The organism is Allorhizocola rhizosphaerae (assembly GCF_003426775.1).
Taxonomy (GTDB): domain Bacteria; phylum Actinomycetota; class Actinomycetes; order Mycobacteriales; family Micromonosporaceae; genus Allorhizocola; species Allorhizocola rhizosphaerae.
Window position 1 is genome coordinate 1 of the sequence record NZ_QJUG01000010.1, and the last position, 57,671, is coordinate 57,671.

At 65.8% G+C, this 57,671-nt stretch carries 38 protein-coding genes and 1 pseudogene (1 of these 39 running past the window's edge); 21 read left to right on the forward strand and 18 right to left on the reverse strand.

The window, feature by feature from the left end:
* Positions 1–236 precede the first annotated feature (236 nt).
* The 3 genes from DM816_RS03335 to DM816_RS03345 form a co-directional block, all read right to left on the reverse strand.
* Complete coding sequence (locus DM816_RS03335; RefSeq protein ID WP_117208562.1) at positions 237–941, reverse strand: hypothetical protein; 705 nt, start codon at positions 939–941, stop codon at positions 237–239.
* Complete coding sequence (locus tag DM816_RS03340; protein ID WP_162907054.1) at positions 928–6,831, reverse strand: CHAT domain-containing protein; 5,904 nt, start codon at positions 6,829–6,831, stop codon at positions 928–930. Before DM816_RS03340 ends, DM816_RS03335 begins: the two co-directional genes overlap by 14 nt.
* A gap of 452 nt (positions 6,832–7,283) precedes the next feature.
* Complete coding sequence (locus DM816_RS03345; RefSeq protein WP_162907055.1) at positions 7,284–8,633, reverse strand: tetratricopeptide repeat protein; 1,350 nt, start codon at positions 8,631–8,633, stop codon at positions 7,284–7,286.
* Between the two features lie 1,155 nt (positions 8,634–9,788).
* Here DM816_RS03345 and DM816_RS42115 point away from each other — a divergent pair.
* Entirely contained in the window at positions 9,789–10,577 is a 789-nt protein-coding gene (locus DM816_RS42115) for a hypothetical protein (protein WP_162907056.1), read from the forward strand.
* Positions 10,578–10,802: 225 nt separating this feature from the next.
* Here DM816_RS42115 and DM816_RS03355 read toward each other — a convergent pair whose 3' ends face one another.
* Positions 10,803–12,194 carry a wax ester/triacylglycerol synthase domain-containing protein gene (locus tag DM816_RS03355; RefSeq protein WP_117208566.1) on the reverse strand — a complete coding sequence of 464 codons (1,392 nt, stop codon included), beginning with the start codon at positions 12,192–12,194 and terminating at the stop codon, positions 10,803–10,805.
* Between the two features lie 767 nt (positions 12,195–12,961).
* Between DM816_RS03355 and DM816_RS03360 the strand changes: the two genes are divergently transcribed.
* The 8 genes from DM816_RS03360 (at position 12,962) to DM816_RS03400 (ending at position 23,541) form a co-directional block, all read left to right on the forward strand.
* On the forward strand, positions 12,962–14,737 hold the full coding sequence (locus DM816_RS03360; RefSeq protein WP_117208567.1) for a 1-deoxy-D-xylulose-5-phosphate synthase: 1,776 nt from the start codon (positions 12,962–12,964) through the stop codon (positions 14,735–14,737).
* Entirely contained in the window at positions 14,734–15,897 is a 1,164-nt protein-coding gene (ispG, locus tag DM816_RS03365; RefSeq protein ID WP_117208568.1) for a flavodoxin-dependent (E)-4-hydroxy-3-methylbut-2-enyl-diphosphate synthase, read from the forward strand. The genes DM816_RS03360 and ispG overlap by 4 nt, the downstream gene beginning before the upstream one ends.
* Positions 15,898–16,235: 338 nt before the next feature.
* Complete coding sequence (locus DM816_RS03370; protein ID WP_425455210.1) at positions 16,236–17,309, forward strand: polyprenyl synthetase family protein; 1,074 nt, start codon at positions 16,236–16,238, stop codon at positions 17,307–17,309.
* A gap of 563 nt (positions 17,310–17,872) precedes the next feature.
* Complete coding sequence (locus DM816_RS03380) at positions 17,873–19,654, forward strand: hypothetical protein (RefSeq protein ID WP_211588529.1); 1,782 nt, start codon at positions 17,873–17,875, stop codon at positions 19,652–19,654.
* A 173-nt stretch (positions 19,655–19,827) separates the two neighbouring features.
* Positions 19,828–20,754, forward strand: coding sequence for an alpha/beta hydrolase fold domain-containing protein (locus DM816_RS03385; protein ID WP_162907057.1), 927 nt, complete (start codon positions 19,828–19,830; stop codon positions 20,752–20,754).
* A gap of 355 nt (positions 20,755–21,109) precedes the next feature.
* Complete coding sequence (locus DM816_RS03390; RefSeq protein WP_117208571.1) at positions 21,110–22,624, forward strand: ABC1 kinase family protein; 1,515 nt, start codon at positions 21,110–21,112, stop codon at positions 22,622–22,624.
* Positions 22,625–22,769: 145 nt separating this feature from the next.
* Positions 22,770–23,150 carry a hypothetical protein gene (locus DM816_RS03395; protein WP_162907058.1) on the forward strand — a complete coding sequence of 127 codons (381 nt, stop codon included), beginning with the start codon at positions 22,770–22,772 and terminating at the stop codon, positions 23,148–23,150.
* 13 nt (positions 23,151–23,163) lie between these two features.
* The gene (locus tag DM816_RS03400) at positions 23,164–23,541 is read left to right on the forward strand and encodes a hypothetical protein (RefSeq protein ID WP_117208573.1); all 378 of its coding nucleotides are present in this window, start codon (positions 23,164–23,166) and stop codon (positions 23,539–23,541) included.
* 228 nt (positions 23,542–23,769) lie between these two features.
* Here the strand turns inward: DM816_RS03400 and DM816_RS03405 are convergent.
* From DM816_RS03405 to DM816_RS03435, 6 genes and pseudogenes are all read right to left on the reverse strand, one after another.
* Positions 23,770–23,982 (reverse strand): annotated as a pseudogene (locus DM816_RS03405) (AAC(3) family N-acetyltransferase); the annotation flags it as partial.
* Between the two features lie 29 nt (positions 23,983–24,011).
* Positions 24,012–24,452 carry a DoxX family protein gene (locus tag DM816_RS03410; protein WP_162907059.1) on the reverse strand — a complete coding sequence of 147 codons (441 nt, stop codon included), beginning with the start codon at positions 24,450–24,452 and terminating at the stop codon, positions 24,012–24,014.
* Between the two features lie 51 nt (positions 24,453–24,503).
* Positions 24,504–24,707 (reverse strand): hypothetical protein, encoded by a 204-nt coding sequence (locus tag DM816_RS03415; RefSeq protein ID WP_117208575.1) that lies wholly within the window; start codon positions 24,705–24,707, stop codon positions 24,504–24,506.
* Positions 24,708–24,981: 274 nt separating this feature from the next.
* On the reverse strand, positions 24,982–26,358 hold the full coding sequence (locus DM816_RS03420) for a family 43 glycosylhydrolase (RefSeq protein ID WP_162907060.1): 1,377 nt from the start codon (positions 26,356–26,358) through the stop codon (positions 24,982–24,984).
* A gap of 332 nt (positions 26,359–26,690) precedes the next feature.
* Positions 26,691–28,706 (reverse strand): glycosyl hydrolase 53 family protein, encoded by a 2,016-nt coding sequence (locus tag DM816_RS03425; RefSeq protein WP_117208577.1) that lies wholly within the window; start codon positions 28,704–28,706, stop codon positions 26,691–26,693.
* 551 nt (positions 28,707–29,257) lie between these two features.
* Entirely contained in the window at positions 29,258–32,227 is a 2,970-nt protein-coding gene (locus tag DM816_RS03435; protein WP_117208578.1) for an ATP-binding protein, read from the reverse strand.
* Between the two features lie 89 nt (positions 32,228–32,316).
* Between DM816_RS03435 and DM816_RS03440 the strand changes: the two genes are divergently transcribed.
* Positions 32,317–34,167 (forward strand): serine hydrolase, encoded by a 1,851-nt coding sequence (locus DM816_RS03440; protein WP_117208579.1) that lies wholly within the window; start codon positions 32,317–32,319, stop codon positions 34,165–34,167.
* A gap of 296 nt (positions 34,168–34,463) precedes the next feature.
* On the opposite strand, the gene DM816_RS03445 is transcribed toward DM816_RS03440, so the two are convergent.
* The 4 genes from DM816_RS03445 to DM816_RS03460 all read right to left on the reverse strand — a co-directional run bounded on the left by DM816_RS03445 (position 34,464) and on the right by DM816_RS03460 (position 38,104).
* Positions 34,464–35,270, reverse strand: a complete 807-nt coding sequence (locus DM816_RS03445; RefSeq protein WP_246001487.1) for a DUF1206 domain-containing protein — start codon at positions 35,268–35,270, stop codon at positions 34,464–34,466.
* Between the two features lie 90 nt (positions 35,271–35,360).
* Complete coding sequence (locus tag DM816_RS03450) at positions 35,361–37,076, reverse strand: CocE/NonD family hydrolase (protein WP_211588530.1); 1,716 nt, start codon at positions 37,074–37,076, stop codon at positions 35,361–35,363.
* A 160-nt stretch (positions 37,077–37,236) separates the two neighbouring features.
* Positions 37,237–37,365, reverse strand: coding sequence for a hypothetical protein (locus DM816_RS45120; protein ID WP_281274286.1), 129 nt, complete (start codon positions 37,363–37,365; stop codon positions 37,237–37,239).
* 61 nt (positions 37,366–37,426) lie between these two features.
* Positions 37,427–38,104: a hypothetical protein gene (locus tag DM816_RS03460; protein ID WP_117208582.1), complete on the reverse strand. Its 678-nt coding sequence runs from the start codon at positions 38,102–38,104 to the stop codon at positions 37,427–37,429.
* A gap of 962 nt (positions 38,105–39,066) precedes the next feature.
* Between DM816_RS03460 and DM816_RS03465 the strand changes: the two genes are divergently transcribed.
* On the forward strand, positions 39,067–39,651 hold the full coding sequence (locus DM816_RS03465) for an RICIN domain-containing protein (protein ID WP_162907061.1): 585 nt from the start codon (positions 39,067–39,069) through the stop codon (positions 39,649–39,651).
* 123 nt (positions 39,652–39,774) lie between these two features.
* Here DM816_RS03465 and DM816_RS03470 read toward each other — a convergent pair whose 3' ends face one another.
* Positions 39,775–40,398 (reverse strand): TetR/AcrR family transcriptional regulator, encoded by a 624-nt coding sequence (locus DM816_RS03470; protein ID WP_117208584.1) that lies wholly within the window; start codon positions 40,396–40,398, stop codon positions 39,775–39,777.
* 75 nt (positions 40,399–40,473) lie between these two features.
* Between DM816_RS03470 and DM816_RS03475 the strand changes: the two genes are divergently transcribed.
* A complete protein-coding gene (locus DM816_RS03475) occupies positions 40,474–41,745 on the forward strand; it encodes an erythromycin esterase family protein (RefSeq protein ID WP_117208585.1) in 1,272 nt (423 codons plus the stop codon).
* Positions 41,746–42,241: 496 nt separating this feature from the next.
* Here the strand turns inward: DM816_RS03475 and DM816_RS42120 are convergent, their stop codons facing one another.
* On the reverse strand, positions 42,242–42,712 hold the full coding sequence (locus DM816_RS42120) for a hypothetical protein (protein ID WP_162907062.1): 471 nt from the start codon (positions 42,710–42,712) through the stop codon (positions 42,242–42,244).
* A 393-nt stretch (positions 42,713–43,105) separates the two neighbouring features.
* Here DM816_RS42120 and DM816_RS45615 point away from each other — a divergent pair, with 393 nt between their 5' ends.
* The 9 genes from DM816_RS45615 (at position 43,106) to DM816_RS03515 (ending at position 55,203) form a co-directional block, all read left to right on the forward strand.
* On the forward strand, positions 43,106–43,411 hold the full coding sequence (locus DM816_RS45615) for a toll/interleukin-1 receptor domain-containing protein (RefSeq protein WP_425455213.1): 306 nt from the start codon (positions 43,106–43,108) through the stop codon (positions 43,409–43,411).
* Between the two features lie 138 nt (positions 43,412–43,549).
* A complete protein-coding gene (locus DM816_RS45620) occupies positions 43,550–43,714 on the forward strand; it encodes an ATP-binding cassette domain-containing protein (RefSeq protein ID WP_425455211.1) in 165 nt (54 codons plus the stop codon).
* Positions 43,715–43,738: 24 nt separating this feature from the next.
* Entirely contained in the window at positions 43,739–44,011 is a 273-nt protein-coding gene (locus tag DM816_RS45625; protein ID WP_425455212.1) for a hypothetical protein, read from the forward strand.
* Between the two features lie 174 nt (positions 44,012–44,185).
* On the forward strand, positions 44,186–48,316 hold the full coding sequence (locus DM816_RS03490; RefSeq protein ID WP_117208587.1) for a DUF8189 domain-containing protein: 4,131 nt from the start codon (positions 44,186–44,188) through the stop codon (positions 48,314–48,316).
* Complete coding sequence (locus DM816_RS03495) at positions 48,316–51,759, forward strand: hypothetical protein (protein WP_117208588.1); 3,444 nt, start codon at positions 48,316–48,318, stop codon at positions 51,757–51,759. The genes DM816_RS03490 and DM816_RS03495 overlap by 1 nt, the downstream gene beginning before the upstream one ends.
* 11 nt (positions 51,760–51,770) lie before the next feature.
* Positions 51,771–52,772 (forward strand): chymotrypsin family serine protease, encoded by a 1,002-nt coding sequence (locus DM816_RS03500; protein ID WP_117208589.1) that lies wholly within the window; start codon positions 51,771–51,773, stop codon positions 52,770–52,772.
* Between the two features lie 24 nt (positions 52,773–52,796).
* The gene (locus DM816_RS03505) at positions 52,797–53,642 is read left to right on the forward strand and encodes a hypothetical protein (protein ID WP_117208590.1); all 846 of its coding nucleotides are present in this window, start codon (positions 52,797–52,799) and stop codon (positions 53,640–53,642) included.
* 414 nt (positions 53,643–54,056) lie between these two features.
* Positions 54,057–54,674, forward strand: coding sequence for a hypothetical protein (locus tag DM816_RS42125; RefSeq protein ID WP_162907063.1), 618 nt, complete (start codon positions 54,057–54,059; stop codon positions 54,672–54,674).
* Positions 54,675–54,846: 172 nt separating this feature from the next.
* A complete protein-coding gene (locus tag DM816_RS03515; RefSeq protein ID WP_117208592.1) occupies positions 54,847–55,203 on the forward strand; it encodes a hypothetical protein in 357 nt (118 codons plus the stop codon).
* Positions 55,204–55,218: 15 nt separating this feature from the next.
* Here DM816_RS03515 and DM816_RS03520 read toward each other — a convergent pair whose 3' ends face one another.
* Positions 55,219–57,513, reverse strand: coding sequence for a WD40/YVTN/BNR-like repeat-containing protein (locus tag DM816_RS03520; protein WP_117208593.1), 2,295 nt, complete (start codon positions 57,511–57,513; stop codon positions 55,219–55,221).
* A gap of 139 nt (positions 57,514–57,652) precedes the next feature.
* On the reverse strand, positions 57,653–57,671 hold the end of the coding sequence (locus DM816_RS03525) for a transposase (protein ID WP_281274287.1). Its footprint extends 425 nt past the window's final position; the window shows 19 of its 444 coding nt (coding positions 426–444); its start codon lies beyond the right edge, outside the window; the stop codon is at positions 57,653–57,655.

Sequence of the window (57,671 nt, forward strand, 5' to 3'; positions counted from 1 at the left end):
GCTGGACACAGGTCGCTTCTTCGATGCCACAACATCCAGTGTGGCTTCACGCAGCGTCGTGGTGGTGGTCATCACGGCACCTTTCCCGCCGAGTCCTCACTCAGCGTGTCGGTGCCGGAAACACCGTTCGTTACACAGTCTCGCCGTCGCCGAGGCATACCGACGCGGGATCCTCCGATAGCCCGTGGCCGATGGTTAGCCGGTGACCGATGGTTAGCCGAGGCCTGTGCGTGGCGCTAGACCCCCTGGCGCCGCAGGACGATGGTCAGGGCGTCCGGCAACTGCTTGGGCGGAGCGAAGTAGGAGAAGGCGTTCATGTTGAGGCGGCGGTGGCGGATGGTGGCGCCGGCGTCGATTCTCGCCTCGGCCGTGCCGGACGAGGGCATCCGGATGACCGCACGAAGCCGTTGCACACCATGCGGAGGCCGACCCGGGATCTCCCTGAACTCCCACGCGAACGACGATTGGCCTTCGCCAAGGGCGGTGACCGCAGCCTGGTGTGTGCGCCGTTCGCCCTGTATGGCGAACTCGGGTGTGATGACGCAGGGCACAGTCAGCTTGACCGAGTAGGACAGGGTCCGGATCTCGTCGAGCAGCAGCGGGTCCAGCGAGTGCGCGACGGGCTCGTCATCACCGGTGCCGGTGGAGATGAGGTTGACCCTTAGCCACGCCAGAGCCAGGCTCTCCTGCTCGTCGGAGATCAGCGTGCACGACAGCCCGAGCAGGTAGTAGTCGCAACGGGATGCCTCCGACGCGATGAAGCCGGACAGTTCGCGGTCGTCGGGGAAGCTGTCGGCCGTGAGGTGGCGGATTTGGGGTTTGCCGATCAGGATGCGGCCGTCGGCCCGTAGCTCGGCCGGCGGCGTGGGTCGGCCGCGTTCGGTGCGCAGGTGCAGCGGGACCGCGATGGGTGCGCCGTCGGATAGCTCAATCGAGGCCATTGTCTGGTACTCCTATCAGGATGAACGCGCCCCAGTCGCGGTATTGCGGATACCAGCGCCGGGTGTCTGTCTGCGCGGCGCGAAACGCCGCCCAGGTGTCGTTTCGGCGGGCGAGGTAATGGTAGAGCGTGGGAAAGAAGTGTGCGGCGACCTCGTCCGCGACGGGCCACATCGTGGCCACGATGGTCCTGACGCCCGCGAGCAACAATGCGGTGGGGATGCCGATGACGTTGCCGGCGCGGTCGACCCGGCCCAGCGCGGTCTGGCAGGCGCTGAGTGTGACCAGCTCGACATTGCTGAAGGTCTCGGTGAGCAGCTCGTGCATGAACAGCCGGCCATCGTCGTGATGGGACGGTGCCAGGTGCAGGGTCTGAAATGCCGGCGCGTCGGGGTTGTGCGTGCCGTGGGCGGCTATGTGGACGTATCGGCTGGTGCGCAACGCCTGCAGCACGGAGCTCTTGGTGGCTTCGGCGTCGATGAGAGCCGTGGCGCCAAACGCTGCGGCGCATTGCTGTGCTTCGGCGACCGCCTGACCGAGGCCGGGAAGCCATGCGTGCGCCGGCGCGGTGTAGCTGAGCCCGATGCTCGACATCGCGGTGTGCGGTCGCTGCTCGCCAGGCGCGCGAATGAGAAGGTCCGCGTGGGGCAGATAGGCCATGTCCCAGTCGTGGAACACCGGCCGGCCGGCGGGACCGATCAGGTGCATCGGGTAGTAGTGGAACGGGCCGTAGGGTACGACCAGCAATCGGTCTTTACCGGCCTGGCGCAGGGCGTCGAAGGTTGTCACGCCTTCCGAGCCCACCAGCAGTCGCACGATGCCGTCGGCCAGGTTGTCTTCGGCGTCTTCGTTGACGACCGCGGCACCCGGGTCGGACCGCAGCGCCCGGCGCACGTCGGCGACGGGTATCCCCAATTCCGGCATGGTGTAGCTGAGGTCGCCGACCATGCGGATGTCTCCGGTGGCGATCGGATGCCACCCATACATCACGGTGATGCCGTCGGCGGTGATGATGAGGTGGGCCAGACCGGGCTTATGTTCACCGGTGAGCATGTGGGTTTGGATGAGCAGGACCGTGCGCTCGTCCAGGGCACGTTGGTAAAGCTGGAACTTCAGCATCGTGAACGGCAGCGGAAGCCGGTCGGCGAAGGTTTGGGCGAACAGCTGCCGGTCGAAGCGCCGCTGCATGTTCAACAGCCGCCCCGTCGCGGAGTCGCCCGGGCGGCGCTGCACCTCGTCCGCCCAGGCCACCGTGATCCACTCGGCGGTGTCGTCGTCGGTGACCGTCTCGGCCGGATCTGGCACGTGTGCTTCGGCACGGTGGATGTCGGCGAGCATGTCATGGCCGCTGTGGTCCAGATGCGGCAATGCCGGAGGCCCGGCAAGCAGCAGCTCGCCCAGCCGCGCCCCGTTGGCCTGGCCGACGAGCAGATCGAGATCCACCGAGTTGATGCCGGTGGTGAGCCCGGCGCCTAGGATGCGGGCGTACACGGTTTGGAAAACCCTTTGGTCGACACCGGCCGGAACGAACCTGGCGATGGTCCCCAGGTGGACGAGCACCATGGGGACGTCCTCGCTGTCGATGTGCGAGGCGATGGCACTCAGATACCCGACCGTGTCCAATGCCTGCCCGCGCGCGCCGAGGTCCCAGAAGTGTTGTGCTATCTCGGCGATGATAGGCACCTGTGCGGCGGGGTCGAGCTCGGCGGCCAGTCGCATCCGCAGATGCGTCCGCAGGTACAGCTTCATCGTGGGCAGCTCGGCCGACAGCGACCCTTCGGCGTCTTCCGCAGCGGAGAGCCGGCCGATCTCCTCCAGCCCGTCGATGGCCAGCCGGCTCAACGAGACATCGGCGTCCGCGCCGACCACGGCGGCCCATGTGGCGAACGCCAGGAGATGACCGAGCCGAGCCGGGGCCGACCCGACGGTCAGATCGTGGACGAGCTGCCACTGTTGAGCGGCTGTCTCCGCGGTGACCACGGCATCATCGGGTGGCTGCCAGTCCGGGGCGAGCAGGCGAGAAGCCAAGGCGCACTGGAGTCTGAGCAGCGGCATGACACCGGCGCGCACGTCCTGCTGGATACGCCGGCGCATGGTCGTGACCAACTGCCACCCGGCTCGCGGATCCGGGTCGAGGAGCGCCTGCGCGGTATAGAACGCCGTGTACGCCAGCGCGTCCTTGAAATCCTGGTCGAACACCTCCGCCTGCGGCCGCATCAGCTTGTCGGCGATGGCCTGGGCGGCGGTGGCCCGCTCCGCTGCGGGCAGGCCTCGGATCAATTCCGCTTGGTACAGCAGGTGTTGGTCGCCGACGTGGCTCAGGGCGACCCGGGTGGCATGATGCAGCTCCGATTCCTCGATCCGATCGCCCACATCGCGTAGCTGAATGAGGATGAGTGCCAGGCGGCGATGGGCCTGAACCCGCTCCCACCCGGCACACAACGCTGTGGCCTGCCGGGCATGGTGGAGGGCGGCACGCAGCGCCTCGGTGGCCGTGCGATAGGGGATGGGCTCGTTGATCGTGGGAGCGGCACCGTCGCCGGTGAGCACCGCCCATTGCTGAAATCGCCGCAGATCGATCGCCAGTGCGGCACTGCGGCGTAGCCATTGATGATCCCCGGCGAGCATGGCGAATTGGCAGAACATCGATGCCGTCCGCAGATGGGCGACGCCGGCCGAGGCGTGGTCGCCGCGGCCGTCGGCGTAGGCGATGGCCCACAGACCGGCCTGATAGCCAAGCTCGAACAGTTCCGGGTCGGGCACGTCCGCCTGTTGCAGGCCTTCGAGAAGCGCGACGTGAACGCGCGCCTTGCCGGCGGCGTTGGCCGATTCCAGGCCGAACTCGCGGACGGCGGCATGCAGAAGCACCCGGCGTATCAACGACTCGTCCGCCCCTATCAGATCGGCATTGTCCAGCTGCGCCAACGCCGCGGACAGGAAGCCCTCGCCGGCCGCGTCATCGGGAAGCGGCGGCATCTGCGCCCTGGCCTGCTCGACATCCAGGCCGCCTCGGCGCAGCTGGGCCACCAGCGACTCGTAGGCGCCAAACAATGATGCCTGTGCCTGGTCCCTGCCGGCCATGGCAGGCGGCGCCAACGTCAACGGCCGTTGCAGCTCGTGGGCCGCTACCTGGTAGGCCCGCAAGGCCTGCAGGTCTGGATCGGCCTGGTCACCGTGATCGGCCCATGCGGTGGCGGCGGCGTCCAGCTCAGCCAGATCGTCGGCCGAGCCGCTGATCCGATAACGCATCAGCAGCACCTCCGCCAGGCGACGCGCGGCCGCGACCGACTCGAGCCCTTGCGCGCTGACGCGCAGCAGCGGCACGGCGTCGTCGAGGTCACCGCGGTGATGGTCGCGGTGAAAGCGATCGACCAGCGCCAAGGCCAACTGCTCGGCCGCAAGCGGGTGGAGTCCCTCTTCCCGCGCCAGATCGCAGGCGTGCCGCAGGAAGGAGACGGCGGCGTCGAGCAACGCGGCCGTGTCGGAACGCTTGCGCAGCAACATCCCGAGACGGGTCAACGCCACGGCCTGGGCCTCAGGGAGCTGGCAACCGGTCGCCACCTCCGCATACGCCACGATCGCCCGGTGTGCATCGGCGGGCCGGCGGGCGCGGTCGAACCGGTTGGCCAACAGGCTGGCGAGCTGGAAGGGGAAGGTGTAAGCGGCGTCGAGGTGACGCTCGGGGATGCCGTCGGCGGCCAAGGCAAGCAGCCCAATGGCCTCGTCCGGATCCACCTCGGCGCCTTCGATGCTCAGCGTGGCCATCGCGGAGCCCACCATGCCGCACAGCGAAAGGTGTTGCGCACTGCTCGACGGCACCTGCCTGAGCCGTTGAGAGCCGAACTCGACCACCTGAGCCAATCCTTCTGGCGTGTCGGCGTGGAACCCGACCGTGGTGTGTGCCTCCACGAGTAGCCGCATGCCGGCGTCCCGATCGCTGTCATCGTCGGCGATGTCCACGCTGTGCTGCACGACGTCGAACGCCTGGGCCGCGAAGGCCAGGTCGTCCGTGGCCAGATAGCGCTGCAACAGCAGCCGTCCCAGCGCGTGCCAGCGCGGCGGGAGCGGCGAATCCGGTGTGGCGGCCGCGTCGACGGCTTGCCGGGACACGGCGATCGCCTGATCCCACATCGTGACATCGTCACCGAGCATGGCGTAGTCGGCGATCACACCGGCATACGCCTCCAGGAACACCCCGCGCACCGGCTCCGGCATCCGCTCACCGAGCGCCTGCTCCAGACATCCTCGCGCCCGAGGTAGTGCCTGACGATCGCCTGACATGTGAAACGTCTGGTCATAGGCGATGCCGCGATATCCGGTGACGATCGCCGCCGCGGAAGCCGGCAACCGGCCGAGATCGAGCTGCAGGAGGAAATCGGCAAGTCCCGGTTTCAGATGTGCGGTTTCAGGCCGCTGCAGCTCGTAGGCTACCGCCGCGGTCTCCAGTGGCACACCAAACCGAGTGATGCTGACCGCTTCATCCAGCGCGTGCCGCAGCGCCTCGGGAACGCCGGGCGGCCATTCGGCCGCCAACGGAGCCAGCAACTCGGTCGCGTCAGCCAGGCTCGCCCGCCCCTGCGGTGACGCCGGCTCACACAGGAATCGGTACCAGTGCAGCCATCCACAAGCGAGCACCTCCGGCGAATACTCGCCTCGCGCCAACGCGTCGGACACGGCCTCGCGAATCTGCCGGGCGCGATCGTCGGACAGCCGCAGGTACGCCGGATCGCCGGTGGCCTCGAACGCCGCCACACTCTGCAACGGCCACGCGTCATCCTCGCCGACCCCTGCGCGCCAAGGCAACACGATCTCTGGCTCGTCGTGGCGTTGCGGCACATCGGCCAACACGCCCGGGTCCGCGTCGGCGAACCGACCCGAGATCACAGACCGCAGGATCGTATCGATGGGCCACGTCGAAAGGCCATCGCGGGCACGCTCGTGCCTTACGGACGCGGCTTGCGCCAATGCCATGTCGGCGGCCGAGTTGTCGTGGGTGACGGCATACCAGGTGCGCAGCGTGTCGGCGTAGTGCAGCCGCCATCCGGCGTAGTCCACATGATCGTGGGGCACGTTGCGCAACGCCGTGCGGTAGTCCCATACGGCCGACTCCAGCAGCTTCACATCGTCCGTCAGGTGGTAAAGATCTCTGGCGATGTTGGCACGGGTCGCCAGCCGGGTCGCCGGGCGATCGTCGGGCTTGTGCAGCCACGGAAACGGCTCGTCACCATCGGCCGGCTTCAGCGCGGCGTCGGCCGCCTCCAGGGCTCGCCACATCGCGGCCTCGTCGCGGGTGAACAGGGCCTGGTTGTGCAAGGCCGTGGCGAGGTTGAACCGGTAGCGGGACAGGTCCTGGTTTGCCGGTGTGCTGCAGGCGATCGCCCGTTCCAGCAGGTAAACGGCGGCATCAAGGCGCTCATGCTCCTGACTGACGATCACGTCCTCGATGAGCTCGGCGGCCGTCCCGTCCCACAGCCCCGGGATCAGGCCGGGCTCCAGCTCGACGTGCCCCATCTGCTCATGTGCTTCGATCGACGACTCACGGATGTCCGGAGGGACCTGGCGTGGGTCGAACTGAGCCACCACGCCAAACAGTGGCAAGGCCGCGAGAAGGTCGTCGGCCTTGGCGGCCGGGCCGGCACCGTAGCGTTCCCAGTGCAACCACCCCAGCGCGACCAGCAGGTCTGCCCGTGCCGCGGCCGCCGTGCCGACTGGTTCCGCGGAGTCGACCAGGCGCACCAGCTTCGCGGCCTCGTCCAGCCACCCATCGGTGAGAAGATCCGCCGGTTGCGACCGGACGGTCCGATCGATGCGCCGCCGAAACGATCTCACCTGCTCATCGAGGTTCGCCATGAGTGACCAGTCCACATTGGAGAATGCACCAGCAGGTGCCACCGCCGAAGTCAATTAGTGCACCGATAATCTATCCCGCCGAAGATCGCGTCAGGGGCGCAGAGGCTTGAATCCGACAGCATGCCCGACCGTGTCAGGAGCCGGTCTTCCCGTCTCCTGCGTCGGCGGGCTCGATGTCGCGGATCAGCCGCGCCCGAGCGCGCACCAGGCAAAGTCGTGCTTGGCTACCGCACCGTCCCTCACCGAATCGCCAACCAACTGCCAGTATCGCGACGAAAGCAAGGGAAATCGCCGGCACTCCACCCTTGGCTACCTGAGCGCAGCGGCCTCCGAACAACGCACTACCTCAACCACTACGCTGGCCTTGGCCGCATGAAAAACCGGTGTCCACCTCCTGGGGTAAAGCTCAAGCTTTCGATTTGCCACACGCGGTCATGTGCCACGCACTGGAGTCGTCGACCTCGTGCGGCCGGCTGCGACGGGGATGTGGCGCTCTAGTTCAGGTCGTTCAATTGACTTGCCAGGAGTTCGGCACGGCGGAGCAGATTGGCGAACCTGACGCTATGGGCGAACGGGCGGGTGCGCTCGCGCATGATGGCCAGGGCGCTGCGAACTCGTCCGGAGTCCATCCCGGGGTATTCGTCGAGGAAGCAATGCCAGGTGGCGACCGCTTTGTCTACCTGGCTGTAGGCCAGTTGGAGTTCGGCCAGCCTGGCGAGGCAGAGGAGTTTCGAGCGCCGCTCGCTGGGTGGATGCAGGCGAATGGAGCGCTGGAGGGATTCGATCGCTCCCTTTCGATCGCCCAACAGGGCGAGGACGACGGCCCTGTGATACGCCAATTCGGCCTCGTCATAGCCACCGACCACGACCGCCGTGCCCGGATCGTTGCTCAGGTGCCGTTCGGCCTTCTGCAGGTGCATGATTGCCTGATCCCTGTGGCGGTTCGCCGCGTGCGTCACGGCCAGTTGCCCTTCGAGGAAGGCGCGCGTCTTCGGGCAGGTGATGGCCGGTACCATGACGGCATCCTGCGCTAGCCGCAGTGCCTTTCGATCGTGCCCGAGCAGGCGTGCCTGCGCGCTCATCGCGCGCAGTGTGATCGCATAGGTGGAGAAATCAGCCGCCAGTATGGCCAGATGCGCCGCGGTGCGGTAGAAGTGCTGCGCCGCACCGTGCAGCTCCTCGTCAAAGCAGGCGAACCCGCAAAGATACGTCAGCTTGGCGGCGCTGGCGAACAGGTCCGATTTGACCGGCGCGCCCCCGCTGGCGTTCAGCCACGGCGCGATCGTGGTGGCGAGGTAGGCGGACAGGGCGGGGCGCACCGGTCCGGCGCCGTTGGCGGCATCGGCTCGGGCAAACAGCTGTCCCATGGCATTTGCCGCTTTAACCTGCGAGCGTCCCACCCGCGGCATGCTGGGCTCGGCGGCCGTGGAGGGTTGCGGCGTGCAGGTCGCGGTCCAGCCGGGCAGTGTCGGTTCCTCCAAGCTGTACACGAGTTTGTCGAGAGCCGATCGCCGTACCCCGGCCGTGCTTAGCTCCACCAGCTGGCTGATCAACTCTTCCGCCGTCCCGCGAGCAATGTCCGGCGGTGATGAACGGCCGAACCCCGCGGCGTTCCGCGTGACGCCGCGGTGCAGACGCCGGGTGAAGGCTTCCGCGATCAATTCCGGCACGGGATCACGGGGTTGTACCCCGGAAAGCCATTGCGACACGGAGACCCGATGGTAGCGAAGTACGATACGGTTCTCAGCGGCGAGACGATTGACCTCTCGTGCCAGTTCAGCGCCACTCCATCGGGCTTCGGCCAGCAGGAGCCGCAACCTGTTGTTCGGAACGCGGCGGATCATTACGGCTCTTCCTGTTCTGTTGAGCTGTCCACAATGGTCATTGACGTTTGATGTCCACACGGCATGGTTTTGTCCGCAGCGACACTCACCGCCTGTGTCAGCCGGGTCAAGGCGCAGGGCGTTGGCTCGGACACAGAGGCCATGGGAACGAACTGATCGTTCGGACCGGGACCGGCGAGCCACCGCTGTCCGCCAGCCGCATGATTGCGTTATGATTTGCGAATATGTGGTCTGTTGCCAGAGTAACGCCTGCAGAAACCTAGCCGTTGTGCCAAACCGCGCGAACTTCCCGACTGCTGAGTATCAAGTTGCGCCAAGTCGGCGCGTTCCGTTCCTTCGTCCCGTCATCATGCGCACGGCCGGGGTATGGCAAGTGGCGGGATCCACATCGGCCGCTCGCGTCGGGAGGTCGCACATCCGCTTCCCTTGCCCACCAATGCGGCTGTCGGTGAACGGCAGCGTGCGAGAGTGGATGCCGAGACCGCCTTGCGGCGGTGCGCAAGCATCCGCTAGCAACGTGGCTCATCGGGCGGGTGGGGGCAGCCGGTCCGGATTGGAATGTAAGGAAGCGACGGTGTTTCTGACGGCAACGGATCCCCAGTATCGCTTCGCGCTCGGCTGCCGCGGCGGTCGCATGTTGTGCTGCCCGCGCCCACCTCAACGGGTGGGCTCCCTTCGGGATGGTGGCGTTGGTGCGGTCGAGGCACGTAAACGAAGGTCAGGCAGACAGTCGATCCGGCAGCACGTCCCCTCCCGCAGTCCACCGGCGGGGTTAGATGATCCATACGATGGTTGTGGCTGCGACGTCACCGTAGGCTGCTCGGCCGGGCGAACCATTCGGCGGCGTCACAATCCGCGGTACGGCGTTGCCTCCACCACAGTCACAACAAAACCCGGCAAAAGACATGTTTGCACACCGTCTCCTGGGGCGCACTGTCAGCGCACGTCAGGACTTCCCCAGAGGCGGATGCAGGGTCCCCGACGGCGGACCGTTTGGCTCCCCAGAGGCGGACACCTCATCACTCTCTGTGGCTAACACCAGAGGCACCACGACCTTTCTGCCGCGCCGCCTCCGACCGCTGTGCGGATTACTCAGGGATGTTTGAGTATCAACGCGGATGAACTGTCTGGTGACCCCTTCCTACTGTGGTGCCTATGCGCGACTCCCTTATGGATCGTTGGTGGCCGCTCGCACTGTCAGGGGCTCTGATTGCTGCAGGCTGCGCATATTCCACAACCCCAGACCGTCCGGCGCCCACTCGGCAGGAGGTTGCCGACCTGGCGAACAGCGCTGAGGCCGCGGCTGCGCGTGGTAGCGCTGCTCTTTATGCCGACGAGAAGATCACCAAGATCGCTGCAACGGTGCCGGGTCTCAAACCTGTGGCGGCTGGGCTTGCGGACTGGTGCGTGGTAGGCGGGCATGGTGAGCGGGGTCAGCCGGATGTATACCGGCTAGGTTGTGACCGGAGTGTCACCGCCGCATTTAGCACCAACGGAGACTTGCTCACACTCCTTGGGCAGATCGACGCGGCCGCCAAGAATGCAGGCGGTGCACCGGATCGTCCACTGGAAAACGTCCAGCATTACTACCGCAATCACGGCAAGACGCCGGAAGGATTGCTGCTGCCATGCCCGTCCCCCGGCTACAGCCTGGATCGGCCTTTGGGCACCAATCAAGGCCGAGAGGATCTGTGGTACCGCGGTCAGCTGTGGGACTTGTCCATACTCTGGGTCGACAACCAAGCCGAGGTTCCGTCCCACTGCCGATCGCTCCACAGTTCACCGGCGCCTGAGCTGTCTGCGGCATTCGGTGGCAGCGGCAATTCGCCGTATTGGCTTGCCCGCAGGCAGATCGACACTGATGCGCTGCTCTCAGGGCTAGACGACCGCTTCCTCATCCAGTTCGGGGTCAGTGGGTCCTACCACACGGCTCCATGGACCTAGCGCCGATAGCGACTGCCTCGTGCCAGCAACTTTGGCCAGCGGTTGGGAGATACGGCGATCACCTTCCGTAGCCATCGTCATAGTGTCCGCCGGCGGGGAAGTCATCGTGTCCACCAACAGCGCACCGGCCGGCGGGACGTGCCTTCCTGTAGGCCTGTGGCGAGCCCTGTTGACTGGCCGTTGTCGCGCCGAACCGATGGCGATCGGATCGTTGGTTGCCCGCCTTCACTTGCGGGGGGCCGCCTTGACCGTCGTCACTCGGCTGGCGTCGGCTGACTGACGCTGGTGCTCAGAGGAGCCGCTAGGGGTTGCTGCCAGTATCTGCTGCATGCCTTCCTGGCAGTATCGACCCAGCAGCTCGGGGTCGTCGACCTGTGCCGGATCGATATTCATCATGACATAGCAGGTCCCGCCATACGAAACGGTCGTTGCCGTCATGACGTTGCCGTTGGTGGGCGCGATTCCGTACGCGCGCACGGCGGGTACTCCGGCGATGTCAGCCGGGCGGTTCGGGCCAGGGATGTAGGTCAGCACGAAGTCGTGCGACGCACAGAAATCGCGGAAGCCGCGGTCCAGTACTGAGCTTGGCACTAGCGCGCCACAGCGTGACAGAAACCGCATCCAATCGAATGCATCGCGACGGTATACCGTTCTGACCGCGGACCGTATCGCCTTTATCCGCTCGAGGGGATCGCTGACGATGCCCGGGAGCCTGAAGCGCACCAAGAACCAGTGGTTGCCGGACGGTGCCGGGTCGTCGGCCTGACTTTCAGGTGGACGACCGAAGGGGCAGAGCACGCGCATGGTTGGACGATGGGTTCCGTGGGCGACGTTGTAACGGTGGAAGCCTTCTGCGATGGCAGCCATCAGTCCATCCTGAACCGTGCCGCCGACGCTCCCTGCAGCAGCTTTGAGCTTCTCCAGCGGAACCTGCATGGTCACGTAGTGGCGCTTGATGCCGTCGGAGGTCCCCTTCGGCAGTTTGGGGCGGTCGGCGGCATCCTGAGCAAACTGTGTGACGAAGGAGAGCACCGCCCGCGCGCGCCGTGCCGCACTGGCGGCATCCCACTGCCGGCGTTTGCGCCCATCATGCTGTTTCATGGGCCCGCCGCCGCCGGCGTGAGGGTGCACGGTGGTCATCTCGCGCGCCAGCAGCCGCCGTAGCCGCAGGCCGTCGGCGATGCTGTGCGAAACCTTCAGGAGGTAAGCTGACCGGCCGTTCTCCAGACCCTCGATAACATACGCCTCCCAAGGAGGGCGGTGGTCGACCAGAGGTGTTTGCCCTATCTTTTCGACCGTGTCGAGTAGTTCCCGCTCGGTGCCGGGCCCAGGCAGGGCGATGTGACGAAGGTGCTGGCTCGGATCGAAGAGCGGGTCCTCTCGCCAGTACGGCGCAAGGAATGCGGGACGGCGGTGAGTCACTCGCGACTTCAGACGTGGCAAGAGCTCCGCTGCCTCCGCGTGCCACGCGATCAGCCGCTCCCAGTCGACCTTGCCGTCAAGTATGACGACCAGCGTTATCCACGGGTAGACCGACGTCACCGTCTCTAGGCGCCAGAAAATGCGGTCCTGTGCACTCAGGAGATCCCGCCGTCGCTGCCTTTCCTTCGTCGTCATTTCGTTTCCCCTGACTATAGTGAGCCCTTCTCGAAGCCTCAGCTGCAGGCCGATCGCCTCGGCGACCGGGCGCGATCCGGCGTTCCGGAAGGCCGGGCGCGATCGTGCCCCTGCGGGATCGGATCCGTGCCCTTCGGCATCGACATGTGAGCATGTGGCTCCTATGCACTCAGAGTGCCGCCTGGCGTTCGTTCCTCCCAGCAAAAGCGCCCGCAAGGGCGATAAACAGTGGCCGGCTGTTAATCGGTGACTCGGCCCGCCATAACGTGATCGCCAATGCGCGCCGTTCTCGTTCTCCGGCGGATCGCCACCCGATGCGGGCGCCTGCTTGGTTGAGAAGTTGGCTTCGCAGCAAGGATTAACCGATGCAGCACGTTTAACACATCGAGCCGATGGTGTCCTTGGTTCGTATCGTGATTGTCGGATCTAATCGATTCAGCGATCGGCACGGAGACCGGATCAGTGCGCTGTCGGCCGGTCGGCACTTGATCCTCGCCGGCAGTGGACGACGCAGTGCTCGTTGGACGGCAGCAGGACGATGCCGCAAACCGGTGGCTTGTTCACCGCCGAATCTGTCAATGGGACCATGAATATGACCACAAGTGCGGTACTGGAACGTATTGGATCATGGGCGCCAGACCATCGAGTCGCCAATGTGGACCTTGCGGAGAGCTTGAACGTCACCCCGATTGGATCGTCGATCGCACCGGAACTTCATCCAGGGCAGGTTGGGCAAATTTCGTTCTAGTAGAGGAGGCGGGACGCCGATGATCGACACGCTGAATGTACTGTCCGCGCTCGACGGGCCTGCCGAGTTGCGAGAGCTGTCCCATGACGCGCTGCAGGAGCTGGCCGCGGACATCCGCGCTGAGTTGGTGGAGCAGGTGACCCGCACCGGCGGGCATCTGGGCCCCAACCTGGGCACGGTGGAGTTGTGTATCGCGCTGCACCGCGTGTTCGACTCACCTGACGAGCCCATCATATTCGACACCGGCCATCAGGCATATCCCCACAAGATGCTTACCGGCCGGGCGGGCGAATTCAGGCGGCTGCGCCAGGCCGGAGGACTGTCGGGCTATCCCAGCCGGGCCGAGTCGATCCACGACGTCGTGGAGAACTCGCACGCCTCCACCGCGCTGGCCTACGCCGACGGCATCGCCCGAGCCCGCAGTCTGCGTGGCGATCTACGGCCAGTCGTGGCCGTGATCGGCGACGGCGCTATGACCGGCGGCCTGGCCTGGGAAGGATTGAACAACATCTCCGACCGAGTACCCCGCCGCCTCGTCGTGGTGCTCAATGACAACGGCCGCTCCTACGCGCCGACCATCGGCGGTTTCGCCGCCCACCTGGGCGATTTGGCCGGGCGACGGCGCCGGCTCGACGCCTTCGCCCGCGCCGACGGCAATATCTTCACCAGTCTCGGCCTGGGCTACATCGGACCCGTTGACGGTCACGACGTGGGCGCCGTCGAGTCTGCGCTGCGCCGCGCGCGGGCTTGCGCCATACCGACGGTCGTGCACTGCCTCACCGTCAAAGGCAAGGGTTACCACCCGGCTGAACGGGACACCGCTGACTGCATGCACGGTGTCAGCTCACAGGGGGCGCCCAGCGCTCCTGCCGCTACAAGTTGGACAGATGTGTTCTCCTCCGCCCTAGTGGGCCTCGGCGCAACGAATCAGCAGCTGGTCTGCCTGACCGCCGCGATGCTGCGTCCGGTAGGACTGGCCGCTTTCGCCGACCGGTTCCCCGACCGCGTCGTGGACGTCGGTATGGCCGAACAACACGCCGCCGCCTGCGCTGCTGGATTCGCCTACGCTGGGATGCACCCGGTCGTCGCGATCTACTCTACGTTTCTCAACCGCGCGTTTGACCAGGTGCTCATGGACGTCGCTCTGCATCAGGCGCCGGTCACCTTCGTGCTCGACCGGGCCGGTATCACCGGCGACGACGGCCCGAGCCACCACGGCATGTGGGATCTAGCCCTGTTTGCCAAGGTGCCTGGCCTGCGCATCGCCGCCCCCCGCGATGCGCGACGCCTACGTGAGCAGCTCGCCGAGGCGATCACGTTCAACGGGCCGACCCTCATCCGTTTCCCCAAGGGCACCATCCCAGACGAGTTGCCTAACCTACGGTACCTGCCCGGAGTCTCCATCCTCCATGGAGACGTCACCGGTGATGTGTTGATCGTGGCGGTTGGTGGGATGGCCGCGGCCTGCGTGGAGGCTCAACGACACCTGGACAGGCTGCAAGTTACGGTAGTCGATCCGGAATGGGTCGTGCCCGTCGCGCCAGCGCTGCTATCTTTGGCCAGAAAGCATCGAGCCGTGGTGGTGGTTGAGGACGGTATTCGTGACGGCGGCGTCGGCGACGCGATCACGCGAACCATGCACGACAACGGCCTTCATATGCCGATGCGCACCTTGGGCTTGCCAAGGCGGTTCATCAGCCATGGCTCCCGATCTGACCTTCTGGCCGAATACGGTCTGACCGCGGCCGGAATCGCGGAGTCTGTCATGGACCTGTGTCACCGGAGCCTGAAATGACGATCGTCCAATTGGGACCGCCCACCGTCCCGCCACCCGCTTTGTCGAAACGCCGTCACAGCCGTCAAATCCAGGTGGGCCGGATACCGGTTGGCGGCGGGGCACCCATCTCCCTGCAGTCAATGACGACCACCTTGACCGCCGATGTGAATTCAACACTGCAGCAGATCGCCGAGCTAGCCACCTCAGGCTGCCAGATCGTGCGCGTCGCCGTGCCGTCGCAGGACGACGTGTCGGCACTGCACGCGATCGCGCGCAAGTCGCCGATCCCGGTAATCGCCGACATCCATTTCCAGCCCAAGTACGTCTTCGCCGCAATCGACGCAGGCTGTGCCGCGGTCCGGGTGAATCCGGGCAACATCAAGCGATTCGACGACAAGATTAAGGAGATCGCTCAGGCGGCGACTGCGGCGAAAGTCCCGATCCGCATCGGTGTCAACGCGGGCTCGCTGGACAGGCGGATTCTCGACAAGTACGGCAAGCCCTCGGCGGAGGCTCTCGTCGAGTCGGCGTTGTGGGAATGCTCACTTTTCGAGGAGCACGGTTTCCGCGACATCAAAATCTCGGTCAAGCATCACGACCCCGTGGTCATGATTCGGGCGTACCGTCTGCTGGCGCAACAGTGCGACTACCCGCTCCACCTCGGGGTGACGGAGGCGGGCCCCGCCTTCCAAGGCACGATCAAGTCCGCCGTCGCGTTTGGGGCGTTACTGGCCGAGGGGATCGGCGACACGATCCGCGTCTCCCTATCTGCGCCACCGGTCGAGGAAGTCAAGGTCGGAAACGCCATCCTCGAGTCGTTGGGGCTCAAGGAACGTAGCCTGGAAATCGTGTCCTGCCCCTCCTGCGGCCGGGCACAGGTGGATGTCTACGCCCTGACCGAGCAGGTTACCGCTGCGCTTGAAGGATTCCCCGTGCCGCTGCGCGTAGCGGTCATGGGCTGTGTGGTGAATGGGCCAGGGGAGGCACGCGAGGCCGACCTCGGTGTCGCGTCCGGCAATGGCAAAGGGCAAATCTTCGTCAAAGGTCGCGTGATCAAGACAGTACCCGAATCACAGATCGTCGAAACCCTCGTCGAAGAAGCCTCGAAGATCGCCGAAGCAGCGGGTGTCAACATCGGCGATGACACACCACACATCCCTGAGAGCATGGCGGCATAGGGATTAGGTCCTCGCCTCATGGATGCCGGGAAAGCGTTCGTGGCCCGCGGAGCCGGCCGAATCGCATGTGGCGATGTGTCGCGGCATGCAGTATCTCCGCGGGAAGGAGGAGGACACAGGTCATGTTCGCACCCGCGCGAGCAGGCTTGTCGCGTTGGGATGGTGACGACTCCGTGAGGTCGTGTATGCCGAGTTTCGCAGAGTCGGTGCAGGTAACGAACCAGTAGAAAAGTCGGGTATTGGCCATGGAGGGTGTGTTCCGTCGTGTGGAAAGACGCCTTGTCCAGGCGCACGAGGGATGCGATTCTCCTTGCACTGCCGGCGATGCGGAGGTTGTCGTGGACGGAATTGCGTTGCGAGAGGGCATCGGGCTGTCAGTGCCGGAACAGGTCGATCTTGTCCTCGCCGAGTTTTTGGCCGCGAAGACTGCTGACGGCGATCTGGCTGAGCTCGACGTGATGCTCGCATTGGTCAAAGAATTCGTTTTGGGCGCTGGAAAGCGGTTGCGGCCACGGTTGTGCTATTGGGGCTGGCGGGGCGCAGGGGGCGCCGATTGCCGGGAAATTGTCGCCGTCGCCGCGGCCCTGGAGCTTTTTCATGCCTTCGCCCTGATCCAGGACGATGTCATGGACTGCAGCGACTCCCGCCGGGGCAGGCCGACACTGCACCGGCGGTTCGAGCGGCTGCATACCGATCGGGGATGGCGTGGCTCCAGCGTCAGATTCGGTATGTCCACCGCAGTTCTCGCCGGAGACCTGTGCACGATGTGGGCCGACGAACAGCTGCATGGATCGGGGTTCGACGCGGAAACCCTCTCTGCCGGACTGCCGATCTATCACCTGATGCGCGACGAGGTGATTGCCGGACAATACCTGGATCTCCTCGAACAGTCGCGAGGACCCCTATCGGTCTCAGCGGCTCTGAACGTCATCAGGTACAAGACGGCAAGGTACACCGTGCAGGGCCCGTTGCAGCTCGGTGGAGCTCTGGCCGGAGCCGGGCCGCAGCTGCTGGAGGCATATTCCGCGTTTGCCCTGCCGTTGGGTGAGGCGTTTCAGCTGCAGGACGATCTCCTGGGGGTCTTCGGCGATCCGGCCGTCATCGGAAAGTCCACTGTGGACGACCTACGAGAGGGCAAGTCGACCGTATTGGCTGCGCACACGCTGGCCCGGTCCAGCGCACCGCAGCGGAGGCGGTTTCTGGCTCTTTTCGGCCGGTCCGGACTGGATGCTGACGGCGTCACCGAGCTGCGCCAGATGATGGAGCACTCCGGCGCCCGTCGGGTCGTCGAGCAGATGATCGCTGCGCGGACAGCCCGGGCGCTGAAGGTCCTGGAGTCGATGCCGATCTGTCCGGAGGCTTCAGCAGCGCTCCGCGAGCTCGCGATCGACCTGACCGCAAGAGCGCGGTGAGGGGAAGGGTCCTGCCGGTGATCGAGAGGCCCGTTCCACGGCATCCGCACACCTATTGGCCGCAGATGCGAAACAACACGATGGGCTCGGCTTGTGCAACCGCACATCATGACTCAGGCGTTAGCCGAGCGATATGCCTCCGTGATCCCCGACATCCACTTTCTGTCCCCGCTATGTGTTTGCCGCCATCGACGCCGGGTGAGCGGCCGTCCGCGTCAACCCGGGCAACATTGCAGCCTTGTCGAAGGTTCCTCACCCTCTGCCCGTCGCCGTCGCGGGATGCGTCGTCAACGGACCTGGCGAAGGCCAGACCTTTGTTAAAGGCAAGACTGTCGCCGCTGTGCCCGAATTCCGCATCGTCGAGACGCTCAGAGAGGAGGCATTGAAGATCACCGGGAAACCCGGTTTGCCCCCCCGAGCCGGACAACCCAAAGCATCAACTCCCTCAGACGCAAGAACACAAGAGGCTATGCCATGACCAGCGGGTCATCGAGATTCCAGATATCGATCCCGTATCCAGCGTCGCATCGACGATTTCCGGGCGGCCGAACAACCTGGCCAACGTGCTCGACACCTCTCGCCGTCATCGGTGCGGCATGCGCCGCCACAAGCGCATGTGGTCGACACTACTGTGCCTGGATGATCTGCGCGGACTTGTGGCAGCACCAGAACTCCCGCGGAAAGGCAAGGACATGAATGACACCGTTTCCACATTCGCTGAACTGATCCGGACGAACGTTCGTCCTTGCAGCCGAAGGTACCTGGAACGTGAAAAGGCCGGTAACGCTCGCCTGACCGCTGCGAGCGACGGGACCGGTTCACCGCTTCGGGAGTCGATTTTCTTCAGAGGCGTCCTGAACTATCCCGCCAGAGCGCTCATGCCTCCGGACGAGCAAGGGCAGGCCCGCCTGCATGATCTGGACAGGCACCTGGCCTCGATCCAGCGCGTCTTCCCGAACACGTCCACCGACGCGCTGATGTGCAGACTCGCATGCGAGTTGCTGGAATCAGCCTGGCGCGAGCGAGCCGAGGCCGGGCGTGCAGGGATGGAAGCGCCCGCTGGCTGTGCATGCCGTCTTTGCACGCATCTGCCAACTCCACGCCAGCGCCGTCTCGAAGATTACGACTGGCGGAAGAGCAGTGGTGCACCGCTCACGGTCAAGACATGGCCTTACAGGCAGGAACTCGACAGCGTCCTGTGCGGCGGATGGGTATGGACCAGGAAGATGAACGATTCCGACCAAGATATCGGCCTCCGATACCGGTACGAGGACGACATTCTCGTCTTCCAGGAGTACAAGCGCGTTGCGAAGTCCATCGATATCGAAAGTCTCCACCAAAAGGTCGGAGAAGAGTCGACACGCCAGGCTTCTTCGAACGGCTCTCGTGCACTGGTGAGCGGACTCTTCTCCACATTCAAGCGCAGCGTGGATGAATACTGGCTCGCTCATCACGCCTCCGGTTTCGTCACGCTCCCGCAGGCCAATCCATTCGACAAGCAGACTTATGCGCTATTACAGATCCTCGACTGCCTGTTCTGGCACGTGCCGCCTGATGACGAGCTGTGGCAGGAGGCAAATCTCGCCTCGCTGATCCTGTGCCGTGTGCTGGACGACATGACCGACACCCGAGCGGACGCCGTCACGGGCGAGATCAGCAACTTCTGGCTCAGCTCCATGTCCACGCACGACAAGGCCATGTACGCCGCGTGCGCCATCGCACTCGTCAAATATGGGTGTATGCCCGAAGCGCATAGTGTCCTGTGGAACACCTGGCTGATGGATACCACCATCGTCTGGATGGCTCTCACCGGCCGCCACGCACTGTGGTTCGACGGCATTATCGACGAGCTGCGTCCGGTTCGTGACTGCCCGCTCTGCGGTATCGAGCCGAATAGCGGTGCCGGGCTCCTCTCCGGCGGCGTCACCCTGAAATTCGGGCCTCAGATCCGTGCGAACAGTCTGTGCCGGCAGGCCCGCCGGCTCTCGGAGCAGTGCCGCGCGCACGCACCCGACGTCTGGCCTCTCTTCGAGCGGGAGCTTGCGGCATTCGAGGCGATTCATGGCGAATGGCATGGTGACCACGAGACGACCTGGGAGATTCTCAGCCGCACCTACGTAGCAGGAGTCGAAGCGTGCCTGGCCGGAGGCAAAGGCGCGCCCGAGGTCCAAAACGATGCCGGTGCCGTGGGAACGGAACTCTTCCACGCACTGAACGCCCCTCCGACCTGGAAGGAGGACACGGCCCTCCTTGCCTACATGTTCGGCTGCGCACACCCCCATTTCCTCTGGAACTGCGTGGGCTACAGCGGCGGCGCAGTCGCCGGCGACGCACTCGACGGCTGACGGCAGCAGGAGCGGAGTCATGACGCGCAGACACAGCCGAGCAGAATCCTCGGACCACATTGTCATAGGCGCCGAGTCCGTGCCAGACAGACGATCGCTGCGAGCGCCGCGGTCGTTGGCGCGACGTCGGCCGCCACTTGCAAACCAGCTGGGCGGGAGAGAGGAGATGATCGGTGACGCCGGGCCCGGTCATTTGGTTGTCTGCATATGGATTTCAGTTGGCGTTCCCTTGGCTGGTGCGCCTGTTTCTCTCGTCGCCTGCGATGGAGTTTGCCACCAGGCCGATTGCCGAGCCGGAGACCATTCTGGTGCCTACACGGCATGGTCCGATCAAATCGTTGATTCTCCGGCCGCCGCCTGACCTCGTGACCGAGTGGTCGCGCCAGGGCCGATTGCCACCGGTACACGTGCAAATCGCCGGCGGCGCGTTCATCGGGCGGTATCCCGAGCTCGAAGCCAATGTGGGCCGCTATCTGGCCTCGGAAGTCGGCTGCTGCGTGGTCCTGCCCGGTTATCGCACAGCGCCGCAAGCGTCCTTTCCCGTGGCGGAGCAGCAGATACACGACGTGGTTCAGTGGTTGCACGGTAACGGCGCCTTATGTGGATGGGACGGCGATCACTTGTCGGTTGGCGGAGGGAGCGCGGGTGGTAAGTTGGCGCTTAATGCGGTGCAGCAAGCAATAGACGCGGCCGCATTCGTTCCTCTGGCTCTCACTGTTGAATACGCCTTGTGCGATGTGGCGTTGACCGACGAGTTCTGGTGCAGCCTAAAGCGCAGTTCCTACATCAGACCGTGGATGCTGCGGTTGATGCGGAGCGCATATTTCACCGACCGGATGCGGTTGGTCGAACCGCTGGCTTCGCCCGCGCGGTACGACCGGCTTACCGAGTTTCCACCGACACTGATCACCACGGGTGGACTGGACATCCTGCACACGGAGATGGACCGTCTGGCCGCACGTCTCGCGGCAGAAGGAGTGACCGTCACACACCACCGGTTTGAGTCGGCGGACCATGGTTACACCCATATGCGACCGATCGAGACAGCGGCTCAGGCCATTTTCATGATTGGCCAGCATTTGAGGAGATGGGTGGTCTAGGGCGGTCCGCCCCTCCACACAATCGGTCTTCGTCGGTGGAGTGGACACAGGTGGAAAATTTAACATCCAAGCCCATTGCGGTACTTGCTCGGGCGGGCCATCGGATGGTCGCCTTGAGGGGGCACGGTCGATTGACGGGCCGGTGCCGGTGGCGCGCAGCCAAAGTATGTCTCAGGCGGCAGATCCGTATGAGACACGATGCGGCACACGCTACGGGTTCAGCGAACGGAAATGACATGGATGGCGTGAACCACCCCGGCTCTGACGCTCCTGCGTCGGAAGTGACCGAGGCCATTATTCGGTTACCCGTACGGCCCAAGGTGTTCCACACGACCGCATCCGAAGGAGCGCAGACATGACGCGCGGTCGCTTGATCACGGTGACGAGGGTGTTCACCTCCCTACTCGCCGATGAGGCCGGCCACACCGCATCGGCTCTTGGCGGCCGGGCCGCAGGAGCCGGCGCGGCGGCTCGACGGGCCGAGGCAGCGCGCATGGCCCTGGAACGGCTCGGCCCCTTCTGGGTCAAGGTCGGGCAAATTATGTCCACACGATCCGACTTCGTGCCATTGCACATGAGAAAGGAGTTCGAAAAGCTTCACGACGAGGTCGGTGTGGCGCCTTTCTCGATATTCGAACCACAATTGGAGGCAGAGCTGGGTCAGGGCTGGCGCCGGATGTTTCGTGAGGTGCACACCGCCGAACCCCTGGGATCGGCGTCGCTGGCACAGGTCTACCGAGTCGTCCTTGCCAATGGGCAACACGGCGTGCTGAAGCTCCAACGGCCCGATATCCGGGAGATGGTGCTCGCGGACATGCGCTTGTTTCGCCGCGGAGCACGAGTGGTGCGCAGATGTGCCCCCCGGTTCAACGCCGTCATCGATATCGAGGCCATGCTGAATGTGGTGTTCGAGGCGATGGAGGCGGAGCTGGACTTCACCGTGGAAGCCGCCAACATGGAGCAGGGCCGACGGCTTGCGGAGCGGTTCGAATCGATCAGCGTGCCACAGGTCTACCTCGCCACGCCGAAGGTACTGGTGCAAAGCCAGGCGCCGGGGTGTTCCATTCGAGATGTCGGCAAGGGCGGCCTCCCGGACGATCAGCGGTTGGCGATCGGCCGGGATCTGCTCCGATTCATGTACCACGGGTACTACCTCGAGCGCATGTTCCACGCGGATCCTCATCCGGGCAACATCTTCGTGCAGAAAGGCGAGCAAGCCACGCTCATCGACTGGGGTCTGGTTGGCAGGGTGGACCGGCCCACCAGCCGCGACGCCCTCCGCATCCTGATGCATGTCGCGGGCAACGACGGCAGCGGAGCGGCACGTGCCTGGCTGGAGCTGGGACGAGCCACACCATGGGCCGACATCGCCGGATTCTGCGGCGACATAGCCGCCCTGGTACCCAAGCTGACCGACGCGTCGCTTGATCAACTAAACTTCGGTGTCACCCTCACCTCGGTGATGAAATGCTCCGCCCGCCGGGGTATCAAGACGAGTCCCATGATCTCCTTACTGGCAAGGTCCTTTTCCACCCTGGAAGGGTCGATTCGCTGCATCGCCCCCGAACTGACCGTGACGGAGGTGCTCCGCGAGGACATCTGTGACATCATGTGCCATCTCGTCGGCGAAACGATTTCGCATACCAAGGCCGCCTCAGACGTTCTCGAGGCGATCGCCATAGCGCACAGCGCACCCGAGCAACTGCGCAGCATCGTGCGCGATGTCGCCAATCGCGACCTGTCGATCCAGATAAGCCGAGCCCCGCCCAGCGTTCCAGGGGCGATGGCGCCCGTGCTTCCCTTGGCGGCAGGGTTGGGACTCGTCGCGCTGATCCTGCATCACCGACGCAAGATGCAAGGTAACAGATGAACGGCTCGGCGACTTAACACCGTAGCCACCTTAACAACTGCAATGACTCAAGCCATTGGGTTATGGGCCGATATCGGGTGTGAGTCGACGCAGTGACACTGCACCGAACAGTGCGCAAACACAAAGACGCAGGAGGATGATTTTCATGTCTCGCCGCAGTGGCATCAGCAGTTACCTGGGCGACGTCGCCGACGATACGAAGGAGTTCGTGGACAGTCTCCTGGACCGGGTATCCGACCTTGACCGCGAGCTGCGGCAAGCTGCGCGGCGTGCGCTCGACAACCAGAAGGACCGCGATAAGCGGGTTGCCGACATGAGAGACGAGGTGCGGCGGCTGTCCCGTCAGCTCCAGGAGCTCGATGATTCGGGCCCTGACGAGGGTACGGGTGGCGGTTCAGAATCCCACAGCGGCATATCCGAGCAGATCGACGCGCTGAGATCGGAGATGAGGACGCTGTCGAAGGCGCTGGAGGATTTCGCCGCGCGCGGGCCAGGCTCGGCGACTTCCGGCAAGACATCGACCTAAGGGAGCCAAGCCCATGCGTCGCGACGGCACGCATCCTGCACGGCCGGCCGGTGGGCGTCGCCTCTTTCGCGAGGAGCCCGACGGGAACCTGTACGACCTCGACAAACGTTGCCTTGTCAGTCCCACGGAACTCGGTGATGCGCTGGCGGCCGGCGCCACGTTCAGGGCCTACCGGCACGACACGGGTGCGGACTGCACCTATGAGATTCTGTTGAAGCTCTTGGCGTTGCATCCGCTGACGGCGATTGGAGCCGGCTCACGTGAGCTGATTACCACGGACGCAGCGGTCGAGGCGTCGGTGCAGCGGGCAGTTCTCGGACGGCCTATGCGTTCGGGACGCACGCGGTTCCCGGCCGATCGGAGCGACGCTGATGGTGGTTGGGCGTATTGACCACGGGCGTGGCGAGGGAACCACAGCGATGGCGGCTTAGCCATGCACACACCGCACCCCTCGAGCAATCACCTGCAAGGCGGTTCCGCATGAACGCTTCCATGCATTCCGACCTGATCGGCGGGGCCACTCGAGGACTATGGTGACCAACCGAGAAGGCCTGCGTAGCCAGGGGCGTCTGACACCGGCCTACTCAGATGGATGTGCTTCGGGAGTACTGCACCAGCCCGCCGGCGGACTGCCGGGGCCATGCGGGTCATTCCACGGCTGGTCGGCCATCAGTTCGGCCGCTGCCGCTCCCAATGCCGCGAAGCTCACGCCCGGGTGCCTGCTGCGGACGGCGCCGGGCCGGCGGCGCAGCGCTTCTGGCAGACGGCCGTTGCCGTGGTCGGCCTCGCTGAGGTCAGGATCGTAGGCCGGGTGCTCCTCGCGCGGCGCGTCTAGCGCGGTCCGCGTCGGCGTGGGCACGGCTATGCCGCAAGCCGTTCCGGGCGCGAGCCCTCTGTCGCGGCCAGCCGCCCGTCGATCGCGAGCGAGCCGGAACCGGCCCAGAGCAGATAGAGGTTCAACATCAGCAGCACCGGAGCCACACCGAGATGGAACGGGCCGCCGACGGTCAGGCCGGCCGTCAGGATCGCACCGGCCATCACGATGGTCAAACCCAGTGCGGCCAGGCGGGCGCCGAGGCCGAGCATCAGCATCAGCCCGGCGCAGAACTCCAGCAGGCCCACCAGATAGACGATCACGGGCGAGTCGGGGAACCCGAATTTGACGAACTCGGTCACCTCGAACTCAGTGATCACGAACTTCACCGCCCCGAAGAAGGCGAACGCCAGACCGACGAAAATCCGGATCACGGCGGTCACGGCCGCCGCGCGACCGTCAACCCGACTGCCAACAAACCACTTCAAACGATTGCTCACTCTATTTCAGAGCCGGCACGGCCGTCAGCGTTACAGATCCTACGGCGGACTTTGGCGTTGGCGAGGATCTGCCGGCTCGGCAGTGCCGTGCTCGCCGCAGCTGTCAGGCCCGAAGCGGCCAGGTGGGGCGTCGACGATGTGCAGGCCGACGGCGTAGCCGTCCATGTCCGGCACGCCACGCGGAGGCTGGCCGAACTTGGCCGCGGCCGTGTCACCGAGCACATAGGAGGGTGTGTGCCGCATGCCCGCCAGGTCGATGTCGCGCGTGATGATGTCGTAGGCGCGGTCGAACGCCTCGCCGAGCCCGGCAGAGCTTTTACATTCCCCACGATGCAGTAAACGCTTGCATCTGTCGCCAGGGCCTGAGAGGGGCGATGCGCAGCTGGCAATTTGCCGTGTCTGTCCTGGGCAGCCGGTGCGGTCGCGGCACCTGGGCGGCCCGTTCGTCCGGGAGCTGGTGGTGATCTGAGCGCCACCGCCAACTCCCGGAACCTGCCGTCAAAGGCCTTGCGGAGGGTTATTCGCCAGACGGTACGGGGAGGGCGACACCGGTCCGCACCGGTACACCGAGGTTCGGTGTGCCGTCGGCGTTCCAGTTGACCTTTTGTGCTCGCGTGGTGCGCGTCGTGCCGCAGCCCTGCGTCGCCGAGCTGTTGGCGTGGTACGCGATCCAGGTCTCGGTGCCGTCGGGTGAGGTGAAGAACGAGTGGTGGCCGGGGCCGTAGACCCCGTTCGCGTCGTTGCGCTGGAAGATCGGGTTGGGGAACTTCGTCCAGGACGAGGCGGCCAGTGGGTCGCCGCCGCGGTACTCCAGCATGCCGATCTTGTAGTTCGGTCCGCCGCAGTAGCTGGCCGAGTAGGTCAGGAACGTGCGGCCGTTGTGCTGCAACAGGAACGACCCTTCGTTGACGGCGCCCTCCTGCCGTTCCCAGGCCAGCGTCGGGGCCGAGATCCGGGTTCCGAATGCTGCGGCTGTCCACGGGTTGGTCATCGGTGCGATGAACAGTGACTGCAACCTGTCCGTGCCGAACGCCGAGAACGTCATGTACAGGGTGTTGTTCAGCCGGATCGGGGCGGCGTCGATGGCCCAGCCGTTGTTGGGCATCAGGTTGAGGATCCCGCGGATGGTGTACGGGCCGAGCGGGTCGGATCCTGCGCTTTCGGCGACATGCGTACGCCGGGGCAGACTGCCTTGTTCGACGGAGTAGTACAGGTACCACCGGTTGTTGATGAGTTCCAGGTGCGGGGCCCACATCGTGTTCCCGCCGGTGCGCACGACTATCTGCTCCGCTGCGGTACGCAGCCCGGCGATGGTGGGTGAGCGGCGCATCACCACATTGGAGGTCCAGGTCGTGGCGACGTAGTAGTAGAACCCGTTGTGGAACACCAACGTCGGGTCGGCGCTGTTCGGGGTACCCACCACCGGGTTGGTGAACGTCGCGCCGCCGGCACCGACCTCGAGATGGTCCACATTGGGCAGACCGCTGGACGTGGTCGCCGCCAACCGGATCGTGTTGCTCCCCGCATTCGCGTTCACGGTCAGGGTTTTGGTGACCCACGTGCTCCACGCACCGGTGCCCTCGAACGACGGCGTCTGCACCGTGGTCCCGTTGACCACCAGGCTCGCCGGACGGGCGGTGGTGGTGCCGTTGGCAAACCGGATCCCGAGCGTGACACTGCCGGCCGCGGCAACGTTCACCGTGAACTGCGCGGCGGCCCCAGTCGCGTTGTTCGTGTTACAAAACCCGCTTCCGGAGTACCCGGACCAATCCGAGTCGATCGTCCCCTCACAGGTGGCCGGGGAGGTCTCCGCCTCATACCGCGTCGTCGCGGCCGACGCCTCCGGCAAACCGACCGTCGCCCCGGCGGCGACCAGGCCAGCGGTAACGCCCACAACAAATCCGGCACGCCAGCGAGACCGGCGCGCAGGCCGTTCAGTTGTCACATTCATACACTTCTCCTCGATCTCAAGCGATCGGTGTTCCGATGTCGAGCGCGCCGACGGGGCCAAACACGCAACGCATGCGCCATCGGCTCGCTGCTCGGTTGCACACCGTTGAAACGTTCTGCCTGTTGGGCTCCTGGTTGACGTCGTCGTCGGTCCAAAGGGGAGTGGCGGCAGGACCCGCCAAAAGAGGCTGTTGTCTGATCTAACAATGAGCTGTGTTAACAGCCGGCCGAGCGCTACCCGCTGGTGCCGACTGTTCAGCCCCGATGAACATGGGGCTATGTGACCTCGACTGTTGCTTTCACGGCCGTCATCGCCTTGCCTTTACCGCTGCCGAGGTTGGTGATGGTTGCGGTGCCGCTCACGGTGAAGGTGCCTGGCGTGGCGTAGCTGGCCGGGTTGATGGCACTCCAGGTGACCCTGACAGTCGAGCGGACACCCGTGCGCAGGTCGAGGCTTGTCACGGTGGTGGGGAGCGTGGGAGCCACCCGCGCCCGCGTCGCGGCAAAGACGTGGCTCTCAACGACGTTCTTGGCGAATGCGTCGTTCCAGACCTTGAAGGAGGCGCGCAGCGTGCCGTTTGCACCGGACCCCGTTGCGAAGACGTTGGTGCCGGCCCACGGCCACACACCGGTGCCCGCGTTGTTGGGTATGTCGTTGATCGTCTTCATGGCGGCCATCGTGTCGTCCCCCTGCGACTGCACCGTATAGGTGAAGCCAACCGGATGGTTCGGATCGGATAGGGGATCGGTGACCCTGCCACTCGACGGCGGAGACATCTCGGCGATATTGAGCTTCACGCCTGGCAGAACCTTGGAGATCTCAACGAGATTGCGCTGCAAGACCGCGTAGCTCCCGTGCCAGTCCGGGTAGTAGGACAGGCCGATCCGCTCGACCATACCGCTCATATTGTTGAGCTCACCGGAAAGCGCATTGATCAGCGTCATCACCCTGGCAAAAACCTGGTTGGGGTCAAGGACCACCTTGCCGGTCGGCGTCTGCTCGATGACGTTGAACGCGAAATGCAGCATGCTCTGGATGTGCGTGCCTCTGGTCGCGTTGACTTGTTTGATCGCGCGGTTCCCGGCATCGACCAGCCGGGCGAGATTGTTGATCGAGCGCAGGAATTCCTGGTATGCCGCCGAGTTGGTATCGCCTCTGGCTTCTTCGTACTTCATCCACTTCACGCCGCCACCCGGCGCGAGCCGGTAACGACCCGACGTGTAGTAGTGGTGGTGATGGACGTACGGCGTGATTGCATCGTATTCCCGGCCCCACATCATGCCGTTCGTGACCTCGTTGCCCAACTGGACGATGTCAGGGGTCGTCCCCTGGGCGACCAGGCTGCTGACGAAATCGTAGGTCCACTGGTAGGTGGTCTGCACGAGAGCGTCGAACGAGCGATCCGCCCAGGCATAAGGCTTCGGCTGGTTCTGCGGATCGGCCCAGCTGTCGGCGTAATGGAGATCGATCGCAAGCTTCTGCCCGGCCCCGATGACCGCTTTCGCAACCCGACGGGTGTTCGCCGGCGAGCTGTTGCCCGCACCCGTGCTCGCGCCGCCGGTGCTCTCGTTCTTCGGCTCGTTCCAGACGCGCAGGCGGATCGTATCCCAGCCGAGATCCTTCGTCAGGCCGAAGAAGTTGTTACCGTTCTCTATGGATCCGGGGTCGGTGAACTTGCCGCCGCGGACGCCGGGGACCCGTGGGTTGTTGCCGGCGTTGTAGTAGTAGGCCGTGGTGTTGCCGCCCTGCTCGGACGTGTCGGAGCCGTTGTCCATGTCGGGGCGCAGATAATTGAAGATGTTGAACTCGCGCACACCAACGGGCGAGCCCTCGTTGATCACGAGTCGGAGGTAGCGCAGGCCTTCGAAGTCGAAGACATCGGTGAAGACGCCACCCGGCCGGGCGTTGTTCCCCCGGTCAGCCAACACCGTCCAGTCGTTCCCGCTCCTCGAGCCCTGCAGTTGATACTTGTACACCGTCCGGTTGCTCGCGAAGACCGTCTCCACCTTGTGGATCGCGTCGTAGGCGCCGCCCAGATCGACGGTGAGTGTGGCGGGCTGCGAGGTCGCCACCCAGGCTGTCGCCGCCGAGCCGTCCAGCGCGAGACTCGCGTCACCGCTGGATGCCGTCGCCGACACCCAGTACTTGCCCGAGATGTTGCTTTCAGCCGGCGTGTAGTTGGCCGTGCCACTCAGTGCGACCGCCGGGCGGGGGGCGCTGACAAGGAGTGCGGCCAAGGTAATCGAGGCGGCCAGCAGGGCCGCACCTGGTCGCTTCAAAGACTTCCGCATACGAAGCTCCTATCTCCTAACGGTCTCAGCGGCGGTCAGCTCACCGATGGGGTCTTTGCGCTACGCGCAGCGGCTATGCGTGCGTGCAGAACACGCGGATCGCGGATGGCGGGACGTGGTCGTCATCCGTTCGCGGTCTGGCGTAACGGGGTGGCCGCGACGCGCACGCGGTTCTCCGCGCCTGTCGGCGCGGCGTGATCACATGCCTCCTCGATCGTCGGGCCGCCCGGGTCGCGGTCGGCCCCGCCGCCCCAACACTGTTAGCGCTCACATTGAGATGTATCAGCAATCGTTATCGCCGGACATCTAAATGTCAACAGAAACCGGTCCGAGCGTCGGCCGGACCGGTTTCAGGCAGCCGGAGAGCGTTACCCCGGGCACTGGCGGCAGCGACCTCCGTTCCTCCGGTCACGCGACGCCGGCCAAGGGCGGGACCGCGTGATCAGGGTGGTCCTCGCTGACGATCAGACCCTGGTCCCGGCAGGTTTCCGCTCGATCCTGCAGGGTGAGGCCGACGTGGCGAAGCGAGGCGCGGTCCGGAGGATCGGTGATCAACGCGATAGCGCGGAAACGGGCGGCAGTTCGCCCATCGCCTGTCGATACCGGGCCTGCGCACGTCGTGCCTCGCCGTGCCATCCGTACCGCGTCAGCAGGTCGATCAGGGCCAGGTGGGCGTTCTCGTCGTATGCGTCAAGTTGCAGGATCTGGTGCAGGTGGGTTACCGCGTCAGCGGTGTCCCCGCACTCCTGAGCGAGGTCGACAAGTGTTCGCAATACGCGAAGGTACGTTGCGCGTGCCTCCTCACGCGCCGGGATGGCCCAGTCGTCATACGGTTCGTCGCCGAGGAAGTCGCCGGTGTAGAGCCTTTGCGCGTCGCGAAGCACCAGCCGCGCCTGCTCCGTTTCGCCCTCCCGGACCAGCCGCAGCCCGTGCTCGACCGCCAGCAAGAAGTCCTCCAGGTCGATGTCGATGCGTACGGTGTCGAGCGCGACGCTGCCCTGCCCCGACTGCAGGAAGTGGTCGGCGGGCATGCGCCGACCCGCGTCGAGCGCGCCGCGCACCGTTGACAGCGCCACGGAAAGGCGGTGCGCGACCTTCGCCGGATTCTCGTCTGGCCACAGCATTTCGCCCAGCTCTTCCCTTGGTACCGGTCTGCCTCGCCGGGCCACGAGAATGCGCAGAAGGTCACGGGCCTTGCGCGACTGCCACACGACGATGTCACCCGAGCCGGTGCTGACCTCGAACCGGCCGAAGGTGCGCACCAACACCCGATAGGGCGGTGCGCCGGCGGGCGTCCAGTCCACACCGCGGGCGGCCAGCCGTGACTCGGCGAGTTTGGCGGCGATCCGGTCGTCGGCGGAGGCACCCGGCAGCACACCGAGCGTGGCGGCGACCCGGTCGGCGTCGAGTTGCGCGTCGGCCGCCTGCCATAGGGCCAGCGCCTCCCGCCATGCCTTGCGTGCCAGGGCCGGGCTCTGTGCCGCGCTTCCCATCAGCTCCAGCGCCTCCGGCAGCAGGGCACGCTCGCGCAGCTGGCGTGCCCTGCGCGCGGCTTGGGCGGCGAGTTCGGCAGCGCGATCCACCTCGGCCGTGGCGAGTTTGGCCCAGCCGAGTGCCAGCGTGGCCACGGTCGAGTCGGGCTCGACGGCGAGCGCTCGTTCGGCGTGGCGGAGTGCGGCTTGGGTGTCGTGCGCCGCAACGACTTTGGTCAGCCCGGCCAGCGCGGGCACGAGCGCCTGCCGATCGTCGGCGGCCTCGGCGATCCGGATGACCTCCTCATACGCGGTTTCCGCCTCGACTCTGCGGCCGCGGCGGCGCTGAATGCCGGCAACCCCCAGCAAGGGATAGGCCACCATCTGCGAACCCGTGCGCCGGTATAGCCACACCGACCGCTCGAACGCGGCCAGCGCCTCATCCAGCCGCCCGAGCCCGGCCAGCGCCTCGCCCTCGTTGACCAGGGCGAGGGCCTGCATCGGCAGGTGACCGATGGCCTCGGCCAGGCGGGCACCCGGCTGCACCTCGGACAGGGCCTCGGCGAACCGGGCGTCGTCGATCAGGCGCGATGCCCGGTTGGATCTGATCCGCGTGACTTGAACGACGTCGCGCGCTCGTTCGGCGTGGGTGAGCGCGCGGTCGTAGTGCTCGCCATTGCCCTCCGGATCGCCCGCGAGCTTGGCGTGCAACGCTTTGGCGACATAGGCGGCTGCCATGGCATCCGGTGCTCCGGCGCTCAGGGCGTGCGACATCGCCTGCTCGGCGGCGTGAGCGCAAGCCGGCATGTTGCCCAACAGCCAATGGACGGTCGCGGCCCATGAGTGCAGGCGCGCCAGGTCGGCCGGATCGCCGTCGAGGTGCGCACGGTCCAGGATGGACAGTGCGGTCCGGGGGTCGCCGCTGAGATAGTGCAGGCTTGCGGCCCGCCAGGCGAGCGCCGGGTCCACACCGTGGCCATCGTCACCGGCGAACTCGGCCACCATGCGCAGCGCTGCGGCACTCTCGCCGGTGGTGTAAAGCGCTTGCGCGTGCACCACTTTAAGCACCGGCGGGCGATGCCGTGCGGGCACACGCTCGGCGACTTTGATTACAGCGGTGGCACCGCCGGCCGCCAGGATGCTGTCGCCGCGGGCGCACACGAGATCCATGGCCTCGCCCGTCAGACCCGCCGCGCAGTACGCCTCCACTGCTGCGAGCGGCAGGTCGTGGTCGGCGTACCAGGAGGCGGCTCGGGCGAGAAGGTCCTGGCCCGTGCCGCCCGACCGCGTTCGCAGGTATTTGGCGAGCAGCGGCGGCATGCGGTAGGACCCTGGCTCGGCGGCGGCCCGCAGGAGCCCGATCCGGTACAGCATATCCACTTCGGACGGTTGATGGCCGAGCCATGCGGCAAGGTCGGCGGTGACCGGGTCGAGGTACGCCGCGTCGGCCAGCAACCCGAGTACCTCAGGCGCCAGGCCCTCCAGCACCTCGGATTCGAAGAAGTCGGCGATCGGGGTGTCGCTCGCGGTCATCCAGCCGAGCAGCGCCTGTGGCGACGCCGGCCGGTCGGGGCGAGCCAGTGCCTGCCCGGCCAGGTGCACCAGCGCCGGCCATCCCGCCGTCCAGGCCCACACCAGGTCGGCCTCGCCCACGCGGTACTCGTGCCGCAACAGCGCCTCGACCTGCGATCGCGTCAGCGCGAGGTCGCCGGGGCCCAGCTCGGCAAGCAGGCCGCGGGCCCGCCACCGGGCGAGCCGTCCTTGCACCGGCACCCGTCCGATGACGACCAGCCGGCACTCGGCCGGGAGCCCATCGGCGAACTCCACCACCCGGTCAATGTCCAACCTGGACACCTCATCGGTCACGAGCCACAGCGGCTCACCCGCCGGGACGAGCACCGGGCCGGCCTGACGCAAAAGCGACTCATCGTGCCAGCGGACGGCGGCGCCGCGCAGCCGATCCCTGACCGCCGTGGTCTTGCCGTAGCCCGCGGCGGCCGTGACCAGCGTGCACCGCCGGGAGAGTCTGCGGTCCGATCCCGGCTCCATCTACTACCTCTTCTGCTGTGTCAGGTCCTGAACAACGTTCTTTGAGAACAGTTTGAGGCACCTTGAGGGTCCGCCGCGAAGCTGATGCCATGCGAATGAGAACACTGATCAACGCGGGGCTCACCGCCGCCCTCGCCGCCGGAATGGTGCTCGGTGCGACCACACCGGCCTCCGCCGCCACCGTCATCGACCCTGAGCGGTACTCCGCCACCCCGACCGGGTTCGGCTGGTACCTGTCGACGAACAAGGCCACGATCGACAGCTGGTCCAACCAGTACAACATGCGCGTCATCGGTATCGAGGTGATCGGGCCGGACAACTTCGCCGCGACCATGGTGCACAACTCGGGCGTCTACCAGCGGGGTGTGTCGGGCAGCGCATCCTGGACGACCGACGAGACCGTGGACACGCTGCTGGACAAGCTCAACGGCAAGCGGCTGCTCGACCTCGAGCGGTATGTCGTCAATGGACAGACTCGCTTCGCGGCCGCGTGGGTGGACAACCCGGCGAGCAACTGGCACAACTACAAGTGGTACATCAACAGCACCGAGAGCCATATCAACACCAAGCTCGCCGAGCTCGGCGGGCGAATCATAGATATCGATCATGTGTCGGGCGATCGGTACGACGTCGTGATGATCCCCAACACCGGCGTCGATTACAAGCAGTCGTGGACGGTGTTCGGCAAGACCCTTGCCGAGGTCGGTGACCTGATTGGCCAGCACAGCGCCCGCCTGGTCGACGTGGAGCGGCACGCGGACGGCAAGTGGTCGGCCGTGCTGGTCAAGAACGATCACGCGTACTGGTCGTGGCACCCGAACCTGACAGCGCAAGCGGTGGTGGACATGCAGGCGCAGAAGGGCCTGCGGCCGATCCACGTCAAGCCGTTCCCGTTCAACGGCGAGACCCGGTATTCGGTGATCTTCGTGGACAACCTCGACGCGACGTCGCTCAAGGCGCGCGACGCCATCGAGCAGGGTGCCGGTTACGCCAAGCGCGGGTTCTACCTCAAGGCGGTCGACGGGCCGGTGCACAACTGGCTGCGCGGCGACACCAAGTTCGAGCCGGCGAGCATGCTCAAGGCGCTGCACCACGTCCATGCCATGCGCCGGGTCTACCTCGGTTCCGAGCAGCTGACCAACCCGGTGACGTGGTACAAGAACCCCAACGGTCCGGACAACGCCGGCTGGTGCGCGTACAAGGACGACGGCACGCCGATCACCACGATGCCGGTCAACGACAACCTGGAGAACACGCTCAAGGGCATGATGGAACAGTCGGACAACCGCAAGACCGACGCCATCTACAACCGGTACGGCGCGCTCGCGCTCAACAACACGGCCGACGCGCTGGGCATGACCGACACTCAGCTCAACCACCGCATCGGCTGTACCTGGGAGGCTGGGGGCCAAGTCAAGGCGAGCAACGAGCTCACGCTGGTCGACGCCGGCAAGCTCTACGAGGCGGTCTACCGAAGCAGCTCCCCTTATCTGGGTACCGGCTCCGCCCGCGACAAGTTCACCGAGCTCACCGGCGACGGCACGTTCATCTTCTCCGCGGTGATGAAGGACGAGGCAGCCGCGCTCGGCCTGACCTTGGCGCAGCGCAACGCGTTCGCCGCCGAGCTGTGGGGCGCGTACAAGCCCGGTGGCTACGCGAACGCGGCTGAGGGCGCGACCTGCGACAACACCGGCTGCACCGCACTGCTGATGCGCAGCACGGCCGGTGGCATGATCTCAGTGCCGTTCAAGCAGGCCAACGGGACGATCGTGGAGAAGAAGTTCGTCTACGGCGCCTTCATCGACGGCGTGTTCGACTGCGGCGTCGGCGACGACAAGAACTGTGACGCCGAGTCCGCCGCCATGTGGCCCGCCGTGCAGGCAAGCATCGCCGAGACGCTTCGCCCGCACCTGAAGGCGGCGCTCGCGACCTGGAAGTAAACCGCCGCAACGCCGGCCCGCACCGGGTATCACCCCGGTGCGGGCCGTCATACTCATGTCTTCGCCGACATCGATGGGCGGCTGCGCTTCTTCGATTTCGGGGACGCTAGCACCGCGCATCCCTTTGGTTCCATACACGGCCAATTCAGCTACGGCTGCCTCGAGGAACTGCTTGGCCCCGACGTGATCTAGTGCCGTGTCACGTCGCCTCGGTCGTGTAACCGTGTTCCCGCCCAGCCGGTTGCCGCCGCACGTAGCTGTAGCCGCCGCAAAGGCGAGTTGCGACGCAGGACGGTTCACACCCTGCGGTACCGCGCCTGGACGAAGCAGAACACGCCGAACGCACCGAGACCGGCGGCGACCGTGGTGAGTACGAGGCCGCCGTGCGGTTGCCCGGCCAGCGTGCGCAGGGCCGCATCCAGACCACGCGCCTTTGCGGGATCGTAGGTGCTGCCCGCGATCGCGAGCAGGACGCCCGCCACGCCGTAGGCCACGCCCTTGGCGATGTAGCCGACGATGCCGAGCCACCTGCTCGCGTCGCGCATCCGCGCGCCCATCTGGGCGGTGCGCATATGGTCGACGAAGTGCCCGAGCCAGCCGTAGATGATCAGGCCCGCGCCGAACAGGGCAAGCGCGACGCCCGCGAGCGTCACGAGGGTCGTGCCGTTGGGCTGCGACATCAGATCGGACGCGTTCTGCTGTTGCGCGTCACCACCCGCGCCGGCTCCCTTGAACACCTTCCATGCGGTCCAGCCCAGGTATCCATAAAGGACAGTGCGCGCGGCGGAGGCGAGCCTTTCGAACCGGCGCCGATTGCCGCGGAATTCGCGGTGCCCCACGACCACCAGCAGCGCCTGCCACAGCGCCATGGCGGCGAAGCCCAACGTGACGAGCAACACAAGGATGCTGCCCAGGGTGTCGTCGGCGAGCAGGCGCAGCGCACCGGACTGGTCAGCGTCGGCGGCCGGGCGCTGCGCCGCGATCTGCAGCGCGACCCAGGCCAGTAACAGGTGTGTGAGGCCGTATCCCAGGAAACCGGCGCGGGTCAACCGTTCCAGCCAGCCGCTGCGCGCGACGGCCTGCACTCCAGTGGTGGCGGACATGCCTGTAGGCATACCCAAAAAGTGCGGACTTCATCACCGGCCGCTGTCCACCTTGGAATCGTTGCGGCGGGGCCGGCGCAGGGCTGCGGGTCATCTGAACCGGGCGGGCCCGCCGACCACCGGCAAATGAAGCACACCGGGCCGGTCGGGTCCGAGGCGGACGGTGACCGGCAGGACGGTGGCATTGCCGGCGTATGCGGCGTCGGACGCGGCCAGAACCAACCGGATGCGGTGCCCGGCCGGCCATCGCTGGGCGATCCCGGGCAGCTCGATGCGCAACGGCTCGGTAACGTCGGCGACGCGCACGGGCGAGATCAGCCTGTGCCGCAGAGATATCGTGCCGTCCGGCGCCACATCGTACAGCTTGGCGAACAGCACGAGCTGCCCCGCCGGGCCGAGCCGCTGCGTGAGCGCCGCCGCTGGGCTTTCCAACCGAATGTCCAATGTGGGCACGCCGACGGTCACGAGCTCTGATGCGAGCGGGCGGCTGGTCCACGCCGCGAACGTGCCCGGCGCATCGAACGGGACGGCGAGCGGATCAGGTACCCGATTGCCTTGCAGTGCCGAGGTTTCCGAATAACTGGTGGGCACCCCGCCGGCCGCGTTCGCATACGCCTGACTCCCGGCCCGCACGGCGTGCGCCGACTCCACCAGGCTCGCATCGCCCGACAGATGCAGCGACTGCGGGCGCCCCACCGGGTAGGACTCCGAGCCGGCATAGGAATTGGACCAGTCGCGGTGATAGGCGAACCGCGGGCCGGTGTCGGTGGGCAGACCCTTGAGGTAGTGGTCGAACCAGGCCAGGAAGCGCCGGCCGAGATAGCTGGTGTGCAGGCCCTCGGGCGACAGGTCGAGCTCTCCCGGCGCGGGCGTGCCCTGGCTGTGCCCCCACGACTGCCAGATCATCTTCACCGGCACACTCCGCTCGGCCAGCGCCGCATAGGTTCGCGCCGCCTCGTTCAGGTTGAACAGCGTGTCGGCCTGCCCCTGCACGAGCAGGGTGGGCGCGGAGATGCGCTCGATGTAGGAGGCGACCGACACCCGTCGCGTCAGAGCGGTCGTCCCGGGCGTGGGATAGCCGAGCACCTCCAGCTGGGCCTTGCCCACGCACACCTCGTCGGTGAAGTTGGGACAGCCCACGAGCCGGGCCGGGTCGTATTGCGCGCCGGTCACGCCGTCGTTGATGCCCTCGGCGAAGAACAGCGACGTCCACACTTTCTTGTGCACGCCGGGCGCGTCACCGGAGTTGTTGGGGGCCAAGGAATATGCAAGATCGTGCCACGTGATGAGCGGTATCAGCGCGTCGATGCGCGGGTCGATGCCCGCCGCGGCGAACTGTGCCTGGCCGCCGTAGGAGCCGCCGATCATCCCGACCCTGGGGTCGCCCGGACCATCGAGGCGCACTTTCCCGGTACCCGCTAGATAATCCACCAGTTGGCGGGCGGCCTTGCCGTCCCAAGCGGGGTCGTCGAGGGTGATTTTGCAGCCGCTGCCGCCGAAACCGAGACCGGAGTAGGACAGCACGACATAGCCCTGCGCCGCGAACGCGCGGCCGGTGGCCCGCTGGCTTGCGTCATCCTTGGCGCCGCCGAATCCGTGAGTGGTCAGGATGGCAGGCGCGGGATTGTCGGGTGTCGCGGTGTGCGGGAGGTAAAGATCGGCGACGACGTCGCAGACCGCCGAGTCGTGCGGCCCGACAACGGTTTTCACGTGAACCGTCGTGACCGTGTGATCTGGGGCGGTGTCGGCCGCCGGAAGCAGGGCGGCAACCATCAGGATGGTCACGAGTGCGGGAGCGAGGGCCACGTCTGCCTATCGCTTTCCCGCCACCAGACGCAACACGGCGGGCCGGCCCCACCTGAGGGGAGACAAGCGTGGGGCCAGAGCTCCCGGCAGCCGGGTGAGCCAGCCGTCCGCGCCCCGTCCGGCCGTGGCAGCGAGCAGGGCGCCTTGAACACCGTGGCCGTCACACCAGTCGTGTCGTCCGCCTGACCGTGGACGGGTTGGGCGCGGCGATCATGCCGGAGTCGTGCACCGGCGGGTCCGGCAGCAGCGGCGGCAGCGACTCGACGCCCTGCACGCTGGTCGAGAACACCTGCTGGAGGGCCTTCCACCACGGCCCACCTGTTTGGTTGCCGTCAGCGGTTTTGTCGCTGTCAGTGGCCGAGGAGATCGGCCACACGTAGGAGCGGCGTCACGAGCATCGGGATCTGGTCCGGATCCTCGATCGCGCCGCGCTGCCAGGTCAGCAAGTCATGGCCGGCCAAGCTCCACACGGGTATCCGGCCGGCGAGGTGTTCGGCGATCAACGTGGGGCCGAACAGGGTCCGGGCCCACTGCGGGTCCTTGGTCTGTATCCGGAACGCCCGGTCGAACGGGTCGTGGCCCGTTGCGGCTGCGTTGTCACCGAACACCTGCCGACCGAACCGGGACACCGCACCTCGCACCTCGACGGCTACCGGGGGATATGCCGCATCGAACCGTACCGCGGCAACGATGAGGCGGTGTGTCGTGGTGCTCCGCGACCCTTTGGAATCCGCCATCGACTCTGTGACATACGAGTACTCGGCCACGCTAACGTGCCGGCCGTACATCGTTGTCGACAACAGCAGGGAAACCGAGCTCCGCTCGCCGCGGGGCAGTTGTGCCCAGTCGATGCCCGGCTCCGCGGTGACGGTCCAGCCGTGACGGGCGGCCCACTCGTGGACGCGCTGCAGGCGCTCCCGCTCGCGCCGAGAGCTTTTCCTGCCCAGCACGATCAGCAACAGGATCATCACGGTGGCAAACAGCATGCAACCGCCGCCAATGATCAGGAACGGATAGGATTCGCCCATCCTCGCATCCCCCTTCGATATCGATCACGGTCGAGGGGTCCCCGACAGGATCATCGGAAAGTGTGGAGGAGTGCGCAGCTACCGCTGTAACCGTTACAGTACCGCAAATCCAACCGTACCTTGCGTAGCCGATTCACTCACTTCCTTTGCCAACCACTTGGGAGAAGCTCCCTCAGCGTGGGTGAGGCGGTGGAGTCGAATTCTCAACTGCGAATGAACGATCCTGGACAGTCTGTCGTGAACGGACCAATGGATCACGTCCTGTAATGGTATGGGAGCGCGACGAGCCGGAGTCGGGGTGGCATGAGCCTGTTCTTAACCGCCTGTGGTCAGTGACGGTCGGATTTCGTTGTGGCGTGCGGCGTGCAGTCCGGCGGGCCGGTGTCCTGCCAACGCGTCCCATTGTCGATGGTGGACGGCCCGGACTCGTTGACCGTACTCAGCTGATGACTTGCCCACGCGTGGCAACCCCAGGTTGGGGGAGCAACCACTGCGAGCGGCGTAGTCAACGCGCTCCTCGTGCCCCTCGATCGGTTTGGAACGCGTCGGCGACACAGGCGCAGCATCCGAACCGGTACGACATGTGCATCGACCTTGGCGATCAGCGGACGGTGGGCGTCGCTGGTGATCACCGGCGGCCGACGTGCACGTTCCTCCGTGGGTGGCAGCGACCGCTCCCACACTCCCGACGCCTTCGGCGGATCCACGCCGGTTGGTGCTGATCAGTCGGGGGTGAGGTCCACTGTGGAGGCGGGGCGCGGTCGCAAATGGTGTGGTCCGTGCCAGCCGTATCCGCGACGACATCAGTAGCATGGATGCATGTCGATTTATGTACGAGGTGGGAGATGAGGGCACTAGGGGCGAAAACGATGATGAGGCGTTCTCCGCTCCGATCGATCCAGGCGGCCGCAGTTGCCGCGGCTTTGGCCGTCAGCACATTGACGGGCAGTGCGGCTTTCGGCATGGGCGCCGCCGCGTTGGCACGGCCGGCCGGTGTGCTGATGGCAACCGATGCCGATGGGCGCGCCGTGCAGATCGGTAAGGCTGTGACCTCCGACGGCAGACCGCGGCTTGGCGTGCAAGTGACGAGCAACCTCGTGGCCGCGCACAGCGGCAGGTGCCTAGACGTGACCGGCGGCACAGATGCCACCGGCAACGGTGTGCCGGTACAGCAGTACGACTGCCTGGGCAGCGCCCAGACGAACCAGGTCTGGAGTTTTGAGAACGAGACCGTCGTCGGCGGCGACTACTACTACAACATCGTCGCGGCGCACAGCGGTAAATGTCTCGACGTGACCGGTGGCAACGGCGCGACCGGTAACGGCGTGCCGGTACAGCAGTACGACTGCCTCGGTCCCGCCGCGGCCAATCAGCAGTGGCGGATGGTCGTCTTCAAGGTCAAGCTGCAGCTCGTCGCCCGGCACAGCGGTAAGTGTCTCGACGTGACCGGTGGCGACGGCGCGACCGGTAACGGCGTGTCGGTACAGCAGTACGACTGCCTCGGCCTCAGTCAGTCCAACCAAATGTGGTACCGGTTCAGGCCGTGAGCCATGCCGAGGTCTTTCCGGCCCGTGCCGGGAAGACCTTGACGTGCCTATGTTTGTCTATAGATACCTGGCGGCGATTATGCGGTTGCGCCGGCCCAGGCTCTGCCATCGGGCTTGCGGCCGCTAGCTTCGGAGAATAGTGGTCAGTCCGTTGAGAACGATCGCCAGGCCCTGCCGGAACTCGTCGGCGGGCAATACGTCCTGCGCCGCCCTTGCGGTGCTGGCAAGATGCGGGAAGGTATCGGCGGGCAAGGCTGCCATGGCTTCCGTGCCTGCTGCAGCCAGGGACGCAAGATACTCCGCTTGAACCGCGCCGATGAGATAATTGACGAGGGTGCGCTGGGCAACCACCCGCTCGCGGCCGGTGAACCCGGCGTCGGTGAGTGCGACGAGCATGGACTCCATCCACCGTAGGGACTTCGTCGCGGTGTGCCTGTGTGCCAGCAGCAGCGGTATCGCGTGCGGGTGAGCGCTGGCCGCGTCTCGCAGGCGCATCACCAGAAGCGTGACCCGGTCGGCCCAACAGGCAGCGAGGGGTACGTCGGCTTCCACCGGGTCGAGCACCAGCGCCACGACCAGCCGCTCCAGCTGTTCCCGCCCGGTCACGTACTTGTAGAGCGCCATCGTGCTCATGTCTAGCTGGGCAGCGACCGTGCGCATGGAGAGCCCGGCCGTGCCCTCCCGGTCGAGGACTGTCAGCGCGGCGTGGGCGATCGCGGCGGGGGTGAGTGAGCGCGGTCGAGGCACGCCCGTAAGCGTACCGTGTACTCTTACCAGCCGTAGGCGTACACCGCACACTTTCGCGACAGAGATGGGTGAGTCATGACTCGGTCCGTGAACCTGACCGGTTGGATTCGTGAGAACGGACTGGCGCTGTCCTCACTGGACTTGGACGCTCCGTTGGAGGAGCTGGAGCCGGTGCGGCGGATGATTGGGGATGCCCGGGTGGTGGCGATCGGTGAGAGCTCCCACCATGTGCGTGAGTTCTTCCAGGTACGTCACCGACTGTTGCGGTTTCTCGTTGAGCGGTGCGGGTTCACGGTGTATGCGCTGGAGGCGCCGTTCAGCGAGGGGCGGGTTCTCGCCGACTGGCTGGAGGCAGGCCCCGGCGCGGTGGAGCGGGTGGCGGCTGAAGGCATCGCCATGTCGCTGGGCGACGCACCGGAGGTATACGAAGCCCTGACCTGGCTCCGTGCCCACAACCAGCGCCGGCCCGAGTCATCGGTGCGGTATGCCGGCGCCGACGTTCCCGGCTCATTGGGGTCGCCCTTGCCGGCCCTGGAGGAAGTATCGACCTATCTGCGCGATATCGACGGCGACGCGCTCGTGCCGCTGGGCCGCGCGCGGGCGGTGGTGGAGAAGTTCCACCAGGACCTGCCGTTCGCCACCATGATGGCGTACTCGGCGGTGAGTGAACCTGACCGGGAGACGCTGACCGCCGCCCTCAGTGAGCTGCTGGCGCGGATGGAGCGCCTGGCCAGCCGCCAACGCAACTTGGGTCGCGCTGCCGAACATGCGCTCGCCACCCACCACCTGCGGGGGGCGTGGTACATCGACCAGTTGCACCGGTCGCAACTCACGGAGGGGATCGAGGTGGCATCCACCTTCCGCGACCTCTACATGGCCGAGACGGTACTGCGTCTGCTGGCCGAAACGCCCGGAAACCGGATCGTCTTCGCGGCGCACAACTGGCACATCCAGCGGGCACCGGCGCCACACGACAATGGCGCCGACCTGTTCCCAGCCGGATATCACCTCGCCGCAGCCCTCGGCGACGACTATCGCGCCATCGGGGTGACCGCCGGACAAGGACAGACCGCTGTGTCCGATGTAGAGGCGCTGGTGCAGGGCGCCTTTCCGTTCCGGGAGGCACCGCTGCCGCCGCCCGAGGACGACTCGCTGGAATCGGCGTTTCCGCTGGACCGGATGTGCACGATCGCGGACCTCCGCGCCGCGTCCGCGACCGTGGCGGATGCGGCGACCTACCGACGGATGAGGATGGCAGACTACTTCCTCGACCAGTCCGCGTTCCACGCCTACGACGCCGTGGCGTTGGTCAGCGAAACCCATGGGAGTGACCGGACCCGCCAATGACACCGCCCACCGGGGACCCACAGGCAGCAACGCCGTGATCGCCACGTCCTTGCGAGCCGGCGTGCAGGGACTGCAGCTGGCGAAGTCGTCTGATGTCCGCCTGCGGCACGCGGACGCAAAGCCCCTTGACCTGCGCGCGGCCACGACACCCCACCACCCGAGATAGCGGTACGCGGTCCACGAAGCTGGCAGTCGGGGCGGCTGGCCCGCCGCGCATCGCATGATCGGTCCGTACGCTGGCCGTCACAGGGACCATGACATCGGTTCTTGGTTCGTCGGGCATCCCTCCGACGAGTACCGGACCCTGGTCACCGTACAAACTGGCGCCACAATGGAGCGAAATCAGGCTCGCCGGCCGTCGGGGCAAGCGCAACCGACCGCCTTGATTGGACCGCTCGAGAGGGGAATGCTCCGGGCGGGCGTGAGCTTGGCAACGTTGGTTCGGGCGACCGCCATGTTCCGGGAACCCGGAAGCGATGCAGGTGCCCCGCTGTCGTTATGACGGCCGTTGGGGCCACGACGCGTTGAGCTCAAACCCGCGCGGGCCGGCCAACTGGGCGCGCCTCACCTTGCGATGAACCTGCCACCGGGCTATCGACAGGTGCGGTTCGGCGGTTTGGTTCACCGCATGGTATCGCGCGGTCAGCTCTGAGAGCGCTTTCCGAGCTGCTGCCCGATCCAAATGTTCGAGATCGACTTGAAGTAGCTGACGTGCAACGTCACGTAACTCGATGTAGGCATTGGCGCTACCTGCCGCAGCCACCGCCCGTTCCTTGGCAGCCGCCACCGATGCTGCAGCTGCAAGTACGCCAGCCAACAGAGAGCCAACCCCAATCCATACCTTGCCAACCAAATCGGCCAGCGCCGAAGCCCCAGTGGCCGCAGCCAACACGCTCGCCGCACCACTGGTCGCCCAGTTCACAACACGCCAGAGATGGTTCGAGGTGAACTGAATCCGTCCCGACATTTGAGCCCACCACCAGATGCGATGGACCTCCTCCGCTATCGGCCGTAATTCATCAGAGAACCCGCCCAGAACGGCGTCAACGCCACCGGATCCGGGCTTGTCCCTGTCTACCGTCGATACAGCATTAGGCCCCACGGCCGGATTTTAGGCCAACTCAGATCTGTCCGTCGACGTCCCAGTCGCAACTGGCGGACCATCCGATTAGGAACTCTGAGCGGGCACTCGATCGCGGGCGTCGCTTTGCGACGCGATCTTTATACGATGCTGTTCTGTTGGGGACCTCATACGAGACGCCATGTCGCCGGACCGATTAAATCTTCCAGTGATCATCTGTAACGTCCCCCTCCAAGAGGCCAGAAACTGGCCACTTGATGCCTGCCTCCTCGCCGATCGATACAGCCCGGCGAGAACTATGCGGAGCAGATAGGGGTGGCGCTTAAGAGCTGCCATACGGTCCTGGTGCTCATCAGTCCCGAATGGGTAAAACGGCTCAAGCTGGCTGGCACCGATGAACCCGACTGGGTCCACACCGAGATCGCTCTTGCACTTGCCGTGCCGGCCCGAGTCATCCCGATCTTGCTGAGCCACGCACCGGCTGCGTCCCGACTACCTGCCCAGCGACATCGCGCAGTTGGCCTACAAGCAGTATCTACGATTCGAGCATCGCAACGTCGACCGGGACATGGTTCAGATCGCTGAAACTGTGGCGCGCAGCGCAGCCCAAATCGATTATCCCGTCGGCTCATACCGGCGCCCCCGCCGTTCGGGTACAGGTACGGGATTTTCGCGGGCTGGCTACGGATGTGCCCACCGGCGGGCCGCGCCGACGATCGAGGCATGAAAGAACCTGTGGTCGCCGTGCGTGCGGTCGCCGTCAGCAAACGGTATGCGAAGGTGACGGCCCTCGACGACGTGTCGGTGGCGATCGGCGCCGGCCGATTCACCGCCGTGCTGGGCCCTTCGGGTTCTGGCAAGTCGACGCTTCTGCATTGCCTTGCCTGACTCGACACCGTCGATAGCGGCACCTTGTACATCGAAGATGTCAACCTCTGCTCGCTCGACGATCGGCAGCTGACCCGGCTGCGGCGTGACCGGGTGGGTTTCGTGTTCCAGTCGTTCAACTTGGTGCCTACGCTGACCGCGGCCGAGAATGTGGTGCTGCCGTTGCGCCTGGCCGGGCGTGCACCCGACAGATCGTGGATGGAGCGCGTCATCGACGCGGTTCGCCTCGCAGATTCGACAAGGCGAAAAGGCAGGCCTTCACGGCCTTTCTGCCAGCAGTGGCACCGGGGAAGCTGACCGATATGAGCCGCAAAGCAGCAGCCTGGCGCGCACGGATCAGCGGACCGATGTCTGGCGTTTCCGCAGCTCCGGATGCTTTCAAGGCACTACGCTGAAGACAGGTCCGTCGTTGCCCTCCGTCCGCACGACCGGGTCTCGCGTCAAGAGTCGCAAGAGGGGGAGCGGCGGGTAATGGAGTTCGATCCGACGGGGTTAAGGCACTCGCTCGCTGTCGAAGTCTTCGACAGCGGCCGGGTCGGCGTCTTCGTTCGCACCGACAGCGGCCAGATCGAGCATTATTGGTCTTTTGAGGAGACCATGTTCGGCCCTGAGCGCCTCGGCGGCAGCTTCGACACCGACCCGAAGGTGGCCTTCTCGAACGTGGGTGGCGCCACGCGGCTGCATTTGATCGGGCTGTCCAAAGGCGAAATCGTCGACTGGAGCTGGACCGGGTCCAGTGCGATCGGATGGCTCGGCCCGCCCACCGTCGAGAGGCTACCCGGCCTGAGCCTCAACGAACCGCAACCCGTGCACACCGACAAGCTTGAGATCTTCGCTACCGGGGTCGAGGGGTACCTGCGTCATTGGACTCTGGAGGCGGACGGCTGGTCCGGCCCCCGGACGGTGGGCAAATCCCAGATCTCCTCCTCTCCCGCCGCGATCCAGCGTGCGCCCGGCATCCTGGACGTCTTCGCCGTCGACAACAGCGGCAAGCTGCTGCACTGGTCACGGGTCAACGGCACGTGGAAGCGAGAAGACCGCGGAGGCCAAAACCTCGTCGGAACACCGACGGTGGTTTCCAGCGGGCCCAAACGACTCGACGTCTTCGTGGTGCGCTCCGACGGCGTGCCGCTGCACTGGGGCTGGAACGGTATTCGCTGGTTCGATGCGGAGCAACGTCTGGGCATGACGGCCGTCAAGCCTGACCTGCATCTGATCAGTTATGGCCCCGAACGGCTGACGTTGTTCGCCAGGACGGGCAACGGCGAAATCGTGGACTGGACCTTCCAGGCGCCCGACCGCTGGGCTGGACCCAATCGCTCCGGCGCCACCGGGCGCTTTGCTGCCTGGGGCCTCTCGGACGAGAAATACGAGGTCCTCACCCGCAGCCTCGACGGCAGCTTCAGTCTCGACCTGACCGTGAACGTTCCAGAGCACAGCATGGGCGAACCGTTCCACGGAGAAACGGAGTCCACATTTCTGTCGCTGGCCCCGCCCGAGCCGCCGCCGGCCACCATCACACCATTGCCTGCCGATCCCGATCTGCTGCTGGTCCGCCCGCGTGACCTGGTGCTGCTGGGGTTGCGCTTCACCGGCCTGGACGTGCGTCCGCCCCAGCCGGGGATGCCTGGCGAGCTTGCGGCCGGCGCCGAGGCGAGCCTGTCGGTCATGTTCCCGCCCCAGCACGTCGCCGAGGAGACCAGCCGCGACACCGACATTCGTCCGCCCGGGGAGGATGGATTCAAGGTGTGGAGCGCCGCGCTGTCCGGGGCCAGCCGCGTCGTGGTGCGGGTGCCCTCCGGCGACCTGGTGACGTTGACCGTCAACGGCGTCCTCGAGGCGTTGCGCCGAGGGCGCGTTCGCCCCGGCGCCGGCATGCTGGAAGGCGCCACCGCGATCGAGATCCCGTACGGTTTGGTGCTCAGCCCGCACGGCGCGGACGGCTCCGAGGTCCGCTGCGTGCACCCGGCCGACGAGGCGGTCTCTCCGACCAAGACGGTGGGGCTGTGGCAGACGCGTATCGCGACTGAGGCGTCCACCGCGGGCTCACCGGCCGGCCTCGTCCTGCACGCCTTGGCGGCCGACTCCAATGACCCGTTCTTCACCCCGCCCCTGCGGGGAGGCGCTCGCGCCCGCATCCTGCTCGAGGAGCCCACCGCGCGGATCGACCGCCTCGCGCTGAGCGCCCTGGGCGGCACGCTGACCGCCTACGGCTCTTGGCCGGGGTTCACCTGGGAGCACGTCGCCGCGCTCGGCCGGGACCGGCGGGTCCGCGTGACGACAGAGGGCGTGCTCTATCCGTTCGGTCATCGAGCCGAGTTGGTCGAGATCACTGAGCGGATCTTCGAGTCGACTAGCGAGGGCGCTATCGCCCGACTGCGGACGACCAGGACGCTGCGGATCACCCAGCGCGTCCGCCAGGAGCCTGACGACGACGCCGCGCTGCGGGCCGCCTTCCCGTTCGCCGAGGCCGAGATCGAGCGCACGATGGTGGAAGGGCTCGACAATCCCGACTTCGGCAATGGCAAGAAGGAGATGCCGACGCCGGAGGCCACCGAGCTGCGAGCCAGGCAGGACGAGCTGCGTCAACGAGCCAAGGGCTTCTACGCGAGGCTCTACGGCGAGATGGGCCCGGCCGTAGGTGCACCGCCCACCGAGGACGTTGCCGCCGGGTTCACCGACGACGCGGACGAAATGCTCAACCTCGTCGAGACCCGCCGTGATGTCGCTCTGACCTACGTGAACCTGCTTGAGTCGATCCGCCGCCTGGACGACGCCCTGGATGCCCTGGCCTTTGGCGGTATCGTCGCGCTGGACGTCTTTTTCGTGCCCCATAAGGACAACAAGCCGGTCATGTTCCCGGTGCGCCTGGCGGGCCGCCTCGGCGATGTACACATCGAACTGCCGCTCGTGTTTGTCGCGGACATTGACTGGGCGGGCGGGCTGATTACCACGCCATTCCGGTCGCTGCACGACAGCGACATCGCCGAGCGGGTGGCCAAGGCGCATCAGGACGTCGGCGGTGACGTCGTGGATGTCGGCGGTGTTCAGATCGACCTCGTGCGCGCCGCTGAGCCACACCCGGCCGATGTGTGCGCGGTGCGCCGGCTGCACTTGGTCGGCGTCGGACGCGACGGGCTTTTCTGGCCTCGGCTGGGCGCGGTGCCCCAACCCGGTGAGGGTGACGTCCCCGCCAAACAGCGCTGGGGCTTCGAAGCCGACCTGCCTGCCGTGCGAACGCTGCTCGGCGCGGACCGGCCACCGTTGACCCTCGCGTTGACCAAGGGCCTGCTGCAGTCGCTGCCCGATTTGGAGGTACCGTTCCAGGTCCCCGACACCTTTCCGAAGCTGGCCACCGAGTTCGCCAAGAATACGGCCCGCAGCGGCGGAATCGCGGCGCCGGACATCGTCGCCGATGGCATCTCCCGCAAGCACGGTCCGGTCAGCGTCGCAGGGCTGCTGCCCGACGCCGCCGGTGGGCTGGATCCGAGGAAGATCCTCAGCGACGGCGCGACCCTGCTGGGCTTCTCGCTGGCCGATCTGATCAAAGCCGCCGATTTGAAGACACCGCCGCAGATTCTCACCGTCGCCCAGCCGGGATTGCCGCCTAAGGTCACCATGACGTGGTCCAAGGTCAAGCTGTTCACCGACAGCGGCCCATTCATGACGACCGATCAGTCCACTATGGACATCGTGGTGGAGCTGGGCGCCGCTCAGCAGCAGGTCACCTGCACCGTGTTGGACGTCGCACTTGCCCTGCCCGACCGCAACAGCAAGCTGCTCCAGGTCTCCTTCGGAAAGATCGTCTTCAGCCAGACCGGCAGCACGTCGCCCACCCTCGACGTCGACCTGCGCGGCATCGAGCTCTCCGGCGTGCTTGAACTGTTGAAGGACCTTCAGAAGGCCGTCGACCTCGGTGACGCCGGGCCGCACATCGACGCCTCGACCACCGGCGTGTCCGCCTCCTACACACTGCCGGTCCCGGATGTCACCGCAGGCGCCTTCCGGCTGACCAATCTGGTCTTCCACGCCGGTGTCGACGTGCCGTTCGACGGGCGCCCGGTGAGCATCTCGCTCGCCTTCGCCAGCCGGGAGCGACCGTTCAACGTCAGCGTCCTGGTTTTCGGTGGCGGCGGATACGTCGACCTACTCATCGACCGCACCGGCCTGCGCCGCATCGAGGCCGCCCTGGAATTCGGCGCGTCGCTGGCGATGAACTTCGTGGTCGCCAGGGGTGAGGTCCATGGCATGGGCGGCATCATGCTGGTCAAAGAGGGCGACAACTTCGCCTGGAGTGCCTACCTGCGCTTCGGTGGCAGCGTCAGCGTCCTGGGGCTGGTGACTGTCTCGATCGAAGTGAAGGTCGCGCTCACCTACTCGACCGAGACCAGGAAACTGACCGGCCGGGCCACCCTGGTTCTGGAGATCGACCTCACCCTGTTCAGCGACTCCGTCGAGCTGGACACCGGCGAATGGGAGCTGGTCGGCGGGGGTGGCGCCCGCCCCGCGCCGCCCAGCCCGGTGATGTTCGACGCACGCGACCTACCCGTGCTGGACCAGTGGCGGCGTTACCGGGCCGCCTTCGCGAAGGGATCTGTGTAGTGGGCACGAGTCTGCTCGGCTGGATCGCTGTGCCCGGTGGACGCGTCGGGACGGGCGCCGGCGCTATCGACGTCGCCGTCGTGCGGGTGCTGACCGTCCCCCGGCTGCAGGATCAGCTTCCCGCCAGCGCGCTGGAGGACTGGCCAGCAGCCGTCAACCAGGCCGCAGTCGTGGTGGAGGTCGAGCCCTCCGGCGGCGCCATCCGCGAAATACCGTCCACCGTGCGCCGCAAGGCCGACTCGGAGATTTGGCGCGGGTTCTTCGGAAACGGCATCGGGGTCAATCCCTGGCAGCCGCCCGCCGCACCGCCGACACCGCAGGTCAGTCCCACCCTTCAGGATGCGGCCGGCATCAAAGCCATGTACACCACGGTGGTGGACGGCGCTGCCGATTCGGCCACCGTCCGCGACCAACTCGCCGCCTTCCGCGGCGTCGCTGATCGACCGCAGGCCGCGGCGGCAGCGCCGACCTTCGCGAAGGTCGACTTCCATCGCGCTGTCTCGCTGCTGCGCGAGCATCCGCATGTACTCACGATGCTGGGCCTCATCCTTGAACTGGAGCTGAACCCGGCCGACCTGCCGCGCAGCGACGGCGACCCGGCCGCCCGTATCCGTGTTGGCTGGCCCACCGCACCTTTGCCGATCGAGTCGCCTTGGACCGAGTACGAGTTCGATGGTCTGCACTTCCTACCCGCCTCCAGCGGCGACATCCGCTCTGGCCAGCTCGATCTAGCCGACGACGACAAGTGGCAGGTTGTCACGGTCGACGTCGACGGCGCGATCGCCAAGCTGCGCGACGCCGCGAACGCCGACCTGTCCGAGCCTCAGGACGACCAGACGAATCAGGCTCAAGTGCTGCCCACTCTCAGGTCGGCTGGACTGCAACTGGCCCGCAAGAATCGGGCGCAGGTGCTGGCCGACCGCAGTACCCGCGGCCGGAACAACCTTGCCACCGGATCACTGGCCGACCGGGTTTTCAGCGCCGAGGACCTGGTGCTCGGCTACCGCGTCGATGTGCGGCCACAAGCGAGCAACAAATGGTTCTCGCTGCACTCGCGGCTGGCCCGCTACACGATTGACGGACGACCGGTCGGCGCCGAGGTCGTCACCGAGGAAGGCCACATCAAGCCCCATGCGGTGGTCAAGGACGGCGCCGGTACGCGTACTGACGAAATCGTGGCGCGGTGGAGCGGCTGGAGCCTTTCCGTGCGCCGGCCCGCCTTCGACGGGCAGCCGGGCACGGGCACGGCCACCGAAGCAGCCGGGGACCTCATCCCGTACACATTCCGGATGGACTTTGACGTCGTCCCCGAAAGCTTGCCCGAGTTGCGTTTCGGCAGTACATACCAGTTGCGTGCACGGGTGGTTGATGCGGCCGGCGGCGGGCTGCTCGTCGACGATCCGGACGCGGCGATCTCGCCCACCGACGAGGTGCAATACACCCGCTATGAGCCGGTGCCGCCACCGGACCTGGTGACACCGGAAGGGCTGCTCGTGCCCGATCCGGCCCGCCCCGGGCAGATGCTTGTGGACAACAAGCTTCTCGGCCCAGGAGGCGCGCTGGAGCGGCTGGTCGTCCGCACTTCGCCCACCCCCGCCGGGTTCAGCTCCGCTGAGTTCGCGTCTGATCCGGCGTATCCGCCCAACGACCGGCGCTCGTTTGTCGCTCCGTTGACCACCTTCCAGCTCGCCGAGCAGCACGGAGTCTTCACCGTCCATGACGGACTGCACCCGGATTCCGTCCTGCCCGATCCGATGGCGCTGGGCATGGCTGCCGCCCTGATCGCCGAGCCGGGCGGGCTTACCGAGACGGCCACCGACGCCCGCCCCTGGGCGGGGGAGTGGCCCACGCGCGAACCCAAGAACATCGAGCTGGTACCCGGAGACCTCGGAGACCAACTCGCGTTGCGTTGGCTGGCCTCGGGCGACGATGTCACCCCCACCGAGGATGCGCAGTCGACCACTGTGCGGGTCATGGTCCCGCCTGGACAGCACGTCGTGGTCGAGCTGTCCTCCACGATCCTGCAGGACCGCCTGGACTGGTTCGCGTTCAAGCAGCTGATCTCCACCCCCGACGCCGACCGGGCGGCGATCACCGGCCGGCACCCCATGCTGACCCCACCGCGGCGGATGGAATTGGTCCATGCCGTGCGCAAACCGCTGCTGAAGCCCCAGGGATCGTGGACCAGCGAACGCCCCGAAGGCTCGACCTACGCCGTCCTGCAACCGCACGACAAGCTCCTCGGGCTGCATACGCCCAGCACAGCGCAGCTGACCGTGCACGCGCAGTGGGACGAGTGGGCCGACGAGCCTGAGCCCACCGCCGCTTCAGCGCCCCTGCCACCCGTGGCGATCACCTATGGCGCTGCAGAATTGCCGGAGATCCGGCAGGAGTTCGGCGACACGAAGCATCGGATGATCCGCTACACCGCGACAGCGATCAGCCGCTACCGGGCGATGTTCGCCGAGTCGGATCCGCAGGACGCGTTCACGGTGTCCACCGCGTTCGAGGCGGTCTCGGTGAAAAGCACCGTACGCCCGGCACCGCCGAAGATCGTCGCGACCGTCCCGGCGTTCGCCTGGTCAGACGCCCCTCGCTCCGGTGGCGGCGTGACCCGTACGCGATCGTCCGCGCGGTTGCGTGTGGAGCTGGCCCGGCCCTGGTTCACCACAGGGGAGGGTGAATGCCTCGCCGTGCTCGTCTGGCCGGGCACCGAGGAGGACATACCTGCGGCGGTCAAGCCGCTGGTGTCATGGATCAACCGAGACCCGATCCATCCGACGCCGTCACCTAAGGCCCTGGCCGAGGAGTCGATGTTCCGCGAGGCGATCGACCCGCTCGATGTGGTTCTTGTTGAGACCGGCCACCGGGTTCGGGCGTTGCCCTATCCGGTGTTCTTCCACGACGGCCGCTGGTACGCCGATATCGCCATCCCCGGTGCGGCGCAATCCTCGTACGCCCCATTCGCCCACTTGGCGCTTGCCCGGTTCCAGCGCCAGAGCCTGGACGGCCGGGATCTGTCCACGGTCGTGCACACCGACATGGTGCCGCTGCTTCCCGACCGTACCCTCGACGTCCATCAGGAAGGCGACGGGCTGCACATCGTCTTGTCCGGGCTCGACCGCTCGGCCAGTCACCCCAACCGCGTCACCGCCACCCTCGAACGTTGTGACGCCCCAGATGATGTTCCCGTCGACATCGTCTCGCTGACCGGCGCGTTGGCCGGCGTGGCGGCGTGGACTCGTGTCCCAGGGGGGAGCGTGGCCGGCAGGATCGGCCAGCCATTGCCGGTCCTGCCCGTGCCGGGCGGTGCGGGTCGGTTGCGGGTGGTGGTGCGCGAGGCGGAGGACCTTTCCGCGACCGGGGCCGGGCTAGTAAACGCCGCCAAGGAACTCACCGAGCGGACCGTGTACATCGACGCGGTCGCGCTACCCGTCGGGTAGGGAGGTCGATCGTGGAGATCCCGGAGGAACTGCTGGCCGCGTTGGAAGGCCCAGCTTTCGAGCTGACCAATCTGCCGGGAGTCAACGGTGTAGGGCTGGGCATGAGGGAAGAGGAGGATGAGACGTTTCTCGATGAGCTGACCGTGCGGGTGTACGTCGACGACGCTACCGACGTGCCCGAGCTGCCAGCGCAGCTCGCCGATCTGCCGGTGCAGGTCATCGAGTTCCCGGTCGTTCCGCTGTTCACCCCGGACACCATCCGCCACGACGAGCTCTTGGGTGGCATACAGGTCGAGCAGGCCCCACTCAACGCCGGCACGCTAGGCGCGATCGTGCTGCGCAACGAGGACAACACGCTGGCCGGTCTGACTTGCCATCACGTTTGTGGGAACCGAGGCTCGCGGGTCTTCCAGCCGACCGCGCCGCCAATGCCGATCGGCGTGGCTCCGGACCTGTCCGACAGCCTGGGTGCGGTGATCGACTTCGACTCGCCGGTGGCGCAGACGATTCCGGTACCGACCGGTCTTGGACCGTTCGGAGGGGCATTGTGGCTCGGCCGGGCGGTTGACGCGGGCATCTTCGCCCTCGACGAGGCCATCCAGCACAACCGGACGGTCTCCAATGGGATCGCCGATGGCTTCGGGCCGGTCGACAGCACCGCGATGCCGGCGGTGAAGATGTTCGTGCGCAAGCGTGGCGCGCAGACCGGACCCACCGGCGGCTTGATCGTCGGCATCGTCCTTGTCGCGGAGTGGGACGGCGCCAGCCCGCCGCCGGGCCACCGGTACGCCATGTCGCGGCAGTTCGAGATCTTCTTCAACCCGGCGGATTGTCCGGACGGCATCCTTGCCCGAGGCGGCGACTCGGGCTCAGTCGTCTTCCAATCCGGTACGCGCAACGCCGTCGGCCTCCTGTGGGGCGGCATCAAGGAAGGCGGCCGGCGGGCGGTCATGAGTGACATCACCGTGGTGGAGCGAACGCTGAATGTGAATCTGGTGTGGGCGTTCGAATGATCATACAGTCTCAGGAGGTGGATCATGTTGCTCTACAACAGTGAGTCGCGTACAGGCGATACCGCCCGAGTCGAAGACGACGGATCGGTCACTACACTGGTCAGTCCGCTGCCCGAATCAGTCGGGCGGTGGACGCACATCGGCTCGGACGGACGGCACCTTGTCTTCTACGACCAATTCTCCGGGCGTGGTGCTGCGGTGGTGATGGATGAGCAAGGCGCTGTGAATCCGTTGCCTATCCTGCCGGTCGCCGTTCTGGGTGACTGGACGAACGTTGCGGCCAACAATGGCTGGTTCATGCTGTACAACGCTCGCACCGGAGCCGCCGCGACGGGCTTCGTCAATCCGGAGGCGATTGGACAGTTCGAGTTCCGCCGACGTTTTCTGTTGCCGCCCGACACACGCTTTACCGACGTGCTGGCCGCGGGCTGGTCACGAGAGGGCGGTGGTATCGGCAATCGCCGTTTTCTGTTCTTCGATCGGCTCAGCGGTTCGGGTGTCACGTACCGACTCGATGACGGCGGGCAAGTGACAATTTTGACCAGGACGCAAGGGCTGCCAGCTCCCAGCAGCGAGGGCTGGTCGCACGCCGCGGCGCAAAACAATGAGGGCAGCGGCCGTCTATACTTCTTCCACAACAACACGAGAAGGGGCACCACCGCTCAAGTTGAGCCGGACGGGGCCTTGCGGCGTCTGAAAGACAACGTCGACAGCTTCCAGCACTGCACCGTCATCGCAGACGGGCGACGGCTGCTGTGCTACAACCGTGTCGGCGGGTTAGCAACGACGGTCGACATCGGAGAAGACGGTAGCCTGCGCAGGCTACGCGAACTTGGCCCCATTGGCGACTTCACCCACATCGCCACATAGCTAATTCTGTCTGGGGTGAACCAAATCTACCGACGCCGGAATCCGGGCCTCGCCGTGACTTTCCGGCTCTCCACTTGCCATGGCCAACATGTCGACTTGGTACACTAATTACCTCACTGTGGGTTGATGAGATGCCTGGTCCAGGAGGGTAATGTGGCTGCACCCGTACACATTGGCTTAGTCGGAGACGGTGCGCAAATAGCAGCCGACTTCTATCGATTCAGTCGGCGAGAGACTGTCGGGCCTGGCCAGATCGAGACCGGAGCCGTCGGTACATTCAGCACACTCGGAGAGCTGGCCGATGGCATACTAGCGTCCACCGAACCGCAACACGTCGTTGTGAACCACGGCTCACCAACTCAAGGGCTCCTTATCCGCTTCGCCACAGGCTCACCCCATAACGCCACGGGGTTGATGGTGCACGCGCTGGCAGATCTGGTCAAGGCGCTGGCGCAGGGTACATTGCCTGCTTTCGACCCCCGAGTCGCCGATGCGGCCTCCAAGATGGGGGTTGACCCGCTGGCGGCAATTGCACTGGTCGGCAAATTCCTTCAGCTGAGGCAGCAGAGTCGCGTTGTGCATTTCCGTGGCTGCAACCTCGGTCGTGACGCAACCATGCTGAACGGGTACAAGCTTCTCTTCAACGCCAGTCTCATCACGGCACCAACCTGTAGAATGTTCTACATTCGAGCGCGTCCCCGCCGAACCCCTGCAGGCACCTCGATTGCCCAACTCGGCGGCCGGGCACCCACGACAGCGAATACACGGCGTCGGGTGTTCCAAGCATCCGACGGCTCGGCCGGGCCGTTGCTCGTCGACGTCCGCGATATCGACGGGCACACGAGGGTGGAATCGCCTCTGTCGCAGCTCGACACTCCGCAGCAAGCCCCGAGGTGGGGAGAGTTGCTGACGGGTCGCTGGACCAATACCGCGGAGGCAAGCTTCGTGCTGCCAGTCCTATGGGACAACGCAGAAAGCAGTTACCACTGCCCGCTTGAGGACGGTTACCGGCAAAGGCTATCTTTCACCTAATGACCTGAGCATTAGATAGTTGACCAATTCTTATGAGGGTAGTGGGCGAGGTTGGCCACGATCTCATCGGCGGTTTTGGTCCACACCAACGGCTTTGGATCGGCGGGCAGGCGGAGGCTCCTGAGCCCCGTGAGCCCATGACGGCGGCGGTCAAGGCCGGTCTCGCGGTGTTGTGGCGGCAGCGATCCTGCATGCCCTGGTCAGTCAGGTAGCAATCTGGAACGCGGTCAAAGGCACCACCAACCCGCTGTTCGTGTTGTACGCGGTGCAGGTGCTGGGGCTGGGCTCCGGCGTTATCGGTGTGCTGTTCATGATCCGTGGAGCTGGGGCAGTGCTCGGCGCGGCGGCCGTCCCCATGCTCTTGGGCCGCCGCCTGGCTTCATTAGCTCGGCCGCACCTTGGTGACGTATCGGCTGATCTCGTTCGCCGCGATCCCGCTCGGCAGTGTCGTAGCTCTGCTTTCGCGCTGGCTCCGGCGAAGATCCGTGGCGGATACGCCGCCGAAGCCAGCTTGGGATGGGATGAGTAGCGAATTTGGTGGATGTCAGGCTGGGCCGCCGTAGATGATCCCGCGGCCGTTGGTGCCTATGTAGACCCGTCCGTAGACGCGCGGGTCACCGGTGATCGTCTTGCCGGTCCAGGCCCACTGGTTCTGGTCGTCGTTGACGCGCACCCACGTGGCGCCTTGGTTGTCGGAGCGATAGATGCCCCGCACCCCGCCGATCTTGGCGCTGGTGTAGAGGGCCATGTAGCTCTGGCCGGGTGCCGCCTTGCCAAACCCGATGGTGTCGGCTTCCTCGACGTTGGCCAGCTTGGTGAAGCTCGCGCCGGAATCGGTCGAGCGCCACATGCCTTTCACGCCGTCGGTAGTGCCGCCGGCAAGCCAGATATGCCCTTCCACTCCCGGGACCACTTTGAACTGGCCCGAAGCCGGCAGCCCGGTGGCCGCCGTGGCGGTGAAGCTCTGCCCGCCGTTGGTGCTCACATAGAACGTGCCGTTGGCGAACCCGTAGAACTTGTTGGGGTTCACCCTGTCGGAGCGCACCTGCGCGCCGGTGGGAATACCGGACGATGCGGTCCATGCCTTGCCGCTGTTGCTGGTGTAGTGCACGCCGGCGCCGTCGGGTGACCAGACGACCCGGCTTGCGTTGGCGCCGACGGCGATGGTGCCGCCGTTGGTGGTGCCGGTTGGCTGGGCGCCAACCGATGTCCAGCTTGATCCGCTGTTGGTCGAGTACGTCGCCGCCCTGACACCTTCGGGCGGGGAGCCGGCCCGCCATACGATAGCCGGGTTCAGCTCGGCGTAGTCGATGGTGGTGGTGGCGATGCGGTCTCGGTAGAAGGCGCTAGGCACCGCGTCGAGGTTGGTGTGAGTGAATCCGTAAACGTCGTACATTCCGCTGAAAAGTGGCGGCCCGGAAGGTGGGCTGACCAGCTCCTGGATCGCGGTCTCCTCGATTCCCTGCGCCTTGACCTTGATGGTGATCTGCTGCCCGGCATCCCAGCTGGTGAGGTCATCGCTGCCGTAGACGGTGGCACCGGTGACGTACATCATCTGGTTGGAATTAAACGGGTCGATCTCCAGGTCGCCGACCATCCAGCCGAGTTTGGGATAGACCTCTGCGCCCGGACGGCCTCCCGATGGCGCGCCGCCCCAGTCCAGCCACGGCGCGGCGGAGATGTCGTGCTTGTATCGGAAGCTGCGGTTGGGATAGCGCGTCCAGTCCCAGATCCGGGTCCAGGTGGTGCCGCGGTCGGTGCTGCGCCAGATCATCTCGTCGGGCCACCACGATGTGAAGCTGGTGATCATCACAACGTTCGGGTTCTGCCGGTCTACCGTGAGCCCGCCGTAGCCGAAGTAGTTGTCACCGTTGGAGTCATCCGAGGGCATCGGGCTGATCCGGGTCCAGGCTCCGCTGGCCGTGTCCAGCCGCCAGACGTCGCCCTCGCTGCCGTCATACGGGCCTGGCGTGTTGCTGTACGTGACATACAACTGGCCGTTGACGTGGTCCAGGACGGCGTGCTGGGGGCAGCAGTGCTTTGTCGGCTGGCCGGGCACCAGTTCCCACGTGGAGCCGCCATTGATGGTGCGGTAGATGGTGGTGCCGTCCTTGTCGGCCACGCCCACGTAGATGGTCTGGGTGGCGTTGCCGGCGCTGCCGGTGCGCTTGTCGAAGGTCACCGACACCACGCCGATGGGCTGGTTGAGATAGTTGTTCGGCTCGGCCGGATCCTGGATGTAGTCGCCGGGGTTGGGGAAGCTGGTCAGCTTCGACCAGGTCACGCCGGAGTCGGTGGACCGCCACAACCCATCTTTCGGAGTGCCGAAATAGAGGATGTCGTTCCGGTTCGGATCGATGGCCAGCCGCTCACCCATAGACCTGCCGGGCATATTGCCACCCAGCTTGAACGGCAGCGGGCTGACCGCCCACGTCGCCCCGCGGTTGGCCGAGCGCAGGATAGCCCCGTTGTTCGGGTCCCAATCGTTGGTATAGGTTCCCGCCGCCGCGTACACCCGGTTGGGGTCAACGGGATCGGTGGCCAGCGAGACAACCCCGGTCCAGCCCCACTGCTCCCACCCGACCCAGTCCAGCAGCGGGACCCAGCGGCCCGTGGTGTTGTCCATGCGATACGCGCCGCCGATATCGGCACGGGCATACACCAGCCCTGGCTCCGTCTCGTTGTAGATGATTCCCGGCATGAACCCGCCGCCGACGATCTGCACATTGCGCCACTGGTAGGTCTGGGTGCTGATCGCCTGGACGGCCGGTGAGGGTGCTACCAGGAATACGGCGCCAAGCAGCACCGCTGACAGCAGGCGCGCGACAATCCGTCTCACGATTACTCCTCCTCAGGATGGCGGGGAGAGCTTTTAGTTTCATGTATAAACAAACTAATTCGAGGTCATACGATGGCTGAATCAGCCGAACGGCCCGACCCGTGTCACGCCAGTAACCACGGTTTTCCCACCAAACGGCTCAAAAGATCAGCAAGCTG

Excerpts from the sequence above, each read along its gene's own strand:
- ispG (WP_117208568.1), top strand. The coding sequence starts at position 14,734 with ATGACGATCGTCCAATTGGGACCGCCCACCGTCCCGCCACCCGCTTTG.
- DM816_RS03345 (WP_162907055.1), bottom strand. The coding sequence starts at position 8,633 with ATGATCCGCCGCGTTCCGAACAACAGGTTGCGGCTCCTGCTGGCCGAA.
- DM816_RS03475 (WP_117208585.1), top strand. The coding sequence starts at position 40,474 with ATGACTCGGTCCGTGAACCTGACCGGTTGGATTCGTGAGAACGGACTG.
- DM816_RS03465 (WP_162907061.1), top strand. The coding sequence starts at position 39,067 with ATGGGCGCCGCCGCGTTGGCACGGCCGGCCGGTGTGCTGATGGCAACC.
- DM816_RS03360 (WP_117208567.1), top strand. The coding sequence starts at position 12,962 with ATGATCGACACGCTGAATGTACTGTCCGCGCTCGACGGGCCTGCCGAG.
- DM816_RS03505 (WP_117208590.1), top strand. The coding sequence starts at position 52,797 with ATGTTGCTCTACAACAGTGAGTCGCGTACAGGCGATACCGCCCGAGTC.
- DM816_RS03355 (WP_117208566.1), bottom strand. The coding sequence starts at position 12,194 with ATGACGACGAAGGAAAGGCAGCGACGGCGGGATCTCCTGAGTGCACAG.
- DM816_RS03395 (WP_162907058.1), top strand. The coding sequence starts at position 22,770 with ATGTCTCGCCGCAGTGGCATCAGCAGTTACCTGGGCGACGTCGCCGAC.
- DM816_RS42125 (WP_162907063.1), top strand. The coding sequence starts at position 54,057 with ATGGTGCACGCGCTGGCAGATCTGGTCAAGGCGCTGGCGCAGGGTACA.
- DM816_RS03335 (WP_117208562.1), bottom strand. The coding sequence starts at position 941 with ATGGCCTCGATTGAGCTATCCGACGGCGCACCCATCGCGGTCCCGCTG.
- DM816_RS03445 (WP_246001487.1), bottom strand. The coding sequence starts at position 35,270 with ATGTCCGCCACCACTGGAGTGCAGGCCGTCGCGCGCAGCGGCTGGCTG.
- DM816_RS03460 (WP_117208582.1), bottom strand. The coding sequence starts at position 38,104 with ATGGGCGAATCCTATCCGTTCCTGATCATTGGCGGCGGTTGCATGCTG.
- DM816_RS42120 (WP_162907062.1), bottom strand. The coding sequence starts at position 42,712 with ATGTCGGGACGGATTCAGTTCACCTCGAACCATCTCTGGCGTGTTGTG.
- DM816_RS03435 (WP_117208578.1), bottom strand. The coding sequence starts at position 32,227 with ATGGAGCCGGGATCGGACCGCAGACTCTCCCGGCGGTGCACGCTGGTC.
- DM816_RS03490 (WP_117208587.1), top strand. The coding sequence starts at position 44,186 with ATGGAGTTCGATCCGACGGGGTTAAGGCACTCGCTCGCTGTCGAAGTC.
- DM816_RS45620 (WP_425455211.1), top strand. The coding sequence starts at position 43,550 with ATGAAAGAACCTGTGGTCGCCGTGCGTGCGGTCGCCGTCAGCAAACGG.
- DM816_RS03390 (WP_117208571.1), top strand. The coding sequence starts at position 21,110 with ATGACGCGCGGTCGCTTGATCACGGTGACGAGGGTGTTCACCTCCCTA.
- DM816_RS03415 (WP_117208575.1), bottom strand. The coding sequence starts at position 24,707 with ATGCGGCACACACCCTCCTATGTGCTCGGTGACACGGCCGCGGCCAAG.
- DM816_RS03400 (WP_117208573.1), top strand. The coding sequence starts at position 23,164 with ATGCGTCGCGACGGCACGCATCCTGCACGGCCGGCCGGTGGGCGTCGC.
- DM816_RS42115 (WP_162907056.1), top strand. The coding sequence starts at position 9,789 with ATGCGCGACTCCCTTATGGATCGTTGGTGGCCGCTCGCACTGTCAGGG.
- DM816_RS03440 (WP_117208579.1), top strand. The coding sequence starts at position 32,317 with ATGCGAATGAGAACACTGATCAACGCGGGGCTCACCGCCGCCCTCGCC.
- DM816_RS03425 (WP_117208577.1), bottom strand. The coding sequence starts at position 28,706 with ATGCGGAAGTCTTTGAAGCGACCAGGTGCGGCCCTGCTGGCCGCCTCG.